The 56,001-nt window shown below is 44.2% G+C and carries 64 protein-coding genes (2 of these 64 running past the window's edge); 43 read left to right on the top strand and 21 right to left on the bottom strand.

Going from position 1 to position 56,001, the window contains the following annotated elements; translation table 11 throughout:
- Together R7E42_RS05985 and R7E42_RS05980 are read right to left on the bottom strand one after the other, a co-directional pair.
- On the bottom strand, positions 1-554 hold the beginning of the coding sequence (locus R7E42_RS05985; RefSeq protein ID WP_318072425.1) for a TonB-dependent siderophore receptor. The gene continues 1,582 nt to the left of window position 1, outside the view; the window shows 554 of its 2,136 coding nt (coding positions 1-554); the start codon lies at positions 552-554; its stop codon lies beyond the left edge, outside the window.
- 99 nt (positions 555-653) lie between these two features.
- Positions 654-1,619, bottom strand: a complete 966-nt coding sequence (locus R7E42_RS05980) for a helix-turn-helix domain-containing protein (RefSeq protein WP_137282067.1) — start codon at positions 1,617-1,619, stop codon at positions 654-656.
- A gap of 537 nt (positions 1,620-2,156) precedes the next feature.
- On the opposite strand from R7E42_RS05980, the gene zwf reads away from it, so the two are divergent.
- From zwf to R7E42_RS05960, 4 genes are all read left to right on the top strand, one after another.
- Positions 2,157-3,659 (top strand): glucose-6-phosphate dehydrogenase, encoded by a 1,503-nt coding sequence (gene zwf / locus R7E42_RS05975; protein WP_017634563.1) that lies wholly within the window; start codon positions 2,157-2,159, stop codon positions 3,657-3,659.
- Positions 3,656-4,372 carry a 6-phosphogluconolactonase gene (gene pgl, locus R7E42_RS05970; protein WP_017634562.1) on the top strand — a complete coding sequence of 239 codons (717 nt, stop codon included), beginning with the start codon at positions 3,656-3,658 and terminating at the stop codon, positions 4,370-4,372. Before zwf ends, pgl begins: the two co-directional genes overlap by 4 nt.
- Positions 4,373-4,410: 38 nt before the next feature.
- Complete coding sequence (gnd, locus tag R7E42_RS05965; protein WP_318070768.1) at positions 4,411-5,859, top strand: decarboxylating NADP(+)-dependent phosphogluconate dehydrogenase; 1,449 nt, start codon at positions 4,411-4,413, stop codon at positions 5,857-5,859.
- A 226-nt stretch (positions 5,860-6,085) separates the two neighbouring features.
- Complete coding sequence (locus tag R7E42_RS05960) at positions 6,086-6,613, top strand: hypothetical protein (protein WP_005377161.1); 528 nt, start codon at positions 6,086-6,088, stop codon at positions 6,611-6,613.
- 10 nt (positions 6,614-6,623) lie between these two features.
- Here the strand turns inward: R7E42_RS05960 and R7E42_RS05955 are convergent, their stop codons facing one another.
- Complete coding sequence (locus tag R7E42_RS05955) at positions 6,624-6,827, bottom strand: hypothetical protein (RefSeq protein ID WP_005377162.1); 204 nt, start codon at positions 6,825-6,827, stop codon at positions 6,624-6,626.
- A gap of 578 nt (positions 6,828-7,405) precedes the next feature.
- Here R7E42_RS05955 and R7E42_RS05950 point away from each other — a divergent pair.
- Complete coding sequence (locus tag R7E42_RS05950; protein ID WP_005377165.1) at positions 7,406-7,543, top strand: hypothetical protein; 138 nt, start codon at positions 7,406-7,408, stop codon at positions 7,541-7,543.
- A 61-nt stretch (positions 7,544-7,604) separates the two neighbouring features.
- On the opposite strand, the gene R7E42_RS05945 is transcribed toward R7E42_RS05950, so the two are convergent.
- Complete coding sequence (locus tag R7E42_RS05945) at positions 7,605-9,371, bottom strand: sigma-54-dependent Fis family transcriptional regulator (RefSeq protein ID WP_064368463.1); 1,767 nt, start codon at positions 9,369-9,371, stop codon at positions 7,605-7,607.
- 239 nt (positions 9,372-9,610) lie between these two features.
- Here R7E42_RS05945 and R7E42_RS05940 point away from each other — a divergent pair, with 239 nt between their 5' ends.
- Positions 9,611-11,131 carry an aldehyde dehydrogenase family protein gene (locus R7E42_RS05940; protein WP_262645272.1) on the top strand — a complete coding sequence of 507 codons (1,521 nt, stop codon included), beginning with the start codon at positions 9,611-9,613 and terminating at the stop codon, positions 11,129-11,131.
- A gap of 126 nt (positions 11,132-11,257) precedes the next feature.
- On the opposite strand, the gene exsE2 is transcribed toward R7E42_RS05940, so the two are convergent.
- Together exsE2 and exsC are read right to left on the bottom strand one after the other, a co-directional pair.
- Positions 11,258-11,563 (bottom strand): T3SS regulon translocated regulator ExsE2, encoded by a 306-nt coding sequence (gene exsE2, locus R7E42_RS05935; protein WP_017821350.1) that lies wholly within the window; start codon positions 11,561-11,563, stop codon positions 11,258-11,260.
- 8 nt (positions 11,564-11,571) lie between these two features.
- Positions 11,572-12,018 carry a type III secretion system regulatory chaperone ExsC gene (exsC, locus tag R7E42_RS05930; protein WP_005377174.1) on the bottom strand — a complete coding sequence of 149 codons (447 nt, stop codon included), beginning with the start codon at positions 12,016-12,018 and terminating at the stop codon, positions 11,572-11,574.
- Between the two features lie 388 nt (positions 12,019-12,406).
- Here exsC and R7E42_RS05925 point away from each other — a divergent pair, with 388 nt between their 5' ends.
- From R7E42_RS05925 to R7E42_RS05830, 20 genes are all read left to right on the top strand, one after another.
- The gene (locus R7E42_RS05925) at positions 12,407-12,820 is read left to right on the top strand and encodes a YscW family type III secretion system pilotin (RefSeq protein ID WP_258657492.1); all 414 of its coding nucleotides are present in this window, start codon (positions 12,407-12,409) and stop codon (positions 12,818-12,820) included.
- Positions 12,821-13,429: 609 nt separating this feature from the next.
- Complete coding sequence (locus tag R7E42_RS05920) at positions 13,430-14,290, top strand: AraC family transcriptional regulator (protein WP_005377191.1); 861 nt, start codon at positions 13,430-13,432, stop codon at positions 14,288-14,290.
- Between the two features lie 147 nt (positions 14,291-14,437).
- Positions 14,438-15,418 carry a T3SS regulon anti-activator ExsD domain-containing protein gene (locus tag R7E42_RS05915; RefSeq protein WP_005377193.1) on the top strand — a complete coding sequence of 327 codons (981 nt, stop codon included), beginning with the start codon at positions 14,438-14,440 and terminating at the stop codon, positions 15,416-15,418.
- A 12-nt stretch (positions 15,419-15,430) separates the two neighbouring features.
- Positions 15,431-15,859 carry a YscB family type III secretion system chaperone gene (locus tag R7E42_RS05910; RefSeq protein ID WP_005377195.1) on the top strand — a complete coding sequence of 143 codons (429 nt, stop codon included), beginning with the start codon at positions 15,431-15,433 and terminating at the stop codon, positions 15,857-15,859.
- On the top strand, positions 15,856-17,730 hold the full coding sequence (gene sctC / locus R7E42_RS05905; protein ID WP_065274579.1) for a type III secretion system outer membrane ring subunit SctC: 1,875 nt from the start codon (positions 15,856-15,858) through the stop codon (positions 17,728-17,730). Before R7E42_RS05910 ends, sctC begins: the two co-directional genes overlap by 4 nt.
- A 5-nt stretch (positions 17,731-17,735) precedes the next feature.
- Entirely contained in the window at positions 17,736-19,037 is a 1,302-nt protein-coding gene (gene sctD, locus R7E42_RS05900) for a type III secretion system inner membrane ring subunit SctD (protein ID WP_017821344.1), read from the top strand.
- Positions 19,024-19,227 carry an EscE/YscE/SsaE family type III secretion system needle protein co-chaperone gene (locus R7E42_RS05895; RefSeq protein WP_017821343.1) on the top strand — a complete coding sequence of 68 codons (204 nt, stop codon included), beginning with the start codon at positions 19,024-19,026 and terminating at the stop codon, positions 19,225-19,227. Before sctD ends, R7E42_RS05895 begins: the two co-directional genes overlap by 14 nt.
- A gap of 18 nt (positions 19,228-19,245) precedes the next feature.
- Entirely contained in the window at positions 19,246-19,494 is a 249-nt protein-coding gene (sctF, locus tag R7E42_RS05890; RefSeq protein ID WP_005377199.1) for a type III secretion system needle filament subunit SctF, read from the top strand.
- 3 nt (positions 19,495-19,497) lie between these two features.
- The gene (locus tag R7E42_RS05885; protein ID WP_005377200.1) at positions 19,498-19,857 is read left to right on the top strand and encodes a YscG family type III secretion system chaperone; all 360 of its coding nucleotides are present in this window, start codon (positions 19,498-19,500) and stop codon (positions 19,855-19,857) included.
- A complete protein-coding gene (locus R7E42_RS05880) occupies positions 19,854-20,489 on the top strand; it encodes a YopR family T3SS polymerization control protein (RefSeq protein ID WP_025768115.1) in 636 nt (211 codons plus the stop codon). Before R7E42_RS05885 ends, R7E42_RS05880 begins: the two co-directional genes overlap by 4 nt.
- 8 nt (positions 20,490-20,497) lie before the next feature.
- Complete coding sequence (vscI, locus tag R7E42_RS05875) at positions 20,498-20,842, top strand: SctI family type III secretion system inner rod subunit VscI (RefSeq protein ID WP_005377202.1); 345 nt, start codon at positions 20,498-20,500, stop codon at positions 20,840-20,842.
- Positions 20,842-21,588 (top strand): type III secretion system inner membrane ring lipoprotein SctJ, encoded by a 747-nt coding sequence (sctJ, locus tag R7E42_RS05870; RefSeq protein ID WP_086012989.1) that lies wholly within the window; start codon positions 20,842-20,844, stop codon positions 21,586-21,588. The genes vscI and sctJ overlap by 1 nt, the downstream gene beginning before the upstream one ends.
- Entirely contained in the window at positions 21,581-22,246 is a 666-nt protein-coding gene (gene vscK, locus R7E42_RS05865; RefSeq protein ID WP_262681787.1) for a SctK family type III secretion system sorting platform protein VscK, read from the top strand. Before sctJ ends, vscK begins: the two co-directional genes overlap by 8 nt.
- Positions 22,225-22,863, top strand: a complete 639-nt coding sequence (locus tag R7E42_RS05860; protein ID WP_005387146.1) for an HrpE/YscL family type III secretion apparatus protein — start codon at positions 22,225-22,227, stop codon at positions 22,861-22,863. The genes vscK and R7E42_RS05860 overlap by 22 nt, the downstream gene beginning before the upstream one ends.
- 185 nt (positions 22,864-23,048) lie before the next feature.
- Entirely contained in the window at positions 23,049-23,480 is a 432-nt protein-coding gene (locus R7E42_RS05855) for a type III secretion system chaperone (protein WP_005377206.1), read from the top strand.
- 3 nt (positions 23,481-23,483) lie between these two features.
- Complete coding sequence (locus R7E42_RS05850; RefSeq protein ID WP_318072424.1) at positions 23,484-24,647, top strand: VopS family T3SS effector adenosine monophosphate-protein transferase; 1,164 nt, start codon at positions 23,484-23,486, stop codon at positions 24,645-24,647.
- Positions 24,648-24,902: 255 nt separating this feature from the next.
- Positions 24,903-25,349 (top strand): type III secretion system chaperone, encoded by a 447-nt coding sequence (locus tag R7E42_RS05845; RefSeq protein WP_033906168.1) that lies wholly within the window; start codon positions 24,903-24,905, stop codon positions 25,347-25,349.
- 10 nt (positions 25,350-25,359) lie between these two features.
- Positions 25,360-26,337, top strand: a complete 978-nt coding sequence (gene vopR, locus R7E42_RS05840; RefSeq protein ID WP_054579503.1) for a type III secretion system effector VopR — start codon at positions 25,360-25,362, stop codon at positions 26,335-26,337.
- 230 nt (positions 26,338-26,567) lie between these two features.
- Positions 26,568-27,026 carry a CesT family type III secretion system chaperone gene (locus tag R7E42_RS05835; RefSeq protein WP_318072423.1) on the top strand — a complete coding sequence of 153 codons (459 nt, stop codon included), beginning with the start codon at positions 26,568-26,570 and terminating at the stop codon, positions 27,024-27,026.
- Between the two features lie 9 nt (positions 27,027-27,035).
- A complete protein-coding gene (locus R7E42_RS05830) occupies positions 27,036-28,514 on the top strand; it encodes a CesT family type III secretion system chaperone (RefSeq protein ID WP_258657500.1) in 1,479 nt (492 codons plus the stop codon).
- 89 nt (positions 28,515-28,603) lie between these two features.
- Here the strand turns inward: R7E42_RS05830 and R7E42_RS05825 are convergent, their stop codons facing one another.
- The 10 genes from R7E42_RS05825 to vscN all read right to left on the bottom strand — a co-directional run bounded on the left by R7E42_RS05825 (position 28,604) and on the right by vscN (position 37,166).
- The gene (locus tag R7E42_RS05825; RefSeq protein WP_372009096.1) at positions 28,604-29,506 is read right to left on the bottom strand and encodes a DMT family transporter; all 903 of its coding nucleotides are present in this window, start codon (positions 29,504-29,506) and stop codon (positions 28,604-28,606) included.
- Positions 29,507-29,612: 106 nt separating this feature from the next.
- Positions 29,613-30,323 (bottom strand): helix-turn-helix domain-containing protein, encoded by a 711-nt coding sequence (locus R7E42_RS05820; RefSeq protein WP_258657505.1) that lies wholly within the window; start codon positions 30,321-30,323, stop codon positions 29,613-29,615.
- A gap of 102 nt (positions 30,324-30,425) precedes the next feature.
- Entirely contained in the window at positions 30,426-31,475 is a 1,050-nt protein-coding gene (gene vscU, locus R7E42_RS05815) for a SctU family type III secretion system export apparatus subunit VscU (protein WP_005387129.1), read from the bottom strand.
- 15 nt (positions 31,476-31,490) lie between these two features.
- Positions 31,491-32,276: a type III secretion system export apparatus subunit SctT gene (sctT, locus tag R7E42_RS05810; protein ID WP_033906165.1), complete on the bottom strand. Its 786-nt coding sequence runs from the start codon at positions 32,274-32,276 to the stop codon at positions 31,491-31,493.
- On the bottom strand, positions 32,273-32,539 hold the full coding sequence (gene vscS, locus R7E42_RS05805; protein WP_005377227.1) for a SctS family type III secretion system export apparatus subunit VscS: 267 nt from the start codon (positions 32,537-32,539) through the stop codon (positions 32,273-32,275). The genes sctT and vscS overlap by 4 nt, the downstream gene beginning before the upstream one ends.
- A gap of 13 nt (positions 32,540-32,552) precedes the next feature.
- Positions 32,553-33,203 (bottom strand): SctR family type III secretion system export apparatus subunit VscR, encoded by a 651-nt coding sequence (gene vscR, locus R7E42_RS05800; RefSeq protein WP_005377232.1) that lies wholly within the window; start codon positions 33,201-33,203, stop codon positions 32,553-32,555.
- Positions 33,200-34,168 (bottom strand): SctQ family type III secretion system cytoplasmic ring protein VscQ, encoded by a 969-nt coding sequence (gene vscQ / locus R7E42_RS05795; protein WP_025768125.1) that lies wholly within the window; start codon positions 34,166-34,168, stop codon positions 33,200-33,202. Before vscQ ends, vscR begins: the two co-directional genes overlap by 4 nt.
- Positions 34,165-35,376 carry a type III secretion system needle length determinant gene (locus R7E42_RS05790; RefSeq protein WP_213911264.1) on the bottom strand — a complete coding sequence of 404 codons (1,212 nt, stop codon included), beginning with the start codon at positions 35,374-35,376 and terminating at the stop codon, positions 34,165-34,167. Before R7E42_RS05790 ends, vscQ begins: the two co-directional genes overlap by 4 nt.
- 9 nt (positions 35,377-35,385) lie before the next feature.
- The gene (locus R7E42_RS05785) at positions 35,386-35,847 is read right to left on the bottom strand and encodes a type III secretion protein (protein ID WP_025768127.1); all 462 of its coding nucleotides are present in this window, start codon (positions 35,845-35,847) and stop codon (positions 35,386-35,388) included.
- Positions 35,844-37,166, bottom strand: coding sequence for a SctN family type III secretion system ATPase VscN (gene vscN, locus R7E42_RS05780; protein ID WP_318072422.1), 1,323 nt, complete (start codon positions 37,164-37,166; stop codon positions 35,844-35,846). Before vscN ends, R7E42_RS05785 begins: the two co-directional genes overlap by 4 nt.
- A gap of 185 nt (positions 37,167-37,351) precedes the next feature.
- On the opposite strand from vscN, the gene sctW reads away from it, so the two are divergent.
- From sctW to R7E42_RS05710, 14 genes are all read left to right on the top strand, one after another.
- Positions 37,352-38,245 carry a type III secretion system gatekeeper subunit SctW gene (gene sctW / locus R7E42_RS05775; protein WP_017821331.1) on the top strand — a complete coding sequence of 298 codons (894 nt, stop codon included), beginning with the start codon at positions 37,352-37,354 and terminating at the stop codon, positions 38,243-38,245.
- Complete coding sequence (locus R7E42_RS05770; RefSeq protein WP_005377239.1) at positions 38,226-38,510, top strand: TyeA family type III secretion system gatekeeper subunit; 285 nt, start codon at positions 38,226-38,228, stop codon at positions 38,508-38,510. The genes sctW and R7E42_RS05770 overlap by 20 nt, the downstream gene beginning before the upstream one ends.
- The gene (gene sycN / locus R7E42_RS05765) at positions 38,497-38,871 is read left to right on the top strand and encodes a type III secretion chaperone SycN (protein ID WP_318072421.1); all 375 of its coding nucleotides are present in this window, start codon (positions 38,497-38,499) and stop codon (positions 38,869-38,871) included. Before R7E42_RS05770 ends, sycN begins: the two co-directional genes overlap by 14 nt.
- On the top strand, positions 38,868-39,245 hold the full coding sequence (vscX, locus tag R7E42_RS05760) for a type III secretion system protein VscX (protein ID WP_005377246.1): 378 nt from the start codon (positions 38,868-38,870) through the stop codon (positions 39,243-39,245). The genes sycN and vscX overlap by 4 nt, the downstream gene beginning before the upstream one ends.
- 5 nt (positions 39,246-39,250) lie before the next feature.
- On the top strand, positions 39,251-39,592 hold the full coding sequence (gene vscY, locus R7E42_RS05755) for a type III secretion system chaperone VscY (protein ID WP_005377248.1): 342 nt from the start codon (positions 39,251-39,253) through the stop codon (positions 39,590-39,592).
- Positions 39,576-41,702: a SctV family type III secretion system export apparatus subunit VcrD gene (vcrD, locus tag R7E42_RS05750; RefSeq protein WP_086013853.1), complete on the top strand. Its 2,127-nt coding sequence runs from the start codon at positions 39,576-39,578 to the stop codon at positions 41,700-41,702. The genes vscY and vcrD overlap by 17 nt, the downstream gene beginning before the upstream one ends.
- Entirely contained in the window at positions 41,702-42,115 is a 414-nt protein-coding gene (locus tag R7E42_RS05745; RefSeq protein ID WP_053304394.1) for an LcrR family type III secretion system chaperone, read from the top strand. Before vcrD ends, R7E42_RS05745 begins: the two co-directional genes overlap by 1 nt.
- A gap of 60 nt (positions 42,116-42,175) precedes the next feature.
- On the top strand, positions 42,176-42,460 hold the full coding sequence (locus R7E42_RS05740; RefSeq protein ID WP_005395092.1) for an LcrG family type III secretion system chaperone: 285 nt from the start codon (positions 42,176-42,178) through the stop codon (positions 42,458-42,460).
- Positions 42,461-42,470: 10 nt separating this feature from the next.
- Positions 42,471-44,294, top strand: coding sequence for a virulence-associated V antigen (locus R7E42_RS05735; RefSeq protein WP_309474145.1), 1,824 nt, complete (start codon positions 42,471-42,473; stop codon positions 44,292-44,294).
- A gap of 12 nt (positions 44,295-44,306) precedes the next feature.
- Entirely contained in the window at positions 44,307-44,792 is a 486-nt protein-coding gene (gene vcrH / locus R7E42_RS05730) for a SycD/LcrH family type III secretion system chaperone VcrH (protein ID WP_005377258.1), read from the top strand.
- Between the two features lie 7 nt (positions 44,793-44,799).
- Positions 44,800-45,999, top strand: coding sequence for a type III secretion system translocon subunit VopB (gene vopB, locus R7E42_RS05725; RefSeq protein ID WP_005377260.1), 1,200 nt, complete (start codon positions 44,800-44,802; stop codon positions 45,997-45,999).
- 10 nt (positions 46,000-46,009) lie between these two features.
- Positions 46,010-47,014, top strand: coding sequence for a type III secretion system translocon subunit VopD (vopD, locus tag R7E42_RS05720; RefSeq protein ID WP_005377262.1), 1,005 nt, complete (start codon positions 46,010-46,012; stop codon positions 47,012-47,014).
- Between the two features lie 353 nt (positions 47,015-47,367).
- Positions 47,368-47,733: a hypothetical protein gene (locus R7E42_RS05715; RefSeq protein ID WP_017821699.1), complete on the top strand. Its 366-nt coding sequence runs from the start codon at positions 47,368-47,370 to the stop codon at positions 47,731-47,733.
- 259 nt (positions 47,734-47,992) lie between these two features.
- Complete coding sequence (locus R7E42_RS05710; protein WP_017821698.1) at positions 47,993-48,964, top strand: TAXI family TRAP transporter solute-binding subunit; 972 nt, start codon at positions 47,993-47,995, stop codon at positions 48,962-48,964.
- Between the two features lie 292 nt (positions 48,965-49,256).
- Here R7E42_RS05710 and R7E42_RS05705 read toward each other — a convergent pair whose 3' ends face one another.
- From R7E42_RS05705 to R7E42_RS05685, 5 genes are all read right to left on the bottom strand, one after another.
- On the bottom strand, positions 49,257-50,027 hold the full coding sequence (locus R7E42_RS05705) for a sulfite exporter TauE/SafE family protein (protein ID WP_047102688.1): 771 nt from the start codon (positions 50,025-50,027) through the stop codon (positions 49,257-49,259).
- Positions 50,028-50,108: 81 nt separating this feature from the next.
- Positions 50,109-50,624, bottom strand: a complete 516-nt coding sequence (locus R7E42_RS05700; RefSeq protein ID WP_158156518.1) for an adenylate kinase — start codon at positions 50,622-50,624, stop codon at positions 50,109-50,111.
- Positions 50,625-50,903: 279 nt separating this feature from the next.
- Positions 50,904-52,430, bottom strand: coding sequence for a tripartite tricarboxylate transporter permease (locus R7E42_RS05695; protein WP_239938692.1), 1,527 nt, complete (start codon positions 52,428-52,430; stop codon positions 50,904-50,906).
- Between the two features lie 19 nt (positions 52,431-52,449).
- Positions 52,450-52,944 carry a tripartite tricarboxylate transporter TctB family protein gene (locus R7E42_RS05690; protein WP_005388179.1) on the bottom strand — a complete coding sequence of 165 codons (495 nt, stop codon included), beginning with the start codon at positions 52,942-52,944 and terminating at the stop codon, positions 52,450-52,452.
- Between the two features lie 238 nt (positions 52,945-53,182).
- Positions 53,183-54,154 (bottom strand): tripartite tricarboxylate transporter substrate binding protein, encoded by a 972-nt coding sequence (locus R7E42_RS05685; RefSeq protein WP_005388181.1) that lies wholly within the window; start codon positions 54,152-54,154, stop codon positions 53,183-53,185.
- A gap of 265 nt (positions 54,155-54,419) precedes the next feature.
- On the opposite strand from R7E42_RS05685, the gene R7E42_RS05680 reads away from it, so the two are divergent.
- From R7E42_RS05680 to prpB, 3 genes are all read left to right on the top strand, one after another.
- A complete protein-coding gene (locus R7E42_RS05680; RefSeq protein ID WP_017633774.1) occupies positions 54,420-54,818 on the top strand; it encodes a GFA family protein in 399 nt (132 codons plus the stop codon).
- A gap of 264 nt (positions 54,819-55,082) precedes the next feature.
- Positions 55,083-55,796, top strand: a complete 714-nt coding sequence (locus R7E42_RS05675) for a GntR family transcriptional regulator (protein WP_005377279.1) — start codon at positions 55,083-55,085, stop codon at positions 55,794-55,796.
- Between the two features lie 12 nt (positions 55,797-55,808).
- A protein-coding gene (gene prpB / locus R7E42_RS05670) for a methylisocitrate lyase (RefSeq protein WP_213912374.1) crosses the window boundary here: on the top strand, positions 55,809-56,001 show its 5' portion. It continues 704 nt past the right edge of the window; the window shows 193 of its 897 coding nt (coding positions 1-193); it begins with the start codon at positions 55,809-55,811; the stop codon falls past the right edge of the window.

The raw sequence follows: 56,001 nt of genomic DNA, 5'->3' as shown, positions 1-56,001 counted from the left end.
AGTTCTTTTAGGCTGTTAGTCCCAGTACTAATCGAGACAGAGTGCGAGGGTGTTGACTGAGGCGCCTTGGCGATAATGTTGACCATACCTCCTGGTGGAATATTGCCGTAAAGAACAGACGTTGGCCCTTTAAAAACCTCGATTTGCTCAAGAGCAACGGAATCGACCTGAGGTTGAAGGTTCCAACCGTTGTACAGCAAAGGAAGACCATCATAAAAGTTGGTGTAGTTAATAAAACCACGAATATTGAATAGGTCAAGTCGGGAAACGGCACCGCCACGCAATTCTGTATTTACGCCAGGCGCGTAACGCAATGCTTCGCTCACCGAGTTTACGCCGCGCAGGTCCATGTCATCTTTAGTGATTACCGTGATCGCTTGCGGTGTTTCCTCCGGTTCTAAAACGGTTTTAGTTGCGGTGTTTCGGTATGTTTCTCCTAGCACCGTAATCGTTTCGTGTTGGGATACGCTCTCAGTCGCATTGGCGTGGCCAGCGAGCAATGCGGATACGACGATAGCAACCGCTGAACGATGAAATCGAATCGGACTTTCCATATTTATAAATTCCACTACTTTTTCTATTTATTGATAATGATTGTTATTTGTATTCTATATTCAAAGAAATAGGAAAAGTTAACAATTTGGTGCAAAACACTAATCTTTGGAACTTATTCTTCTGTTCTTAGGTTTTAAAGATAGCGAGTCGTTTGGCTCGACAGGAATCCAATACTGCATTTGTGCTTGTTCGCTATCAACATCATAACCTTCTGGATAAAGCTCTAACTCATAACCATCGATAGCATGATAATTAGAGTAGGGTAGCCAATGTAAAATAAACCATTCCAGCGTTGAGGCGAGCTCTGATGCTTTGCCTATGTGTGTAATGACGGCGTAGGTTTGCTCAGGAACAGCCAAGAGGTCTAACCCCGAGTTGGAAGAGTTCGTTGATCTTGGTGCGTTTGCTGTTGGACTGCACTCATAACCTGCCCAATACTCAAGTTGTTGGTTGTTTGAATACGCTTGAGTCACATCAATCACGCCAAAGTAACTACTTTCCGAATTGTTAAGGTTTTCAGATGAATAAAGACGTGACCAAAGCGACGGTACTTTGGATTGGAAATCGGGCGCAGCGGAAAACAATCCGTGAATAGGTTCATGATAACCAGCAAGTTCAAAAGCCGGTTTTGTTTCTATTCGAACTTCAATAAAGCGCTGATGTTTTTTCTCTTCTTTTGGTGTCTTACGCAGCGTCAAAGGTTGTCTCAACCCGGAGAGCTGTTGCGTTTTTCGATATTCACGGGGGCTTTTTGAAAACATATTCCTGAACGCTCGGCTAAATGCGTGTTCAGATGTAAATCCCATTTCTATCGCTATATCTAACGAGCGGTCAGAAGTATGGATTAAGCGCTCAGCCGCAAGGCTAAGTTTAAGCTCTCTGATATAGTGAGCGACGGATACGCCAGTGTGTTGTTGAAATACGCGTTGCAGTTGCCAGCGAGACCAACAACTTGCTTTCGATATTTCATCTACGCTCAGAGTGCTGTCTAAGTTGGTGTGAATGTAGTCAAGCACCGATTGTATTCGGTTTATGGGATGTGGGTTAATGGCGCTTGATTTCATGGCGTTCTACTTTCACATTAATAGTGATTTCATTATCTTTAATTGAGTATCATTATCAATAGCATGATGAAATAAAAAGTAAGTAACACAGATCACGATAAAACTGTAATGGATTGCAAGTATGAGTAATTATTGCCCATATTAGAGTTTTTGCTTAAATTTTGGAGTGTTCAGATGAAACTTTTTTTATCAATAAAATACAATCGCTTATGACGTTTTGTGCAACTTATTTAAACGTTTGCACTGGCAAGTGTTGATGTAAATCAAATAGTCGTAGACAATATTGCCCCGTGTCGGACTCTCCTCCAGCGAGTACAGTGTGTACTTTTGAGACATAAGTGACTTAAATGACCTCAATACGTCGTGTTTCCAAGAATCGGAAATGCAACTTCTTGAGGTTCTTTGGGCCCATAGACTTTACCTATCAACGTAATAGGTAAGACCAATTTTCTATTTTGAGGTGCCATTGATAGGGTTGGCTCATTCTCTAGCCGTATCCGGGCACACAATAAGTACCTCGTTTTTAAGGGAAAGATGATGGTAATACCAGAAAACAGCAGCATCGTTATTTTTGGTGCTTCAGGTGACCTTACGTACCGTAAGCTCATTCCTGCTTTATACCACCTCTACGCGAACAAGCAGCTTCCAGAGAATTTTGCCATTCTGGGTGTAAGTCGCACTGAATACAGTGATGAGTCTTACCGCGCGAAGCTGAAAAAATCGCTTCAGGAAATGGAAAAGACTGAGCCAGAAACGCTTGATGCATTTATTAACCATCTGCACTACCAAGCAATTAATACTTCTGACACACAAGATTACGGTAAGCTATCTTCTCGCTTAGACCAACTTGCGGACGAATATCAATTCGAGCAACGCAATACGCTTTTTTACTTAGCAACCCCACCAAGTTTATACAGTGTGATCCCTGCAAGTCTTGCAGCACATGGTCTTAACAGTGAAGAAGATGGCTGGAAACGCCTGATCATTGAGAAACCATTCGGTTATGACCTTGAATCGGCGCGTATTCTGGACAAAGAAATTCACGAGCACTTCCAAGAGCATCAAATCTACCGAATTGACCATTACTTAGGTAAAGAAACGGTACAAAACCTACTTGTGCTTCGTTTCTCTAATGCGATGTTTGAGCCGCTTTGGAACCGTAACTTCATTGATTACGTTGAAATCACAGGCGCAGAATTCCTTGGCGTAGAGGAGCGTGGTGGTTACTACGACAACTCTGGCGCTGTGCGCGACATGTTCCAAAACCACTTGCTACAAGTATTAGCAATGGTAGGTATGGAACCACCAGCGCAAATCAATGCAGACTCGATGCGTGATGAAGTGGTAAAAGTGCTTCAATGCCTAAAGCCATTAGACGAAAACGCTCTGCGCAATGACCTAGTATTAGGCCAATACACGGCGTCTGAAGTCCGTGGGCAAAGCCTACGCGGCTACCGTGAAGAGCCGGGAGTTGCAGACGATTCTCGTACAGAGACTTACATCGGTTTGAAAGCGTACATCAACAACTGGCGTTGGAATGGCGTGCCATTTTACGTGCGTACTGGTAAGCGTCTTCCAACACGCGTTACTGAGGTGGTTATCCACTTTAAACAAACACCGCATCCTGTGTTTGGTCAAAACGCACCAGAAAACAAGCTGATCATTCGTATTCAACCAGACGAAGGCATTCAAATGAGCTTTGGCTTGAAAGAGCCAGGCGCAGGCTTTGAAGCGAAGGAAGTGAAAATGAACTTCCATTACGCTGACCTGCAAGAAACGCAAATGCTAACGGCATACGAGCGTCTTCTACTTGATGCTTTGAATGGTGATGCTACGCTATTTGCACGTAGTGATGCGGTGGAAGCGTGCTGGCAATACGTACAGCCAATCTTAGATTTTAAGCAAGATCCACAATCCCTCTTCGGGTACGCATGCGGCACTTGGGGACCTAAAGAGTCAGATGACTTGTTACAGCGTGATGGCCGCGCTTGGCGTTTCCCATGTAAAAACTTAACAGATACGGATTACTGTGAACTATGATCAACCATAAGATCTACCAAACAGCAGAACAGGTAGTTGAAAGCCTAGCTAACGATATGAAAGCGTTTAGCGAAATGGGCAGACCTGTTCACATCTCTCTTTCTGGCGGCAGCACTCCTAAAATGCTGTTTAAACTACTGGCTTCAGAGGCTTACGCAACCTCCATTCAATGGGAAAACCTCCACTTTTGGTGGGGTGACGAACGTTGTGTTGCCCCTGACGATGCAGAAAGCAACTACGGTGAAGCGAACACGTTGTTGTTTAGCCAAGTAAATATTCCTGCGGAAAACATTCACCGCATCCGTGGCGAAGATGAGCCTAAAGCAGAAGCCGAGCGCTTTGCAAAAGAGATGGCAGAGGTGATCCCGAGTGAAAACGGCACACCTGTGTTTGACTGGATCTTATTAGGCGTTGGTGCAGATGGTCATACAGCTTCTCTGTTCCCTGGCCAAACGAATTATGATGATGCGAACCTATCTCTTGTGGCGTCGCATCCTGAATCGGGCCAACTTCGTGTGTCGAAAACCGCACGCGTATTAGAAGCAGCGAAACGCATTAGTTACTTAGTGCTTGGTGCAGGAAAAGCGGACATTGTTGAAGAAATTAACAGTTCACCAGCACACGCACTGCCATACCCAGCGGCTAAGATTCAAGCGAAATCGGGCCTAACGGAATGGTATTTAGATTTAGACGCGGCAGCAAAAATTGCTTAAGACGCTGCTCGTCGATGAAATAAAATTGGAGAGAAACAATGAAAGGTGATATCGGTGTAATTGGCCTAGCAGTAATGGGTCAAAACCTTATCCTAAACATGAACGATAACGGCTTTAAAGTGGTTGCTCACAACCGTACTGCTGCTAAAGTAGACGAGTTCCTGGAGGGTCCAGCAAAAGGCACGAACATCATCGGTGCATACTCTCTAGAAGAACTAGTAGAGAAGCTAGAAACGCCGCGTAAAGTAATGTTGATGGTTCGCGCTGGTGACGTTGTAGACAAGTTCATCGAAGCGCTAGTACCTCTGCTAGACAAAGGCGACATCATTATTGACGGTGGTAACACTAACTACCCAGATACAAACCGTCGTGTTGCTGCACTACGTGAAAAAGGTATCCACTTCATCGGTACTGGTGTATCTGGTGGTGAAGAAGGTGCGCGCTTCGGTCCATCTATCATGCCTGGCGGTGCTGCTGAAGCATGGGAAGCGGTTAAGCCTATCTTCCAAGGTATCGCTGCGAAAACTGACGCTGGTGAGCCATGTTGTGACTGGGTTGGTAACGACGGTGCAGGTCACTTCGTTAAGATGGTACACAACGGCATCGAATACGGTGACATGCAGCTTATCACAGAAGCTTACCAGTTCATGAAAGACGGTCTTGGTATGTCTGCTGACGAGATGCAAGCAGTATTCGCTGATTGGAACAAGACTGAGCTAGACAGCTACCTTGTTGAAATCACTGCTGACATCCTTGGCTACAAAGATGAAGACGGTGAGCCTCTAGTTGAGAAGATCCTAGACACAGCAGGCCAAAAAGGTACTGGTAAATGGACTGGTATTAACGCACTAGACCTAGGTATTCCACTAACACTTATCTCTGAGTCTGTATTCTCTCGTTGTCTATCTGCACTGAAAGACCAACGTGTTGAAGCTGAATCTCTATTCGGTAAGACAATCACTCCAGTTGAAGGCGACAAGCAAGAGTGGGTTGATGCACTACGTCAAGCGCTACTAGCTTCTAAGATCATCTCTTACGCTCAAGGCTTCATGCTAATGCGCGAAGCATCGAACGAAAACGGTTGGGACCTAAACTACGGTAACGTAGCACTAATGTGGCGTGGTGGTTGTATCATCCGCTCTGCGTTCCTAGGCAACATCCGTGATGCGTACGAAGCGAATCCAGACATCGCATTCCTAGGTTCTGATGAGTACTTCAAAAACATCCTACAAGGCAGCCTAGCAGCATGGCGTAAAGTAGCAGCGAAGTCTCTAGAGTCTGGTATCCCAATGCCATGTACGATTTCTGCGCTATCTTTCCTAGACGGTTACACAACAGCTCGTCTACCAGCGAACCTGCTTCAAGCTCAACGTGACTACTTCGGTGCTCACACTTATGAGCGTATTGACCGTCCACGTGGTGAATTCTTCCACACTAACTGGACTGGTACAGGCGGCGACACAGCGTCTACAACTTACGACGTGTAATCGTTTTAAGTAAACCGACTAAATATAAAGATATAAAAGGATGCCCAAGTGGCATCCTTTTTTGTGTCTGTAAGATATTGGTAGATTTAAAAGTTACATTAAACGTTGATTCGTCACGCACTTCTCAGAAATGGGAGAGCATGCATTTGCTAGCAGTTTAATATTTCTCTTCGAAGAGTGAAGCTAAGCCGCTCTCTGCCGTCTCCTCAACTATAAGGTAATAGAAATGACACAACAGAAGCATCCATTTCACACAGCTTTCGTGTTGCTTATGTTCATATTACTGATTACTTACTCCATCTATCGCCTTTATCATCATTTCGTTTTCGAATCTCTACCGCTTCAGCTCAGTAGTGGTTTTCAAGTGGTCTACATTGATGCGTCATATGTTTTAAGTATCGCAAGCTTACTCTTGTGCCCTACATTATTGGTCTATATTTTATTTGATCGAATGACTCAGTTAGTCAAAGTGCCGATTAAAGTGATAACTATAACAATTGTCTTGTCCCTTATCGTTGCTATTCCAGGTCAAATTTTTGAATTTGGGCGATTGAAGTATATTGCAGAAAATAATGGTTACTCAGCGTGTCCACCTTTCACAATTGCATCAAGCGGAATGTTTGTAGAAGCTATGGTAAAAGAAGAAAAATACTGTATAGAACCAGAAATTAATCGTATTGGTATGTATGGTTATTTTCACGAACTCGAACGGATTGATAACTATATCAAGTCACACAGAAATGACATTCAATAGAAAAGAGCGCCTAGGCGCTCTTTTCAGTGGTCGTTTTCTTGTTTTGATAAAACCTGTCTTTTAGGTAGAGAATTGCACTGACCACAAGAGCCACTAAAGAAACAGTAAATAGGGCGTACATGCTGAGAATCCATGCGAATGTGGCCGTCAAGAATGCGATGAAGGAAAACATCCTGCTGAAAGACATCACATGGCCAAGTTTGTTACTTTTCATAAACGCCTCCCGAAGCTAAGTGGGGATAGACAATTGTGGTCATATGCCACACTTTTAATTGTCTGCTCTTTTGGGGCGTTTCACACAAAAAAGTGGCTAAAGATTTCTCAAAAAAGGTGAAATATTGAACTGGTAGACAAATCGTTAAACTGAGTTGCACAGATATGACTTCGGTTGTCTATCACTTCAAAGTTTTTAACTACACAGATTAAGGGCATGTAGCGTTATTATTATCGTATTCGAACTCTACGATACACAATTGCAAGTGAACCTACACTCGTAAGCTCATCCCTGTCGTCAGTTACAGTAAAAGCTTTTTTCTCTTTTTAACAATACCTTAGTAATTACGGGCAACTAAATCCGTTTTTCGATCGAAACTCAGATTGCACAAAAGGTGAAAAAGAGTGCTAGGTAAGCCTTTAAACTACGCCTATAATTATCGCCCACATGGAGGATGTTTATTATATGAACATCCTTTATTTTTTGAAACTAGCAACAAGGATCCAGTAAAACATGTTTTTCTGGTTTTGTTTACGTCGACCAAGAAGGTAATTAACACAGCAAATTGAGGTTCTAAGATGACTCTTAACAAGTACTTTGTTTTCATTCCAGCAGAATTGGAACAGGAAATGCACAAGGACAATCAAGTGATCTCTGAGAAGGAAACTCAACGTCAGGCATTAGTAAAACAGGCGCAACAACAAGGCGGCCTGTAAGCTAGGTTTCAAAGAGAAAGAGCACCGCAACGGTGCTCTTTTTGTATCTGAGGTCGTAGAATTAACTTAATATGCCAAGGCTTTTCAACTTTCTGTAAATGGTATTTCGGCTCACACCAAGCATACGAGACGTTTTGCTAATGTTCCCCTGATTGGCTTGATATGTTTTGAGCAACTTATCTTCGACGGTTGCACGCAGTTCTGAAGTTGGTTCAGCGGATGCTGCCCCTTCTTGAGCTTGGCTGAGTTTCTTACTTAGGTGGGCTGGGACGTGTGTGAGTTCCAATATTTCTTCACCTTGCGCCATTAAGGCGGATACTTTGATTAAACTATCGAGTTCACGCAAATTTCCTGGCCATGAGTAAGACAGCATCAGAGAAAGTAGGTGAGGGCAAAGCTGTTGTTCAGATTCGGCGTGACGCCGATGAATGTTCTCTATCAGTTGTCGTTTGTCATCACGTTCCTCAAAGCGAGGTAGCTCAATGATCAAGCCATTAAGGCGATAATACAAATCTTGGCGGAACAATCCTTCGCTGACCAAATGTTCCAGATCTTTATGCGTGGCTGCAATGATTTGCGTATCGACTTGAATACTTTGGTTTGAACCCACGGGAAGCACGGTTTTATCTTGCAATACATGGAGCAAGCGGCTTTGAGCTTCCAAGGGTAAATCCGCGATTTCATCCAGAAACAAAATCCCTTTGTGCGCTTGGCGAATTTTTCCCTGATAGCCTTTGCTGTTTGCGCCAGTAAAGGCACCGGCTACGTAGCCAAACAATTCAGATTCAACCAGATCTTTTGGTAGCGCTCCGCAGTTGACGGAAACCAACGGTCCCGTTTTTCTCTGGCTGTTTTTATGGAGCGCTTTCACAAACTCGTTTTTGCCAACACCAGTCTCTCCGAGAATCAACAAACTGATGTCTTTATCGATGACGCGATTGGCTTGCTGCCAACAGTGCTCAACAGCGGAGTCGCCATAATGAAGATCATTGGACGCCGCTACAGCACGAGACTTGACCTTGCTATCTTTATCGGTAAGCGGTTTTGTTTTGAAAACGAAAGGGTGCTCATTTCCCCGAGTGGATAGAATGTCGTCTAAGGATTGCCCAATGATACTTTTTTGCGCAAAAAGTTGAGAGGCTACTTGATTGTGAGCCAAAACTTGTCCGTCTTCATTTGCAATGATAATTCCTTGCCAACCACTATTCAGTAAACCTTTTTCGCACGCTAAATCCACACGAATATGCCCTTGTGGAATCAAGTTAAGTAGTTGATTCTCCACTTGCTGGACCATGTTTTGTACTAGTACTTGCGTTGAGAAGTCATGTCTCTTTTGCTCGCTCGTAATATCTAATACGCCAATGAGGTTACCAAGATGATCGAAAATAGGATTAGCCGAACAGCTAATAAAACGATGGTGTTGGATAAAGTGCTGATCACCAATAACAGAAACGGGCTTTGCTTCAACCAAGGCTGTACCAATCGCGTTGGTGCCTTTGACCTTTTCTTGCCAGCATGCACCAGAGCTTAGCGAGATTTCCGTTAACTTTTCACGAAATCTAGGCTGTCCCCAACTGCCGATGATGACACCATCTGAATCCGTCAAAATTAAGCGACTGTCGCTATGAGCAAATAGCTGATTAAACAAAGGGAGCGCAAATTGAGTGACTGTCTCTAGCAAAAAATTGAGTTGGTGACGCCTATCTTGGAGCGTCGCTGGCGTTACTCGAATATCTTCAGGGCGTCGACGCTGTTTTAAACCCGCTTGTTCACTTCTGACCCATGAAGTTGAAAGCCAATTGTTATCGCTAATATGTTGAAGTTCCATGACTGTACCATTTTGTCACAGTGAGGGTGTGCCATTTTGGAACACTTGAACATTGGTGTTCACACCATACATCCGCTCAAACATCGCTCACTTGGTTTGTTATCGCTTGGTAATCATAGTTTTACATTTAGTTAACAACAAGTGTGGCGTAGTTGGCGTGTGACTTGCGTAATGCTCTTTGTGAACAGTGCGATACGACACTGCAATAACACATTGAACGAGAAACAAAAGGAAGAGTTATGATCTATGCACAGCCAGGTAGTGAAAATGCCATTGTTAACTTTAAATCGCATTACGATAACTTTATCGGTGGGGAATGGGTAAAACCAACGGGTGGTGAGTACTTTGACAATATCTCACCAATCAACGGACAAGCGTATTGTAAAGTTGCTCGCTCTGGCGAGGAAGATATTAATTTAGCACTGGATGCCGCGCATAACATCAGAGCAAAATGGGCCAAAACCAGCGTGACAGAACGTTCGAACATCTTGCTGAAAATTGCTGACCGTATTGAGCAGCATCTAGAAGAGCTTGCAGTTGCAGAAACTTGGGAAAACGGCAAACCAGTTCGCGAAACCTTGGCGGCAGATTTACCTTTAGTAGTGGATCACTTCCGTTACTTCGCTGGCTGTATTCGCGCACAAGAAGGCAGTGCGGCAGAACTGGATGAGCACACCGCAAGCTACCACTTCCCAGAACCGATTGGTGTGGTTGGTCAAATTATTCCGTGGAACTTCCCAATGTTGATGGCGGCTTGGAAACTAGCACCGGCACTAGCGGCGGGTTGCTGTGTGGTATTGAAGCCAGCAGAGCAAACCCCAACATCCATTCTGGTTCTGATGGAAAAAATCGGTGACCTTCTTCCTCCTGGTGTCATCAACGTTGTAAACGGATATGGTTCTGAAGCGGGTCAAGCATTAGCAACCAGCAACCGCATTGCGAAACTCGCGTTTACCGGGTCTACGCAAGTTGGCAACCACATTCTGAAATGTGCAGCAGACAACCTGATCCCATCGACAGTTGAGTTAGGTGGTAAATCTCCAAACATCTACTTCTCAGATATCTTCGATTACGAAGATGAGTATCTTGATAAGTGTATCGAAGGTACGTTACTTGGTTTCTTCAACCAAGGTGAAGTTTGTACTTGTCCATCTCGCGTACTGGTTCATGAAGCGATTTATGACAAGTTTGTAGAGAAACTGACGGAACGTGCACAGCTGATTAAACAAGGTAATCCGCTCGATACCGATACTCAAGTTGGTGCTCAGGCTTCTCAAGAACAGTTTGATAAGATTTTAAGTTACCTGGAAGTCGGCCGTGAAGAAGGCGCAAAAGTGGTCTTTGGTGGTGGAGTGTCAGAACAGCCAGAGTCTATCAACCAGGGGTACTACATTCAGCCAACCATGTTGGAAGGCCACAACAAGATGCGAATCTTCCAAGAAGAAATCTTTGGCCCAGTGATTGCTATCACCAAATTCAAAGATGAGGCTGAAGCGTTGGAAATCGCAAACGACACTGAATATGGCTTAGGCGCAGGTGTTTGGACACGTGATGCGAACGTCGCATATCGTATGGGCCGTAATATTGAAGCTGGTCGAATCTGGATTAACTGTTACCACGCTTACCCTGCACACGCAGCGTTCGGTGGTTACAAAAAATCGGGTATCGGGCGCGAAACGCACAAGATGATGCTGGATCACTACCAGAACACGAAGAACTTGCTGATTAGCTACAGCATCGACCCGTTAGGCTTCTTCTAGTGAAACTAAGTAATTAATAAAGAAAAAGCAGTATGAATCAAAACCCCGAATCTTCGGGGTTTTTTATTAGCGTGAGCTTGTCGGCTGAAGGTTAACTTAGATGTTTAACCTGCCTATATTGTGATATCAGGAACGTTGAATTATCGCCACTTTTCGTTCCATAAGCTTTTCTACGGCGGCGTTTTGCTTGTCAATGTTGAGTTGCGGATCAAAGTCCAAAACGCGATTGCAAGATTCGAGACTGGCAAATTGATTTAAACATTCACCAAGCTCTCTTTTAGAGCTTGTTCGCATCAGACTGCTTTCTGATGAGGAGAGTAGGGTGACTTTACGGCCATGAAACGTTCCTTGCGGCACTGCATCACTTTGCTGCGCTTGTTGAACGTCATGAACCGATGAATTGGTGTATGTGGATTGGATGTCATTGGACATAAAGACACCTAAACTCTCAAGTCTAAAGTTTGTGGCATCGGTGGTGCCTCATCAATAGTTACATGAGAAGACAATAACGCTTCCCACGACTCGCTGTGCGTCAGCAATTCTGCTAAAGCTGTTTCAAAATATTCGTAATCCAGTCGCCTAATGTTAATGAGTCGGTTTAAACATAGGACGTGTCGGTGGTTATCTAAACTAAAAAATAACTGGTGCTCAGGCCAGTGATAATTAAAGGCCAAAAAAGAACGATAAAGATCGGAATTTACAATTTGAAGGCCAACAATCTCAGCTTCGAGCTGCAGAGTTGTCGATTCAGGATGAAAGATGATATGCACCCTTAGATTATCATCAAAGGCTAAGCTTACTTCATTTTCCGTTAGATGCAGTGCAGGCAAGCCTATTTGATGAGCAAACTTTAGCAAAATCTCATCGATAGTTTGGCGTGCTGACATAGGAATAGTCCCTTTTGAAATTTTATCAAGGAAAATATTAGATGTATCTCTTCATGTTTATCAATATTAGTCGGTTGTTATTATATTTTGGCTTTTAAATGTGTTGAGAGAAATAGAAAGGCAAAAGTAAATGTGTTCAGATGCATATCTCAATGGCAATGAGATATATGAATATCATTTTTCTCTAATAAACTTCAATTAAGGAAGGAATGAAAGTGAGCAGAAACTGCTTTTGAAATTACAGTCCATGTTAACTACGTGTTGTTGAAAAATGCGATTTATTGTCCGCTTGTAGTATAAATATAAGTTGATCTTTTATATTTTTACATAAAGAATTGTGTGAATTTCAAATGAGCTAGATTATATAAAATAAGTTTATGGGGTCATAATGAACAATTCTATATGGGCTGGTTTTATTGGGTTATTCATACTGAGTGGGTGCAGTCAGACTGTGTCCGTTAATGGGGTGGATGGCTTTGATACACAGAGTCAGGCATCAGTCTATGGTTGGGTTTCTGTCGACGGCTACTTTCCACCTTCGATTACTTCTCTTGAAGTGGAAATATGTAAAATTATTGATAATCAATGTTTTAAATCGGCATCTCAGAGATACCAAGGCGTTCAGTTGCCTGTGCAGTATTCGTTTTTAATTGCACCAATTCAAGCTGGTGAAGGAAAAATGAAGATTATTGGAAAGCTTTATTCAAACGGTGAGCTCGTTGCGGAAAAAGAAAAGAACTATTTATTTTTAGAGGGAAATAAACAAGAAAACTTGATTCTTGTTCCAAAAATAAACAGATAAAATTTTAAGTACTACATTTTTATTAGAATTTTCTAATTTATAAAAATAAAGACTATATCTTTCCTTTTGTGAAAGATTTGTTGTCTTTTATAAACATTAATTACATGACTTTGAAGTCATCGGGTCAGTTGTTTTTTAGACTCATACTTGTTGCAAAAACAGTATTTTTTATGATTATATCTCGCTCCTTGAACACGTTGGCTTGGCGTTTTAGGCTATAAAACATACATTTTTATGATTTTGGAAATTTAATTTTGTTCTCGAAACGATGCCGAAATCTATTTAATTGTATTCTAATGTATAACAAAACAACCAAACTTAAATAACCAAATGATATTTAAGTTTTGGCTAATGATAAACGCTATCTGATAAAAATAATAAAGACGGACAGCAGAAATTTACTAAGTCAAACTTTTACCTTTAGGTAAAGGTAATGCTTGGGTTATTCGCTAATTATTCGGGGGGTATGGTAAGTGATAGAACTTCTATGCTCTTTTCTTTGCTTCTTTAATTCATACAGCAGTACTTAGAAATAACAACAATCAAAGTAGTGCTTTGAAAGTTTCTCAACATTTGCACTGAGAAACTCAAAATAATGAAGGGTAGAAAATGGATGTGTCAGGCCAACTAAACTCAGAAAGGGTCGACTCGAGTTCACGAAAAATTCGTAGTTTTTCCTGCTATGAAAAATCTGACGAAGTATTTCACTCAGACCAGTCTCACATTGTTGTCGTTCACAATGGTCAGCTTCGAGTTCAAACAGGTGATTGCACAATCGATGTTGCTGCAGAAAATGGGGTATTTCTATCCCAAGGGGATTACTTGTTAGAGTACTCTCCGCTAGATGGGGCATACAAAGCGTCGATCATTGCCTACGACAATGAACTCGTTAGTCAGTTGCTGCAAAAACACAGTGATCTCTTGATGATGCTGCCTAAGGTAGACAAAGTTTGTTCTGGTTTGTTTACTTTTGGTTTGAACATACTCGTTGAACAAGTGCTTTCTAGCATGCAGACGCTTGAGCAACAAGCGTACCCTGATGCCATTATGTGCCTAAAATACGAAGAACTACTCATTCTCTTGCTACACAGCAAAGGAGGAGAATCACTGTATGCGTTGCTGTCACAACAAACAAACCGTACGTCGGAACGGTTACGTCGATTTATGGAACAGCATTACTTAAAAGAATGGAAGTTGACAGACTACGCGCAGGAGTTTGGTGCCAGCTTAACCACTTTTAAAGAGCTTTTTAATGAGCACTATGGCATTTCTCCAAGAGCTTGGATCAGTGAGCGTCGACTACTGCATGCTCATAAACTGCTGTTGACGAGCAAGATGAGCATCGTAGATGTGGCGATGGAGGCAGGGTTTTCCAGTCAGTCTTACTTTACGCAGAGTTACCGTCGTCGTTTTGGAACGACCCCAAGCCGCGTACGTTCGGGAGACGATCAAGTGGCTATCGCGAAATGAAATGACTTGGGACTAAAATTTTCTGACTAATTTTGAAAGTCACTCACCAGTGTAAATTCTATTATGTATCGTGTAACAACGAACGATTAAAATTATTACATCTCTTTCTTTCTGGATTGTTCGAAAGGGGTGCGGAGACGAACATAAATGAAAAAGCAGCATTGGCGACGCCGTTCGCTTTTTCCAGACAGCATAGTGACACAGCGGAAAGTGACTGTTTTACAAAGAGGAGCTCGTTATGAAAGCGCCTCGAAACCTACGCAGGATCTCAATGTTGTGCACGTCAATCACCGACAATTGTTGAGTGAAGGCGTCATAAATTATGAGCAGTTATCTTTACTTCAACGCTTGTTGGATAGAAATGTCGTCGATAGCCTATGCGCTAGCCAGTTAGTTAAAACGTATCAAAAACTTGGTGCTTCGATAGACCGGTTTGCCATGCGTTTATTTTTGGAAATTGGATCGCAGCTCAGTGATAGCAGCACAATCACAACGTTCGAACAAAGGCTGGACTACATCAACTCTCGTCTGGGCTTTCGCTTTAATTTGGCTGTCCCAAAAACGTTGATGCTTTGTTTCCATTTATCACTCAACGAGTGGATTAACCGACAAGTCGATCAAAGTGCTCTTCATGCTTCGATTAAAGTTGAACAACTTATCAATCAACTCGATATTCAGAAGGAATATTGGTCGAAGCTATCAGGGGAAGACACCAGTGCCGTCTTTGTTCAACAGCAACTCGATCTTATTAAGAGCCAGCAGCATCAACTTAAAAAGCAACTTGGGACGTTAAGCGAACAACAGTTGCAAGTGATTGAATGTCATCGTTTGTTAATTGAGAAGTGGCAACCGTCTTTAGACGAGCTGAAAGGGTTCGCGGAGTACACCTCTACAACCGAACAATTTATTTCTGAGTGGAAAAATTGGTGTTCGGAAGTGCGACTTGAAGCCCCTGAGCTGAACGAAGTTTGGGATGCATGCGATGTGGTTTACAACGACCAAAATGCGGTTGCGAAAGTATGGCAATGGTTCAAGAACATGCAAACTGTTGGTGATATCGATCACTACTATTTTGATACTCAAAGTGGTCAGTGCGGCCAGGCTTGCAATCACCTCAGCCAGATCTAAATAGGGCGTTAAATGTTAGATAAGATGATGAAATCTTTAGCGGAAGCGCTAAAGGTAGGGGATTTTATTGCCTCAGAAAATGGTTCTTACAACATCGAGGTTGACCAGTTATCACTGACCATCAAGCAACATGCGTCATGGATTTTATGGGAAGCGACGTTACCCTTCCAGTTTAAAGAGCATCTAGATTATCAACAAGAACAAGCGTTACAACGTTGCATGCAGCTCTCATTAAAAACCATTCGTGAGGATGGCGGCGTACTGACAACCAATGATGATCAGCAATTGATTTTGCAAAGTAAAGTACGGGTTGAGGACTGTTCGGTGGAACGGTTCTCTGCTTTGCTTTCTAAGCACGTCAATCTATGTGAGCGTTACATTGCATTATTGGAACAAGAACGCGTGAACCACACAATCAACCATACAGTGTGGTTACCATGATGCTAAAAATCTTTCCCAACATTAGGCGTGCTGCAACAAAGGCATTGTTATGCGCAGTGAGTGTTGTTCCTTTGGGATACGCGCAAGCAACAGACTTACACTGGCCCGAACAACCGTTCCGCTACTATGCAGATAATGACTCATTAAAAGAGTTGTTGAATAACTTCGGTGCAAATTATCGTGTCTCGGTTTCTGTTAGTGACAAAGTCAACGATCGAGTGAATGGGCGTTTTACCCCTGAAGATCCGGCGGAATTCCTCGATTACTTATCGCAAGTGTACAACTTGATGTGGTATTTCGATGGTGCCGTCTTACATGTCTATAAGGCGACAGAAACTCGCTCACGTTTACTTCAATTGGAATTACTTACGGCTAGAGAGCTACGCAGTACGTTAATTTCCACCGGCGTTTGGGATTCTCGTTATGGTTGGAGAGCTGCTGAGAGCAAAGGGTTAGTCTATCTTGCGGGTCCTCCACGTTATGTCGACTTAGTGGTACAAACGGCGGAGGCATTGGAAACGCGCTTGCTGCAGAAATCGAATTCAACCGACGAATTATTCGTTGAGATAATTCCTTTGAAGTACGCTTCTGCAACGGATAGAGAAATTGCATATCGAGATCAGACAATTACGGTCCCTGGCATCGCATCGGTGTTAAAACGGGTCGTGTCTGGTGTTCAAACTCAAGTGACGAGTGCGTCTAGCAAAGAAGTTACCAGTTCAGATAAGCCTGTAAAAAGTAATAAAACCGCCTCAGTTCATGGTGGCGCAACAGTTGAAGCAGAGCCGGGCCTTAATGCGATTATCGTTCGTGATACTCAAGCACGATTACCGCTCTATCGTAAACTGGTCGCGCAATTAGACCAGCCGCAATCAAGAATTGAAGTCGCGCTATCGATTGTCGATATCAGTGCCAACGATTTAAGTCAGTTAGGCGTGGATTGGCGAGCAGGAGTGTCTGTCGGAAACAACCGCATTGTCGATATCAAAACAACAGGTGATGTGAATTCGGGGGATGTGACGCTCGGCAGTGGACAGAACTTTAAGTCCTTGCTTGATTCAACCAACCTAAATTACTTGCTGGCTCAAATTCGTTTATTGGAATCCAAAGGCAGTGCTCAAGTGGTTTCAAGACCAACATTGTTAACTCAGGAAAATGTCGAAGCGGTACTGAACAACAGCAGCACGTTTTACGTCAAGCTGGTTGGTAAAGAAACCGCAGCGCTGGAAGAGGTCACGTATGGCACGTTACTGAGAATTGTCCCACGTATCGTTGGTGATAGATTTGCTGCACGACCTGAAATTAACCTGAGCCTTCATCTCGAAGACGGTGCAAAGATCGCTGATGGTGGCGTCGATGATCTTCCTTCCGTTCGTAAAACTGAAATCAGCACCTTAGCGACGGTTAAACAAGGGCAAAGCTTACTTATCGGTGGTGTGTACCGAGATGAAGTGAGCCATCAGTTACGTAAAGTGCCATTGCTAGGAGACATCCCATATTTAGGCGCGCTGTTTAGAAGTAATACCAATACTAAGCGCCGCACAGTACGAATGTTTATTTTAGAACCTCGAATTGTTGTGGATGGTATTGGCGATAGTGTGTTGATTGGCAACGAATATGACTTGCGACCAAGTATCGGCAAGCTTAACAACATCTCCAACAATAGCGCTGAATTTAAATCGGTAGTGGAAGTATATAGCTGCACATCGAGGGTTCAAGCCGAGCGCTATCAACAAGACTTATTGTCACAGCAAAAGTCGTCTCAATTAACGCAGTGCCGATTACCAACAGGGCAAAAGGGTTGGCGGGTGAAAGTATTGGAATGTGATGACTCACAAAGTGAGTGTGTGCGCCCTTCAGAGGAGTCTTAACCGCGATGCAGCAATGGAAAATTCGTATTTTATCAGGCGTGCATACCGGAGTAGAAGTCACCTTACCTGAAGGTGCTCTCGTGCTTGGCAGTGACGACTTTATTGCTGATCTTGTACTGTCTGATGCTGGGGTCGAAGCGAACCATTTCACCCTCGTTTGCCAGCAAGACTCGGTCATTTTACGAGGCTGCGAAGAGGCAAATATTAACAGTGAAGACATCGCTGTTGCAGGTGATGGTATCGAGTTGTCACGCCATGCTGTTGTCTCGGTCGGCGTTGTGAAGTTCGCTCTGGGATACGCGGAAGATGCGTTAATTGTGAGTAACGTCAGCGACGAATCTAGCCAACAGAATACACCTGTGGTTGCTGTGCAACGCTCTAGCTGGAAAAAAACAACGCTCATCGCTTTGCTTTGTAGTTTTGTCCCGAGTGTCATTTTTGCCGGTATGTGGTACAGCCAAGCTAACGGAAACAACAATGAAATTGTTACAGAAGCAGAACCCATTGTTTTGGTACGTAACATCTTAGGCGAGCTCAAACTTAGCGACGTTCGCGTGGAATGGAATGCCGCCGCACGCCAAGCAGTCTTAGAGGGCTATGTTGAAGACCGAACACAGAAACTCGATCTGCTTGGTCGAATTGATGTATTGGGCATCAATTACAAAAGTGACTTAAGAACGATGGAAGAAATCCGTCGCGGGGTTCGATTTATTTTGCGCAACCTCGGCTATCACCAAGTGAAAGTCGAAAATGGCGATGAGACCGGCACACTGCTGCTGACGGGCTATATCGATGATGCCAGCCGCTGGAACCAAGTTGAACAAATTTTGGAGCGAGACGTGCCTGGTCTTGTTGCGTGGAAGGTTGAACTGCAGCGAGCGGGTGCCTACATGGATACGCTAAAAGCGTTATTGACGGATGCGGAGCTACTGAAAAAAGTCCAGTTGGTCACCAGCGGTGATCGCATCGAAGTTCGTGGTGAGCTTGATGATATCGAAACGACTCGATTTTACGGTGTGACCCGAGACTTCCGGGAACAATATGGTGAGAAACCGTACTTAGTTTTGAAATCCATACCTAAGGTGAGTAAAGGCACCAACATCGATTTCCCGTTTCGTAGCGTTAACTTTGGCCAGGTTCCATATGTGATTCTGACCGATAACGTTCGCTATATGGTCGGTGCAAGAACGCCTCAGGGCTACCGAATATCCAGTGTTACACCTGCTGGTATTGAGTTGGTTAAAGGCGGGCGGGTGATAACAATAGAACTCGGATATGAAGGCGAGACGAACAATGACAAATCTTGAACAAATTTTAAATAACGACACAAACGGTGCGGAAGTGCACAAGATTAAGAGCAAGCTCTTAGAAGCACAAGCGGTGGTGAAACGTCAGTTGGATTTAGGGTGCTCACCACAGCAGTACCAATTGCTACTCAAACAGTATGAAGCTTACACAGCCGCCTATGCGGTCGTTGAATCATACGAAGCTAACTAAAAAATACGAGGAAGTCTTATGTCATTTTACGATGCTAGTAACAGTGTAAACCTTGATGATGTTAAAGCTAAGTTAGAACAACAAGCGAAAGATGCTAACACAGAAGTGACGGCAGCCATCAAGAACCTAGAAACCAATGCCGATGATCCATCAAAGCTTGCCGAGCTTCAGCACGCGATCAACAAATGGTCTGTTGTTTACAATATCAATGCGACCACCACTCGTGCGATTAAAGATGTGATGCAGTCGATTCTCCAGAAGGTGTAAAGCATGGAACGAGAAACGCGCCAACTGCTGGCTGAAATCGCGCTGATGGCAACAGGTATGCATCGTCATCAAGAAGCCAACACGATTGCAGATGGCCTTGAAGCAAGCTCTGGTTCTGAAGAGACCGTTGCGATGATTCGTGCAATGAGCCTCATGAATAAAGGCTTGTATGAAGAGGCTCATCAATTACTCGAACCACTTTGTAACGCCTATCCAGATCTGATCAGCTTAGCGGCTCTTGCTTCTGCCAAAGCCGGTTTACTGAGCAAAGCGGAAAGCTGGGTAGAACTTGCGTCACAAGGAAGCGAAGAAAGCCAAGCATTTGCTGCGAGCTTTTCTCAGGACATTAGGAATCTTGGATGATCATTGATTCAAGCAACCTAAGTCTTCAACACCAATCTTTGCGTCAGTCGGAGTCGCGCCATTATGAGCGGAGCGATGAAGACAAGATGAAAGCACTCATGGAGCGAAGTGACAAGCAAGAGCAAGTTTCACATGTTTCTCCAAAAGAGACGCTAGAGAAAACAGAAGCCAAACTGGCGGAGATTAAAGCGTGGTACGAATCATTAAAAGACGCAGAGGTTGTCAGTAAACAAAGTGTCTTATCATCGTTAAATGAAGCGTTCTCCGACCCTCAAGTTAAACGAGAGGCAATGTGGTACGCCTTTCATGAGGCGAAGAGTGCAAAAGGCAACGAGCAGCCACAATCTGATTTGTTAAAGGTGTTGAAGCAGGAGTTACTAGGGAATTTTTCGGGACAGCTTATTGCCGAACCACCTGCTGATAAAACAGCACTAAAAGCAATGCTAGCGCAGCATTTTCCACTGGGTGCCCAGAAAGAACAAGCCTTATGGCATTGCTGGGCAGAGTTGAAGTCGTTACCTGATATGGCATCAACACTGGACATGGTTCGTGATGAACTTAGCTTCATGATCCAAAAAAATGCGATGGTGAAAAACATCATGACTCACAGTCACAAGTTAGATTTATCTTAGGAGTACATATGATAAACACGCAGTACACCGAGGTGATGCAAACCAACATTGATAAGTTACAGGATGCGCAAGTCGAAGACGGTTTAAGCGAACGTTTTGAGCAAGCTATGTCGGTTCCCGAGGCAAATAATGGCCTGGAGGGCGGTTTGCTAGAAAACATCAGCGAGTTGAAAAACACTATCGATAACGCGAAAAGTAACCTGCAAGACAACATGAAGATGGTGGGTGATGATCCGGCGCAATTGCTGCAAATGCAGTGGGCATTGACACGCATTACTTTTCAAGAAGAGCTGATCGCGAAGACCGTGGGTAAAACCACACAAAACGTAGAAACGTTATTGAAGGCACAATAGTGATGATGAATAAAATGAGAGCAGTTTTCATCATGCTCACGTTGTTTCTGGTAGGTTGTCAGACCGAGCTATACACCAACGTTACTCAGAAAGAGGGTAATGAGATGTTGTCGATCTTACTATCCGAAGGTGTCGTTGCAACAAAAGAACCTGACAAAGACAACACCGTCAAGTTAATGGTAGACAGTTCTCAAATCGCCTTCGCGGTAGATGCGCTAAAGCGAAAAGGTTATCCAAGAGAGCAGTTTTCTACACTGAAAGAGGTGTTTCCTAAAGACGATTTGATCTCGTCACCATTAGCAGAACGAGCACGTTTGGTGTATGCGAAATCTCAAGAACTCTCGTCAACCTTATCTCAGATTGATGGCGTGCTGGTGGCACGTGTTCATGTTGTTTTGGAAGATCAAGATCTGCGTCCAGGAGAGCGCCCAACTCCAGCTTCTGCCTCCGTATTTATTAAACACGCAGCAGATATTGCGCTTGATTCATATGTTCCGCAGATCAAATTATTAGTGAACAATAGTATTGAGGGGCTGAACTACGATCGAATCAGCGTAGTGATGGTACCCTCATCAGAGGTTCGAGTTGCTACTCAAAACAATCAATTTAAAAGCATTTTGTCGGTTCAGGTCACCAAAGAGACGGCGAATAATCTTATCGCCATTTTGGTGTTCTTGGTAGCGGCACTCATCGGCTCGAATATCGCTACTTTTACATGGTGTCGTAGGAACACGAAGCGTGGTTAAACCAGAAACACCACTCGCGCAGGTACAACACCAGTTTAACTATGCGCCTTGCCAGTACATCCATAGAAGTTGGATAGAGCAAAAGCAGCCTTGGTTACTAAATATCGAAGGCTGGAGAGATAACCCCATGTTTAACCAATGGTGCATAAATGAGTGGGCGTTATCTCCCGTTCCTGAGACGGCTTTTAACAAACCTTGCCATAGCTTGGCGTTGCTCCCAGCGGATGCGTTGAACCAACTCGTATTGATGGTGGGCGGAGCTTTGCATTGCGTTGCGATGCGAAGCGTTGTCTTAAAACATCCTAAACAGGTTCTGAACAACGTATTTGGTTTGGAAGGCGCTCGGTTCTTAATTCAAAACGGGCCGATGCTGTTATCCAGCTGGCCGCAAGGCTGGCAGCGTTCGTTACCAGAACTATTGGATGAAAGGTCTGTTGAAGCAAGCATGAGGGCGCTGGGATATTTTTGGATGAGGTTTATTTTGATTAACTCACCAGAAGATGTTGTTCTTCGTTGGCAATTCAAATTAGAAAAGCAACTTAGCGAAAACGCGGAAACAGCTAACTGGTTGGAAGCGGATCAACGAGATCTGGCGTATCGACTCACAAAAAAAATCGCAAAACAGGTTATTCCTCAATGGTTTCATTTGTTGAAATAAAAACAGACAATTTGCAGCTGGCACCTGGCTTAAAGGTGCTGAAAGCGAAAGATTATGCCAGTTATCTGGATTCGCAACACTTAGTTGAAGCCGCGAACTCCAAAGCTGAAAGCATCATTGCTAATGCCCAACAAGCCTACGAAACCGAAAAACAACGTGGTTATCAAGATGGCCTTGCACAAGCCAAGATTGAAAATGCGCAAACGATGGTTGAAACCTTAGCACGTTGTAATGACTACTATCAGCAAGTCGAAGAAAAAATGACAGGTGTGGTGTTAGAAGCAGTACGTAAGATCATCGATACCTTCGATGATGTCGATACCACGGTGAGTGTAGTTCGAGAAGCGTTGCAACTGGTGAGTAACCAAAAGCAGGTCATTTTACATGTCCACCCAGAGCAGGTTGTTGAGGTGAGAGAAAAGGTGGCTGGTGTATTAAGTGATTTCCCTGAAGTCGGTTATGTTGACGTGGTAGCAGATGCGCGCTTGAAAAATGGAGGCTGCATTTTGGAAACAGAAGTTGGGATCATCGACGCCAGTATTGATGGACAGCTGCATGCATTAAAGCAAGCCATGGTGAAGCAGCTCAGCGAGCGTAAAATTACGATTCATGAATGAACCTCAAAAACTCAGCACTTGCTGAGTTTTTTCATTTTAATGCCTTTAAACAAAAAAAATCCGACCATTTCTAAAATATTCACTGCCATAAATCCTTAAGAATACACCTAAGAAAGCTGCTTAGTTGATAAGTGTTGCAACCAAGCAGCGCCTCTAAAACAACAAAAATAGGATTATTTAGTCGAATGGCTAATGGATTTATAACTTCTTTACTGACAGATTTTGCCAGCCGCTGCCAATTGGAGCCGTTGGTTTTTGATGAGGATGATTGTTGCCATCTACTCGTTGAGCAAAACACAGCAATCACAATTCGTGCACAAGAAGATCGTGTGACGCTTATCGGGCTGATTTCAGGTAATAAACCGAGTGCTGATATTTTGCATCAACATATGAAAGATGCCTTAACGCAAGGCTCTCCAGCGGTATGCTGGGAGGAAGAGACCGGATATATCGGTTTCATACACCTGCCTCAGCAACTGCTAACTGCATCTTTTTTCGATGAGTCATTTGCGAATTTCATCGAGTGGTTAAAAAGTGCGAATACACAAGAAGTAACCAATAAAACAACCGAAGTACCGGAAACGAATACCACTCATTTTTCCACATTAAGGGTTTAAAACATGATCAGTTTTGGAAGTGTTAGCGCGTTGCAGGCCGCCATGCCGCAAGCTCGTAACGAGATACTTAACGAAGGTAAGCTGAGTATTGGTGGCAAAGAATACCAAATCAACGCAGCGACCCAAGAATTTACTCGCGCCAATCCTACGAATGGTGCAGTAGCGCGATTTTTTGAAGCGACAGGAAAACTGTTTCGCGAAGGTAGCCCACAATCGGTAGCGAAAGCCCTTACAAAAGCCGTATTTGATAATGAGCAAGGACAAGCTCAGCGTTTACAAGCTGCTTCTTCTGTTGAGCATGGACAAATGTTCTTCAAAGATGGAAGCATAAAAACCGCATCAGATGTATTAAATGCATTCGCAAAATTGGATAGCAAAACGGTCCAATCGCACTCTGCTGAGCTAAACCAGTTAGCGGAGCGAGCAATGACAGAATCAATGCTAGAAACCGATTCTGGTAAAAACCTCACATCACTGATTGGCGAAAGTGCAGCGAAGTCGCTTGCTGGACGTGTAGTAAAAGACTATGGCGGTGGTGTGTCTGCAGCGCAAAAAAATCCAGCAGGTAGCATCACTCAAATGCAAGCGGTGTTTGATATGGAGGTGATGCATCTTAAATCGGCGCAACGCCATATCGAAGGTCTAGCAAGCACCGATCTAAGCCAAGGTGTATACGCTGAAGGACTGGCAGAGGACGCGTTTAACAAAAGTGGCGTCACCGATAATGTCGAACGAGCTGCGGCGTGGATCATTAATGCTTCTAACTCTAAAGGAAACGATGCCGAAAACATTACGTCTTTACTTAAAGAATACGCGTCTAATGGTAAAGATTTATTGAATATGGAAAACCTAAAAGAGCTACACGCTCGATTGGTGCCTAATGTTGAGCGTGATTACCGAGGGCCAAATATTTCGGGTGGCACTTTGCCGTCAAGTATTGGCGGTGAGGGCATGTTAAAGCAGCACATTGAAGGCTTTTTGAAAGAGAACCCTGTAGAAGATAAAGACTTAGGTAAACATTTGTTCGCCGGAGTTATCGGGTACCATGGCTTTACCGATGGAAATGGTCGCATGGGGCGCATGCTATACGCGATAGCAGAACTTCGTAACGACTCGTTCAATCCTTTAGCTATGGATGCAGAAAATAGCCTTCACGGTATTAAGTGATTTTCTACTTCTATTTAATTTTTGGAGCGGCGATTGCCGCTCTTTTATTTTCCAGCTTAACCTTAATTTTTCTTCTCAATAAAACGGCTAATAGCAATAAAAATGAGACGTTGAAATAAAGTGTCGGTTTCTATCTCGCCATAAAATCTCTTTTATCCTTATTCGCTTATTTAAATGAGCCGTTATACCCAAGTGGCTTCGCTGAAATAAATATATCGATGTCACTTAGTTATAATAAATTAGACAGGACACAACATGGATACAGGAAAGATTAATATGCTTCTCTCTGAGCTGGGAGAAGTGCTGAACCTTGAGCGCGTGACAGCGTATGACGATCAAATGTGGTCACTGCATTTTGCTGAAAACAACAGTGTCGATGTTCTGCTCGTAGAGGAAAAAGGCGAGTTATTGATTTCCAAAAACCTGCTTATAGAACAAGATGATATTACGCTAGATAAACTTCAAGTTTTACTTGAATACAACTTCTTGTATCGAGAAACAGGTGGTGTGCAGTTTTGTGTGAATCCAACACGCAAAGACGTTGTTCTTCAAGTTGCTATCGCGGCTGGAAGTGAACTCACCAACATTGCTAACTTAATCATTCAGTTGAATGAATTAGTTGATACTTGGGGACAGTTATTTCAAAACAACACGGTTGTAGATTTTAGCCAAACAGACGTACACGCATTTATTCAAGTTTAAGGCATCACACATGGTCAATATTAATACATCGCACATGCACTCGTTGAGTCAGTTAACGTCACATTTGGCGACACAAAATCAGGCTGACGACAAAGAGGTTCGAGCACACAACGGCAAAGATATTTTTGTTAAAGAGGGTGCACCAAAAAATAAAAGTATCAGCGCGCGTATTAGCCACCAGAATAAAGCGAAAGATATTGTAGTGAACCTGCTTACTAAGCAGGGTATTCCTAAAGATGTTGCGAAGCTCATGCTGAAAAATGTGTTGAACGGTGAAAACAAGTTAACGCTTGGGAGCCTGAAAAATCTTGAGAGATTGTCGTCTGGCCCTAGCTCAAATTGGCCCACTGCACAAACGGCAGCCTCTTCTTCCAAAACCAATAAAGCCTCATCGAGTGTCGCGCTTATCAACGAACATAAAGCCAACCTTCAAAAGCTTGGTGATTTTGCCTGTACGGACTTAAATACGTTCGGTGTTAAGGGGTCACAGTTTTATGAAACAAAAGGAAAGCCACGACTAAAAGAGCTTCACGCGGATCAAGCGCGAATCATGCAAGATCACAGAGCGACGATGTCCGCAAACGGAGTTCAAGCTGCAGCACAAAGAGGAACCGCACCGCAATTAAGCACTCTACAGAACATTGCTAAGGCAGTACAAACCGCGAAAGCCGGCTGCTGTACTACATTTGCCTTTGCTGCCGCCGCTGAGATGATTCAAGGCATGTCAGGAACACCTGAAAGTGAACCCAAAGTAGAAGTGGTTGCGTTTAAAAAGGGTCATTCAGGTACACACCTTTATGTACTGGTTGGTCGACAAGAGGGGAGCGACATAAAAGATCCATCAACGTGGAGTAAGGATGTGAAAATTGTTGACCCGTGGGCGACATCTGCATTCGGTGCACCAATGTTTGGAGATGCACAACGACCACCTGTTTCGAATATGTTCCCGCCAACAGAAGTCATTTTTGATAGCCATAAACTGGGTTAGTCACTCTGCAAAAGAAGTGAGCAAATACACCATGCTAAGCATCTAACCTTTATTGAAAGAGCAGCCCTGAGCTGCTCTTTTTTATTACTCTGGAAACTCGTTTTTAGAGCGAGATTTCTGCGGAAAACCTCACAATGAAGGCGAAAAAGTGACAAAAATAAAGCCATTACCGACATCGTTCAATCTGCAATCGTTGTTCAATAGAGTTATTGAAACAAAAGGAAAAAGTTATGAACACGATTCAACAACTGCTCTTGGAGTTTTGCCAACTCAATGAGTTGCCCGAACTGAATTTTGAAGAAAATGAACGTTGTCAGCTACTGGTCGATGATCGCTACATGTTGTATTTCATCGCGACAGATACGGATGATTTGATGTTGTCTGTAACGTTCGGAGGGTTAGAAAAATCCGGTGAACAACGACTAAAAGGTTTAGAGCTTCTTGCTCATGCTAACTATCAAGGAATTGGTAGTGGCAACCTCGCACTTGCTTTAGCTCCAAATGGTCGACAGCTTGTCTTAGCAGGACGTAAACCCGTTGAGCATCTAAATACGACGAACCTTACCGCTTGGTTTCACGAAGTTATTGAACAGGCCGAGCTGTGGCAAGCGCGTTTCGCAATGTTGGAACAAGCGATTCCAACCACCTCTAATCATGAACAAGCTCATGTTCAATCACTTCGTGTGTAGGAGAGAGAAATGGTTAATACAACACAAAAAATCAGCCAAAGCCCAGTACCTGATCTAGAGCAGTTTCGTGCAGTTGCTGCGCAAAAAGATGACCGAGTGATCAGTAAAAGAGGTGAAGTAAAAGAACCTTCCACATTCCACAAAGGTCACAAGTTTGCTTCTATTCACGAAGGCGTATTGAGAAGCAAATACACTAAGTTTTTCCAAGAAAACATCAAAACTCACCTTGATTTAAAGCAGGCGCTACTTAAGCAAGAAAAACCTGAGGTTGCGCTGTTGGCTTACTCCCTAGTGAGTCCTTCAGGCTATCGCGGTGAGCCACTTACTGAGCGTAAAATCTTAGAAGTTGTCAGCCTATTGGATGAAATAAAAGTGAGCAGCGATACGTACCAGCAGCTTAAAAATACGTTTGATGCGATCAGCAAAGATCCGCGTATGCAGGTGAGCTTAGAAGCCCAGTATCCGGGAAAAATGGATGGCTTTGCTGCTGAACTGCTGCAGATGGGCAAAGAAAAGCTAAAAGGTTCTGGTGTTAACGCCGTTATTAACTTGGCATTACCTGGCGTTGGCTTATTGATTTCTACAGGTCGAGAGTTGCACAAAGCGGCCGTAAATGGTGATGCTGAGGCTTACCATCATCAGTTAGAACAAATTTCACAGCTGCCAGGGCGAGATCAACGTCTTTCTATGCCGATGCAGCAAACCTTGGCTCAAGGTCATGCGATACTGTCGGCTGAAGGTGGCATTGGAGCTACATTAGGTATGGCGACGGGGAGCCTGGGCACGTTCGGTGTTAGCTCTGTAGCAACGGTGGGCGTCACACCGATAGCAAAAGAGGCAATCGGTTCTGCGGCAACGACTGCTATCATGAGCGGCGGTGGTTTTGTGGCGAACCAAGCTGGGGCATACGGGTTAAATACGGAAGTAAAAGAGCAACTTATGCAAGGTGAAATGTCTGGTGTTTTACCTAGACTTGAAGTTTCCAATGCAAAAGGAGACTTTACCTTCAGTATGCAAGATCCGGCTTCTGTCCGTGCATTAATGGCGTACCTTGGTCCTAAGGAGAATACTGCAATGACTTCTCCTCAAGCGCCTAAAGAGGCACAAGAGATGGAAGCCGCTCGATTAACACTGAAAAAGATGTTGGGTTCAGAACCAAGTGAGCACTTGGTCCCTGACGTAGACTCTATCTTGAAGCTAAGCCCAGAGGATGCACCAAGTAAAACCGAGTCTATTGCTAACGGGGCATTTAAAAAACTGTTAGGAGAAGATTGGGATTGGCTCATGCCAGCTGTTCGAGCGATTGATAAAGGGGAAGCAAGTAAAATAAACGAAAAGCTCACCTACAAGCTCCCCCTAGATGCAGCAAACGGACGAGTTTATCTTGATAAATGCCCAAACCTGAGTGACGTCCAGTTAGGTGCGCTAGAAAAATTAGGCTCACCAAGTCAATTGCGATTGATGTACTTGGCAGAAGGCTGGGTGTAATTTCAAATGGTAAAGTAGGGAGTAGGTGCTGCTCCTTACTTTATCTACCGTCAGCGTTACTTTTTGGGGCTGGCTCATCGCCATTGAATTTAACTTTTCGACTGAAGAAACAAACACACAAGTGTCAACGTTATACCAACCCAACCAATGAAAGAAATTTCTTCCCCAACAATCGCAACTGCTAGTGCTGCTGCGATAACAGGTTCAAATAGCGTGAGTATGCTAGCTCCACTGGCTGTAACAAATCGTAACCCAAACCCAAAAGCGACGTAACCTAACCCCATTGGAATCAAGGCCATGTAGAGCATGACCGTCGTATTAGTTGACGATGCAAATAGATTATCACCCGTGATGAAAAGTGTTGGTAGAAGCAAAACTCCACCAATACCAAAAACACTTCCCATGGCCGTTTGCGATTCAATGCCGTGGTCAATCATAGCCTTTACTCCCCATGAGTAAATGGCGTACGTCAAACCTGCCAATAGGCCAAGTAATACACCCCAATGCTTCATATCATGATCAAATAAGCTATTTGCGGATGACTCAGAAGCCAACAACAAGGTAATACCAATGACCCCGATTGCGAAACTCATCACCCAGCGCTTGGTTATGGTCTTATTTCGGCTAAAGAGACACTCTAACAAAGCAGAAAAGAAAGGTGCAGTGGAGATAGAAATAACCGTACCAATAGCCACACCGGCGAATCGCATTGATGAATAAAAAGCCAGTGGGTAGGTGGCTAAGGCGATAATACTAACCAGTAACGTTTTCTTCTTATGTACGACTTTTCGAAAATCTCTCTTCAGTGACTTCGCAGACAGACATGCTTGCATAAACCCACCAATACCCATAGAAAATGCGCCAATGGCGAGAGCACTGACATCCGGTGCCAAGCTGGCAGCGGTGCCCGTCGTTCCCCACAGGGTTGAAGCAAAAAGTATGGATAAAGTTCCTAATTGATAGTCGGTGAAATGTTTTTTTAACACTGTAATTTCTACCTAGTGAATGGCTGTTTTAGGGTAGAAAGAATAAAAGAAAGCGATAGAGATTTTTGTGCTGAAAAGACGGAATACTTGTTCCAGAGGACTATTTTAGTGACTACCGGGAAAACTCTCTAGGAGACATGCCAAAATGCATTGAAAACCGTCGACTAAACGCGGAAAGGTCACTATAGCCAACTCGTTCAGCTATCAACTGGACTGGAAGGTCTGTATGAGTCAGTAGTGCTTTGGCTTTTTCCATACGTTGTAGTGTAATGTACTTATGGACGCTCATTTTTAGCTGCTCTTTAAAAAGCTTTTTAAACTGCGTCGGACTCAAGCAAGCGGCATTAGCTAACGAGGCAATGGTGAGTGGCTGATAAAGCTGCTCGGCGATCAAAACCTGTACATCTCGAATACGCGAATCCACGGAGCGAGACCGCTTTTGCTGCTCCAGCAACAGATAGAAGGTTGCAACCATTGAGTTTTCAATTTCATCATTAACCTGATACTCAAGTTGCTTTTCGACAAACTGGATAAAGCTCAGTAGAGGCGGGCTAATCGAAAACACAGCCACACTATTATCCATCAAATGAGTGGGCAAAGTGGTCATATCCGCAACAATAAAGCGTGATGACTCTTCGGCATTAAAACCGTGAGCACAACTTTTGGGGATGACTATGCAGTCGCCAACCGCCACCTTTCCGACATAGCTATCCATATCAATATGTATGTTGCCCTGGAGAGGAAGCACCAGTTGATGATAATCACTATGAGTATGTCGGCTCATACGTTTCGTGTAGGAGCGAATGCTTAAGCTAGATTTCATAAAAACAACATACAGTTAAAGGATACCGCATTATAGCGTTGAAAGTATCGAGGTTGAAAGCTGGGTAGTTGTAAGCCCAGATCTTGAATGGGATGTGGTTTGTTAGTCCGCCTCGGACTCTAACGAAGCCAACCAACGAAGCACTTCCGCAGTTGCCTCAATAAGATCGCTTGGGATGTACTGGTCGACGTTACCGTCGGCGTATAGTGCACGAGCAAGAGGGACTTTTTGCATCACAGGCACGCCTTCCTCTTTAGCGATTGCGACCATACGTTTGGCTACCGCATCGGTTTCCATCAAAGTGATGACGGGCAGGGGCGTTTCGCCTTTCTTGTAATAAAGGCCAACCGCGATATGTGTTGGGTTTGTAACTAATACATTAGAACGTTTAACGTTTTCGCGTTGATTGGAGGCTTGTAGCTCTTGATGCAACTGACGACGTTTGCTTTTTATTTCTGGACTGCCTTCCATCTCTTTGTATTCGCGTTTCACTTCGTCCTTGCTCATTTTGAGCTTTTTCGTGTGATCAAATTTCTGGTACGCAAAATCTGCGGCAGCGATGACGATGAAGCCTACCGAAGAGATAATCATTAATTGTTTAATCATGACGCCAGTAATGGTCGGGACACATTCTAGCCCACAAGTTGGAATTTGCATTAAAGCGTTGATGTTACCGCGTAATGTCACCCAGATAATGCAGGAAAGAAGAGAGACTTTAAGGATCGACTTGATAAACTCAATCACACTCTTAAGGGAAAAAATGCGTTTGGCCCCTTCGACGGGATTGATCTTTTTGATGTCGGGTTTAACGGATTCACCACTAAATAGGAATCCGAACTGCCCCATATTGGAAAAGATGGCGACGAGTGCAGCAACCAGAATAATCGGAGCGAGTAGATAGGCAATTTCTTTTGCGATGGCGATAGCGACATCGACTAGCGCATCTTGGAAACCCTGATAAGCAAGCTTACTTGGTAGGAGAATAAGCGCTGAGATGTGCGACATGTAATAATCGGCGAACGCAAACAGTACAATTATGAGCGCCAAAATTAATGCAGACGATACGATTTCTTGGCTTTTGGCAACCTGACCTTTCTGTCGAGCATCGCGTAACTTTTTTGCGGTGGGTTGCTCTGTTTTTTCTGCACTCATAAAGAATCCTAAGCGTTATTGCCAAATGGTATTGAGTTGTTCTGCGAATCGGGTAATGCCGTAAAACTGTACTTCAAAGTGATCCATCATTATTCCGAGATACACGATCAGTAAAACACTCGCGATGGCACTTTTTATTGGCATGGCAAGGAAAAAAACATTCAATTGCGGTGCAAAACGACTGATAAGCGCCAGACCAAACTCAGCAAGAAACATTGCCAACACTAGTGGAGCGGACATCAACACACCAAGCCACATAAGCTGTTCAAATTGCGCGTAGAAGAAACTCACCCATGCGTCGTTAACGGTTGGGAAAAAGTCCACGATCGGCCAAGATGTATAGCTTTTGAATAACGCATAGATAAAAGTGACAAAGCCCCCGCCAGAGAAGAACAGGGTAATCAACGTTTGGGTCAGTAATACCGCTGTTGGTGTGGATTGTGAGCCTAGCGTTGGGTTAAACATACTTGCCATGGCAGCCCCACGTTGGTTGTCGACCAGAAAACCGGCCGCTTCTATCGCCCAAAAGGGGATAGCAGCAACAAACCCTATCAATAGCCCAATTAATACCTCCTTACCCAAAATCATTATCAGCCAAATGCCGTCGGTTTCTGCGGGCAAGCTTTGCTGATTAATCATCGGAAATATAAACAGTGCGAGTGAGCAAAGCACACCATTTCTCACCATGGTGCCGCCTAACATTTGCTTGCTCAAAATAGGCAAAAAGATGAAGCATGCCATTAACCTAGGTAACGTCAGGCTGTACAAAAATAAAGCCTGGTGTAAGTCGTGATAACTCATCGTATTTGAGGAATTTTATCCATAGCAAGCGAGGCGAAGGCGTGGAGCTCTGCCCCTAGCCATTGCGTTGTGACGAACAGCGTAATAATGACCGCGATAAGCTTGACCACAAAGCCTAACGTTTGTTCTTGGACCTGAGTTAACGCCTGAATAAGCGACACCAATGTACCAACCAATGCTGCGACTAAAATCGGCGGTAATGACAAGTACAACACTAGGGTTAATGCTTGAGTCGTGAAATGAATGATTTCAGCAGAATGCATACTTTCTCCGTGATTAACCGTAACTCAACACTAAGCCGTGGGTGAGCTTTGTCCAGCCGTCAAGCAAGACAAAAAGCAACAATTTGAAGGGGAGGGAAATCGTCATTGGCGATACCATCATCATCCCCATCGCGAGTAGGATATTCGACACAATTAGGTCAATAGCGATGAACGGTAAGTACAACAGAAAGCCAATTTCAAAAGCGCGAGTAAGCTCGCTGACGGTAAATGCGGGCAGTAAGAGCAATAAGCTGTCCGACTCTAAACGGTCTACGTACTTCTGTGGCCACAATGTGCGTGCAGCATCAGTGAAGAATATGGCTTCGGTTTCCCGAATATGCTTTTTCAAAAATTCTCGATAAGGCTGTAAACCGCTTTCAATGAGGCCTTCTACACTTGCAGAATCTTCAAGGGAGATATCATGCTGCTTTACGTAGTCGTAGGTTTCAAACCCGACGGGAGCCATGATGAAAATTGACAGAATGATAGCCAATCCGTAAAGCGCCATATTCGGCGGAATTTGCTGTACACCGAGAGCGTTACGCAGCAGTGAGAATACAACGGCGAGTTTCACAAACGACGTCGCCATCATGGCGATAAATGGGATCAGTGCCAGCAGTGCTAAGCTGACAATGAGATTGAGCTCGTCGGGTAACTGGATCATGCTGGCTCCTGCGTGCCACCGAACAGCTCCAGTACGCGCACACCTAAATGTTCGTTAACATTAACCAGTTCACACTCACCAATGATTTTGCCGTTGGCACGCAATGTTACCGGCTTAGATACAGGCTGGTTTAGCTCGAATACGTACCCTGGCTGAAGCTGGTTAAGCTGCTCTAGCGTGATGGTTTGATGGCCGATATCAAACGTGAGTTCCACAGGCAGTTGCTGGTGGTCGGTTAACATTTCTGAAGTGTTTACGTCATTCATATTGGTTTCTTTTTCAATAATGTGAAGAGTTTGGTCATCTAGCTGGCAGCGCCAGAGATTCTGGTTAGATACTTGAAAAATGGCTTGTTGCTTGGCGATGTAACCATCGTCAAAAAAGATGACATCTCCCAGCTCGAGCGAATTAAATTCGCTTAACGTCAAATGGGTCCTTCCAAGACTTAACCACACAGGTAAAGCGAGGTGTCGAGCTTGTAGAGCAGCGCTGTTTGGTAGCGCATCCAACAACACGTCTGATCCTTCGCTAACCCACAAACAAAGAGAGCCGTTAGGCTTATTGAGGGTTAACATTAAAGTATGCTCTTGGGCCTGGCTCGCCTCTAACGGCTGTAGTTGACTAAGAATGGGTAACTGACCAAATAGCGCTTTGATTGCCTCACTATGCGGTTCTATCTGTGAGCTCAAAAGTGCTAACTGGAGGGAGTTAGGCAGGGACTCAAACGCAGTAGCATTTAAGGTCGATTTCAGCCAATGTTGGAGCTGCGCACGAGAAAAGTCTACTTGTAGGGTTTGCCCTCCAATCAACGTGGTTAAACGGAACCCTTCAAATGAAGGGATTTGAGCAACAGTAATCGATACGCTCTGACCATCAGTCCCTTGGAAGTGGCACTGTTTTGCACAAAGTTGATTGCTGAGCGCGATACTTTCTGCATCCACTTTGGGTATTATTAACGGCGTCATAGGTCATTCTCCGCTTGCCATTCTTCATACACGCTGCGTTGTTGGCGTGAGTGTTGTTGTTCATGTTGTTGTTGATCGAGCTGTTGAGTTTGTTCGCTGATCGCTAAGCGAAGTGGCTGCTCACCGCCGAATCGGTTTAGCCGTTCAGCAAGATCTTGTCTAGCTTGCTGGCTAATAATGGAAAGGGCATGCTCTTGTCGAATCGTCACGCTATACCCTTGAGCGTCCAACTTTATGTGGATTTCACCACCTTTTAATTGCCCTTCACTTAGAAACAGCCGAACCTCTTTGTTGTCCGATGCGGTTGGTAGAGCAACATAGATTTTGTCCACCAATTGCTGGAGTAATTGGTTTACGTCTCGCGTTGGGCTTGGTTGAGCCTGCGAAGCAACACTTTTTAGGATGACATCGCCTTGTGTTACCGCACTTGCAAAGGGTTGAGAAGGCACTTTTTCTTCATCCGTTTTAACGGCGACTAGTGCGCTTTTCGTCACGATTTTTTCAAGAGGCTTGGTTTCAGGCAGGCCACCAGTTTGGTCTGGTCGTTTGCCTGTATTCTGTAGCGGCGGAGTTGCACGCTTATTGTGCGTTTTTTCAGTTTGCTTTTTCGTTAAGCCAACAATGTTAATCCCATCTTGAGCGAGCTCTGTCTCTGTCGCACTTTGGGGAAGCAAGCCAGATTCAAGCGTAGAGAGACAATCCGGCGAGGTATGTTTATCCATCGGCGTCGGTTTATCATCTTTCAAATGAGCTTGAGCTTGAAAGTGAGGATCAACACGCTCGGTAGAAGGGGAGCTTAGAACTGTGTCGCCATCGCTTTTTCCATCATGTTTAAGCAATTTATTGTTTTCGCTAATTATTTCTTCGCTATTTTCTGCGTCGTCTTGCGATTTCTCTACGTCTCTCTTAGTGACGACGTCACTTTTGCCTTTTAAAGTGGAGATGTTTTTGTCAGCGTTGGCTTCTTGATTCGATAGGGTAGGTTTCTTATCTAGACCTTGAGATGTCTTGTGCCTTACCGGTATGTCTTCTTCGCCACTATGATTTTTTTGGGGATTCGCAACGATAGACTCCTTTCCCTTGCTAGGCTTCTTCGTCATTGCATGCTCGAATTGTGATTGAAGCTCGGCCTCCTTCTCGAGAGGCACTTGTTCTGGCGTTGATTTGTGCAGCGTATTCGATGCTTCAGTTGTTGGGGTAATGCGCATAGTGAACCTTTAGATAATGTCGACAGTGCGAAACTCTTCCTGTTCGAGTTCTTCTTTGTATTGCCTTTCTCGCGATTTTTCCGCGACTTCTTGTTGCTGCAACTGAACGAATTTTTCTTTGGTTTTATGGGCTTGTCGCGCCTCTTTTTGCTTTTCTTTAAGTGCCGAGCGTTCGATTTCAAGCGCTTTTTTTGACTCGGCCACACGTTGTTTAAGTTCGGCTTCTCTCTCTCTTAACAACGCGATTTCTTGTCTTAATGTTTCTAGCTCTTTGAGAACGAGTGTTTGTTGTTTTGCTTTAGCAAAACGTCGCTCTTCTTCTTCCTGGCGCCAAACGTGATAGTCCGCGACAGAACGTTCGGCCTTTTGAACCTGTGCTGCGGCGTTTGACACTCGGTATTCTTGACGCTTGACGGCTTTATCCGCACGTTCAGCGCGAATTTTTTTGATTTCTAATAAGCGTTCTATCATTGTTTCGCCATCCCTTTAAGTTGAGCGATAGCGCCATCAAGATCGCTTGGTTCATGAGTGCCTTGGCGTAAAAAGGCGCGTATATTATCACTTTGTGCAATGGCCAAATCCGCTCGACTATCTGCGCCATGTTGGTATTCGCCAATTTTGATTAGCAGTTCAACTTCTTCATACTTAGCTAACATTTCGCGAATATGAGCAGCAGACGCCTGATGATCGGGTTCAACGATTTGATTCATCACTCGGCTTGCTGAGCGAAGTACATCAATGGCGGGGTAATGGTTCATTGCCGCAAGTTTGCGCGAGAGAATGATGTGCCCGTCTAGAATTGAGCGAGTTTCATCCGCGACAGGCTCCGTCATGTCGTCACCTTCCACCAACACGGTGTACAGTGCTGTAATTGATCCTTTGTCTGATTGTCCAGCTCGTTCCATCAGCTTTGGCAAAGCGGCAAAAACAGAAGGCGGATAGCCACGTCGTGTTGGTGGCTCGCCTGCGGCTAGTCCAATCTCCCTCTGTGCGCGGGCGAAACGCGTTACAGAATCCATCAGAAGTAGCACGCGTTTACCTTGGTCACGAAAATATTCTGCGATAGAAGTGGCAACAAAAGCGGCTTTGGCGCGCTCCATTGCTGGGCGATCAGAGGTAGCGACCACTAAAACCGATTTGGCCATTCCTTCTTCGCCTAGGTCATGCTCAATAAACTCGCGCACTTCGCGTCCACGTTCACCAATCAAAGCGAGAACGGTCACGTCAACTTCTGCGGAGCGAATCAGTTTTGCCAGTAGGGTACTTTTACCCCCACCAGCCGCTGCAAAAATACCCATGCGCTGACCTTCACCACAGGTCAGTAGCCCATCAATGGATCGAACGCCAAGAGAGATTGGCTTTTCAATTAGTTTACGTTGCATTGGTGGTGGCGCATCGCGATAAACAGGATACCAAGCACTTGGTTCCTGACTCTGCGTACCATCGAAAGGACGTCCAAGCCCGTCAAGCGTTGTACCTAACAGGTGGTCGCCAACACCCACTTCGTGCATTTTGCCCATTGGGCTTACTTCTGTATTTGAGGAAATCCCAAACATATTTCCTAACGGGGTGAGCAGAGCGTGATGCTGCTGGAAGCCAACCACTTCCGCTAACAAAGACAGAGTTTGATCGGGATTACGCAACTCACACAGTTCACCTACACGAACGCCAGGGACGACAGCTTTGATAATGGTGCCGGTGACTTGTGTAACGCGCCCGCGAATTTGGATCAAACGCGTGTGTTTAATCGCAGATTGTTGGATATCAGTGATGTATGAGAAATCGTTCAAGGTAAAAATATGCGCAATGATTGATGCTGAGAGAATAGAAAGTATAAGAATCAATTTATAGTGAATATCAGTCGGGAGTTTTTAGAAAACTGAAAGCGCACTAAAAAAACACGTCTGATTTTGACAGCTTCAAAAAAGCGCACTTCCTATAATTCGCCTGTATTGTGCGGAAGGAGTGCAAGTGAATGAGTATTATCAACAATCATATCGCAACAAATCCAAAGTTTGATGCGTCTATCCAAAACGGGTTGGAATCGTCTCGCCCCGACGTTTCACAAAAAGGCAATTATCGCGGTGAAACCGTCCGTGTTCACAATGCCACACAATCACTTTTTGATGCGATGGAAGAACTCACTTCACTCGGTTCCGAAAAAGCAGAGAAAGATCTGACCAAGCGCAAAGTGAAAGACAGTGGTGTTCGAGTTAATGAAGCACATGAACTCGTTTCGGACTATTTAAGAAAAGTCCCTGATCTTGAAAAGAATCAAAAGATCAAAGATTTGGCTACAAAAATGGCGGGAGGAAATATCTCGACCATCGCGCAATTGCAAGCCTATTTGAATGGGTTTTCCGAGGAGAAAAGCCATCAATACCTCGCGCTAAAAGCCGTGAAAAAGTTTTTGAGTGCGAGTCCAGAAAGTAAACACCTACTAGCGCTGATTGACCAAGCACTTCTAAGAATCGAGCAAAACCCTGATACATGGTCTCAAATTGATACGGAAATTCGCGTCTCAAATTTTGCTGATGAATACAGCCAAGAGCAAGAGTTTAGCTCTTTGCATCAGCTGCGCGGCTTCTACCGCGATACCGTTCATAGTTATCAAGGGCTCGGCGCTGCTTATCAAGATGTGGTGGCGCGCTTTGGTGAGCAGGAGGTATCGACCGCTGTTGACTTTATGCTGCAAGGCATGAGTGCAGATCTTAGTGTTCAAGGTAGCAGTATCGATTCGGTTAAGTTGCAGTGGTTGATGTCCGATATGCAAAAACTCAAAACTCTAAATACGTTGCAAGATCGTGTGAGTCAGCTGTTCCAAATGTTTAAACCGGAAAGGACGAATTATGGCTTATCAAGTTTCTAATTTGATGGCTGATGTGATTGCGTTGGTAGAGCAGCGATGGGTAAGCAGTGATGAGATATGGAAAGTCGCCAACGCAATGGAATTGACGGCGGTAGAACAAAAAATCGATTTTTTTCGAGAGTTCCATAAGTTAGTTCGCGCAATCCCAATTGACGTATTCGCCGATGAAGAACAACGACAGAATTTAATCCAAGCGGTACAAAAGGCGCTAGACGAAGCCATTGATATAGAAGAAGAGGAAGCGTGGGAAGATGAGTTGGATTGATGCATCCGTCGATGAATTTTGCCGAGGAATGGGGCTCGATGCCGTCGATTTCTCATCAGCTGGACGGGTGCAGCTGGATTTTGAGCAAAGTGGTACGCTGCATATTAAGCGACAGGGTGAGCAGTTATTCTTGATGTTGTCTCGAGCGTTATCTTGGCATCAAACCAGTGACATTATTCAAAGTGCACTGTGTTTGTGTCATGCCGATCAAGGCTGGCCTTTCGAAATTAAAACCGGCTTGTTAGATGAACAAACTCTGGTTTTTTCAGCAAGGCTAAAAGGAGAAGAAGTAACACTTCCGACCTTAGAGCAAGCGTTTACGCTTTTGGCTCGTCTACATAACGATGTGGCAGGCTCATGACTCGAGTCAGCACTTTAAACGTAGGCATCGAAGCCTTTACGCATGTTACTCATAGTGAAGTTAAGGCCGATTTCCCAGAGCGATTTCAATTGCTTCCTGATGGTCAGGCGGTCGCTACACATTTAGAGAAGCTCTATGACCTCCGGCCTTCAGACCAATATCTCATCGCGTTAACTAAGCCCAAGCTGCTGCACTCAGAGTTGTTGCGTCCAGAAAAATACCGTCAACAATTTGATGAAACGTTAGCTCAGCTGCAAGTTCTTGCACAGGATTCAGGCTCCGCTTCTTTTATCAAAGCATCTGAAACGCTACAAAGTACACAACTTGATCAGCGTTACCTCACTATGGCGCTCAATCTCCTTATCCAGGTCTAACCAACATGTTGAGATCCAAAGACATTGAACTCTTACTTGTTCACGCTGCGCTACAAGTTCAATACCAAAAGCCAGAGCATGCCATTTCTATTCTCGATGCGGTTCTAGAAATAGAACCGCAGCACAAAGAGGCGATGCAAACACTTGCTGTGGCGTGTTTACAAAGTGGTCGATATACCCGGGCGATTGAGGTGTGTGAGCACCTATTAAAATCCGACCTTCATCCTGACTCGGCAGGACTCTGGTTTTGTTTAAGCCAAGCGCGTTGGAAACAAAATGACGTCGATGGGGCACGCCAAGCGCACCGACGCTATCTGCAATCTTTAAATAGTGAATCACATGAATAAGTTGATCGATATTCTAAACAAAGTAGGGCAACGCAAAGACATCATGCTTGCGGTGATGTTACTCGCGATCGTCTTTATGATGATATTGCCACTTCCTACCGCACTGGTGGATGTGCTGATTGGCACCAACATGAGCATTGCGGTGGTGCTGCTTATGTTAGCGATTTACATCACCACGCCACTTGAGTTCTCTGCATTTCCTGCGGTGCTATTGATCACGACATTGTTTCGTCTGTCTTTATCTATCACGACAACCCGCTTGATCTTGCTACAAGGCGATGCTGGTCAAATCGTTTATACATTCGGTAACTTCGTTGTGGGCGGTAACTTAGTGGTCGGTATTGTTGTGTTCCTGATCATTACCATTGTTCAGTTTATGGTGATCACCAAAGGCTCAGAAAGGGTAGCAGAAGTTAGTGCGCGCTTCTCACTCGATGCGATGCCTGGTAAGCAGATGAGTATTGACGGTGACATGCGTGCTGGAGTAATTGACGTACACGAAGCTAGGCACCGACGATCACTGATTGAAAAAGAAAGCCAAATGTATGGCTCGATGGATGGCGCGATGAAGTTCGTTAAAGGCGACTCCATTGCGGGTCTGGTCATCATTGTGGTCAACATCTTAGGTGGCGTCACGATCGGGGTAACGCAAAAAGGCATGAGTGCTTCTGAAGCACTTGAGTTATTTGCGATTTTGACCGTTGGCGATGGTTTGGTGTCGCAGATCCCGGCACTCTTTATCGCGATTACCGCCGGTATTATCGTGACGCGTGTTTCTCATGAAGACTCTTCTGATCTTGGGTCGGACATTGGTGGGCAGGTGATTGCTCAGCCACGTGCGCTTCTTATTGGTGGTGTGCTTTTGGTGCTGTTCGCGCTCATCCCTGGGTTTCCAAAAATCACTTTTCTGGTCTTGGCCGCCGTGGTTGGTGGTGGTGGTTTCTTCCTTTTCTATCAACAGAAAAAACAAGCGGAATCAGATAGCACCGACTTATCAAGCTTTGTTTCGCAAGGGGCCGGTTCGCCAGCAGCGAAGCCAAACAAACCCACTCCATCTAGAAACAGTAAAGGCAAATTAGGTGAGCAAGAAGAGTTTGCCATGACGGTCCCACTCTTGATCGATCTTGACGCGAGCCTTCAGGAAAGCTTGGAAGCGGTCGCATTAAATGAAGAGCTAGCAAGGGTTAGACGCGCACTATATCTCGACCTAGGCGTGCCTTTCCCAGGCATCCACCTGCGCTTTAACGAGGGGATGCAAAATGGCGAGTACTTAATTCAGTTACAAGAAGTCCCGGTTGCACGAGGACGAATTGTTAAAGATCAACTCTTGGTGACAGAAGGGAATGAACAGATCGATTTATTAGGCGTGCCTTATGAGCAAGATGAAGATTTTCTACCTGGTATTTCTAGCATTTGGGTGGCACAGAGTTATGAGCAAAAACTCGTAGCCAGTCATGTCGGTTTTCTCACACCCGACAGGATTTTAACGTACCACTTGTCTCATGTTCTCAAGGAGTACGCACAAGACTTTATTGGTATTCAGGAGACGCGTTATCTGTTGGAGCAGATGGAAGGCAGTTATTCGGAGCTAGTCAAAGAGGCCCAGCGTATTGTTCCGTTGCAAAAAATGACGGAAATCTTGCAACGCTTGGTTTCTGAAGACATTTCTATCCGAAACCTTCGCGTGATCTTGGAAGCGATGGTTGAGTGGGGCCAAAAAGAGAAAGATGTTGTACAGCTGACGGAGTACATTCGTTCCAGCTTAAAACGTTACATTTGCTACAAATACGCAAGCGGACAAAACATGTTGCCCGCTTACTTATTGGATCAAAATCTCGAAGACACAATACGCAGCGGTATTCGTCAAACCTCAGCAGGGAGTTACTTGGCGTTAGATCCGTCAGTAACGCAACAATTTGTCAGTGATGTGAAACAGACCATTGGTGACTTAAGCCGCATGCCGAATAAACCTGTGCTAGTTGTGTCTATGGATGTACGCCGATATGTGCGAAAGCTTATTGAATCGGAATACTACGATCTGCCCGTTTTGTCATTTCAAGAACTAACCCAGCAAATCAATATTCAGCCACTTGGAAGGGTGGGGATGTAATGAAAACAAAACTAATACTCTCGCTGGCGCAAGCGGGGATCGAAGTGACGCCATACTTTTGGCAACAAAGTGAAATTCAACTTGGTTATCGAATTGAAGTTGAGGGCTTAGAGCTCGTTTTTCGGGTGGAGGACGGTGAAATCATCATCGTTCTTCTGAAACGCGTTCGTCCAAAATTGGGGTTGAGTAACCCCTTTGCCGGCTTATTTCTTTTGGCTGAACATGCCATTCAACTTTATCCCTCCGATTGGGTCATTCGCGGCAACGTCGATGTGTTACGTGGTAGCAACATGAGCAGCCAGCGATTGGCACAGTTCTATCTAAAAGCATGCGGTGCAAGCCATGATGAGCTAGACGACTGGTACTGTTTACGCCTAGCAGATTATAGACCTTTGAAAAAGTTGAAAAAGTAAAAACTCACGACTGTTACTGACAGCACCGATGAGATGACCCGCTTTAAGATAGGAATCAAGATGAAGCAACCGTTTACCGATGCGATTGAGAACGCTGAGCTTGCCATTAGAAAAGCTGAAGACAGAACCGATATTTTTAACGAGCTATTGGAAGGCTTAGGTGTTGGTCCTGTTGCGGGGGATGTTTTACTTGGCGGTATAAAAGCGCCAGTAGATACCATGAAACGTGCAGAGCAAGAGCTAATAGACGAAGTCCAGCGCCGCCGGCAACAACAAAATCAGCTACAAGGTACGTCAGGTAAACGCAGAAAGCGTCCCACAGTGATGCGCGGCATGATGATTTAGAGGTTTGGAAATGACGAATATGAAAATGACTGGCTCTACGACAGGAGCAACAGACACAGCTGCGAGTAGTGCACCATTACCCACTTTCCAACAAAACTTGATAGAGGCATTTACCCCTGTACTGGGTGAAGCAGAGACTCAGCAACTTGCCTCTCTAATCTCTTCATTGCCAACTATCTCGGGACAAACGGAATCACAAAGTATCGCGCTTTATGTTGATACACTTGAAAACCTAAAAGCGAAAAATAACGCGTTTGCTGGTATATCATTGACCGACACCGTATCTGTTTGGATAAAGTCGCTACAAAGTGCTAACTCAGATGGCGAATTAACCGCAGCCGAGTTTAATGCTCAAACAAACCAAACGCTATCAAATCAGTTTCAGGCTTGGTTTAGTAAGTTACTGACGGAAAACGTAGATAGCTCGTTGTCTACTGAGTTTGTTAGTCAATTTAATTTGGGCACTCAGAGTAACCAAGCGGAGCAGATCGCCAACCTCTCTGAGACAGAACTGGCTAATGCCACCAAAGAAATTTCTCTTTTTGTTGCAGAGCTTGCTAATCAAATGGGCTCCCGTGAAGTGAGAGATGCTTCTATTTCTTTTCTTCGCAATGCCTTTAGTAGCTTAGGTTCCGTTAATCTCGCGCAACTGAAGAGCTCGGACTTTCTGTTGACTAAAGAGAGTTTCGCCCTTCAAGTCTCAGCTCAATTAAAAAGTAGTTTTCAAGGCATTGGTATTACTTTAAGCACCGATGACGCAAGTGCGCTAGCTAGCAGAATTACCTGGACTCCTGGTATTTCTAAACAGCAGCTTAAAGAAGCGTTAGATGAAATGGCCGCTCAAGTGAAAGGCCAATATAGCGCAGCTTATGGTGAGGCGAGTGGAACGAACAATCTAAAAGCAGCACTTAATACTGTCATTGGTGGAACTGAGCCTTTGACCCTTTCTAGTCTGTTCGCCAACTTCGCGGTGAGTTTAACAAATATAGAAATCGACGACTTTTACCAGGACAGCGCGATAGCCGATGTCCAAAAGACACAAATAACGGCAGCTCAAGTTAATTTGATCAAAGAAAACACCGAACGAGATATCCGATTACAGTTTGAAAAAATAGTAAAAGGTGAATCTACCGGGGCTTCATTTACTGAGCGATACGAGGCATTGCGCAAGAACTTAGGAGCATTGAAAGAGCGTCTACTCAATATCACCGATAAAGAGAAAGCGGATCGCGAGGTGAGAGCAGAGCACTCTCTAACGGCTCGTGATTTGTTGGCGGTTGTTGAGTCCAGCATTGGAGACCGTTTTGATGAGCAAGTGCTGCTTGCACTAAATGAGCGTCGTGTTAACCGTTTAGAGAAACGTAATGACCAGAAAGAGGCATTAGAGGATCTCACAATACAGCTTAAAGTTTTTGGTGTTGTGCAATCAAAAATTCACTCTACGCAAAGTGTTGATGGGGTTTATAAGCCGGGATATCCAGAAAGTAACTTCAAAGCGAGTGACTTTAACTACAGCAATCAAACGGATTTTGAAGCTTCACCTGAGTACAAGTATTTGACGGATAATAAGATAACAAACCATCGAGACTTCCTTCAAACACAAGGTATTACTATCGGTGATGGTGCGTCGTACCAAGACGAAGAGAAGTCGAAAAAACTGTCTAATTTTTCTAGTTCTGTCAGTGCTAAATCCAAGTTGCTTAACGATGAAGTGCAAATCAAAACCACTGAGCTGAACGACACCAGTTCTCAATACAACTCGACCGTTGAAGCGATGAACAAGTTTGTTCAGAAGTACCACAGTATTTTACAAGAAATCCTACGAGCCATTTAAGGATAACCAACCATGACTAAAACAAACGCGACCGATCCATCCCAAATGCAAGCAGAAGAGCTGCTGTCTTTTCTGGAAGAGGGAGGCACGCTAAAAATGTTGCACGATGTGTCTCAGGACACCATCGAACACATTTATGCCGTAGGTTACAACTTTTTCCAATCGGGAAAGATTGAGCAAGCAGCGAAAGTATTTCAATTACTCAGCATGCTTGATCATTATCAGGCGCGATTTTTCATTGGCCTTGGCGCGGCTCGTCAGGAGTTGGGTGAGTATCTGCAGGCAATAGACGCCTACAGCTACGCAGCGCTAGTGGACGTAAATGATCCACGCCCACCTTTTCACTCTGCTGAATGTCACCTGAAACTGGAACAACTGACAGAAGCAGAGAGTGGGTTTTACAGCGCGAAGGAGATGTCTGCCGGAAAATCACAATATGCAGATTTGCATGAGCGTGCAGGCATCATGTTAGAAGCGGTGAGAAATAAAAAGGAGTAATTAGACTATGAGTTCTATTGCACTTGACCGCATCCAGACACAGGTTTATAGCCCTGAATCTGGCCAAGCCACGTTAGATAACGTGCAGAAAACGGCGTCTACAGCGACGCCTTCTGTGACGGTAGAAAACGTGAAGAGTAAAGATGCAGATGTACTGAACACCGGAAAAGTAAAAGTTCAGTTAGATGCACCTAACGCAGCTGTTAGTGACAAAGTGAATGATTTGACGCTAAAAGCCATGGCACAGCTGCAAAAGATCGTCGATACCATTGCAAAATCTCTCCATGCAGTTGCAGACCAAACAGGTTCGATTGCCGTCAAAATCATCGCAGGATCTGCTGATGATTTTGAAGTAGAGCTTGCTGCTATCACGGATAAACTGAAAAGTGCTCAAAACGAGCTGAAAATTCAGGAAGTGAAGGTCGCAAAAGCTAAGCACGAAAAAGAGATGGTGGAAAACCAAGACAAAATCAAAGAATCGGAAGCCGCTGCAAAAGAAGCCCAAAAATCAGGCTTAGCAGCGAAGATCTTTGGTTGGATCAGTGCGGTGGTTTCTATTGTTGTTGGTGCCGTAATGGTGGCAACGGGTGTTGGTGCAGCAGCCGGTGCACTTATGATCGCTGGTGGCGTCATGGGAGCAGTGAGCATGGCGTTGCAAGAGCCAGCCGTTCAAGATGCGCTAAAAGAAGCGGGCGTAAATGTCGATGTGCTAAACAAAGTCGTAATGGCATTAGAAATCGCCGTCGCGGTTATTGGAGCTGTTGTGACGTTTGGTGGTGCAGCAGCTGGCGGTATCGCGAAACTTGCAGCAAAAGGTGCTGGTAAGGTAGCTCAAAAGGTCACGGAAATCGCTACGAAAGCCGCTGCAAACATGGCGAAAGTGGCGGATATGGGCACAAAAGCTGCGACAACAACAGCGAAAGCGATTCGTTATGGCGCAGAAACCGTCGATCTTGCCGTCAATGTGGGTAAAGGCGCAACGGACAGTGTCCATGCTGCTAACAATGCTCACGTGACAGAGATTCAGGCTGATATCACAGACCTTCGAGCCAAAATGACGTTAAGCCAGGCTGTCATTGATAAGCTCAAAGAAGAGATTGGTAAGTTGATGGAAGACTTCCAAGAGCTGATGAGCCTCATCATGCAAATGATTCAAGCGAAAAGTGAAACTATGCAAACGGTGTTAAGCCGTCCTGCAACGGTATAAGGAGTTTATTATGCTAGATAAAGTAGGCGGAACGGGTCGTGGTGAACTATACGGTTTAGGCGACACCATTAAAACCAACAAAGCAGAAAAAGCGCCGGAAACAAAGCTTGAAGCGGGCGCTGTTAAAAGCCAAAGTGAGTCAGGTGTTTCTGGTGCAGCACGCTACCAGTTAGAGACACCTAAAGCTCCTACAGTGAGTAACCAAGCTCAAGTTGTTGCAAACCTAATGAGCGCTCTTGCACCGACGGTGAGCTCATTAATGAGCACAACGATGAAAGCGCTTAACGGTGAGGAGGTGATCAAGTCACCATCAGATGCGGTATCACAATCGTTGACGCTATTAACATTGTTGTATCAAGTATCAAAGCTGAGCCGTGAGCAACAAGTGCTACAACGTGAAATTGCTGTTGAAGCAAACGTCGCGAGTTTAGAAAGCCAAGCGGCAGAACTAAACAACTCGGCAAGCGCGATGATCGCGATGGCAGTCGTTTCGGGTGTACTAGCGGGTGCTACCGCAATTATTGGTGCCCTTGGTTCTTTCAAAGCAGGGAAAGAAATCAAGAATGAAATGGCGAGCAATAATGTACTTAAAACGCAAAAAGCTGGCTTCGATCAAGCAGAAGAGTTATTAAATAACAATAGCTTGTCTAAAACGCAGCAAGATCAGGTTAAGCGTGCGCACTCACTAGCGAAAGACAATATCGCAGACACGACAGCGCAGCTGACAAGTGGTGGCCGTAAGTTCGATAAGTTGATGAGCTCAAACCAAGCGAAGAACGCGATTCTTCAAGCTTTGGGCCAGATGGCAAACTCAGCATCGAATGTAGAGCAAACCAAAGCGCAAGCGCGCAGCAAAGATGATGAAGTACAAGCGACTCGCGCACAAGCAGCCAAACAGAAAGCCGATGAAAACATTGGTTTCCAAGAAGGCTTATTGAAAGAACTACGTGACTTGTTCCGATCTATCTCAGATAGCCAGAACCAAGCGTGGCGAGCATCAGTCCCAACGGTGTAACCATCCGTTTCACTAACTACAAAGCGTTGTTTATACAACGCTTTTTTTATTTCAGCTATCTAAACTAGATACGGATATTTACTGGGTGATTTGTTTGTAAAGCAATATAACGTAGTGAGTTACATTGCATAAAAGTTACTGTTTTTGTTGAACTCAGCTCAAAGCTAACAACTTCATAGTAGCCTTGTTGCGTAAAATTAAGTTAAAGTGCCATTATTATTCACAAAAAGTGTGTTTAAGAATTTTTTGTAGTGAAGGGTGTAATTAGATACTCAATAACAAAATATGGTAGTTCGACTGGTGAGTATTTGGGAACAGAATTATATAAAACTCAACTTAATAAGTAGTCGAAGATGGAAGATATCAGTTTAGCATCAGATTTAGTGATTTATCTGACTACGGTTGGAATTTTAGGTATATTTGCTTGGTTTTTGTTTGTTATTTATTTGAAATCCAAGTGGTTGAAGTATCTTGAAGATGCTCTTGATAATGGAGTTCGATACTACACTCTGAATATATTCTTATCAGGTCACGGAGTACTACAATATGGAACTGTTTTTCTGAGCACTTTTCATGCGAAACGATATAAAATGTTAGAGAAGAGGGATAAGGTTCCAATTCATATTCAACGATTGTTTGTTCTCTCATTCGTATTATTTATTTCAAGTACATCATGTCTTCTGGCTGGAGTTATAACTCATCATATTTATATAGAATAAAGGTTATTTAACAAGATTATAGTAATTTGACCTGAGTATTTCTATTTAATAGATAATTTAGAATGGACATATCAGTCTAAAGATTTAATTTTCTAGACTATACGGTTTACGCTTATATAGAGCCATTATATAACGGCAGAATATGCCAATAAAATGGTGATTACTAAGCTAACCGCCAAGGATGAGAACTCAAACGTTATCAAATTGTTAACGATTGCTATACTTAAACGGTCATCAACACAAGTAAAAGGGATGTTCAATGTTTAAGTTTAAGCAAATCGCACTTGCGGCTTCTTTGGCGGCACTCACAACAGGCTTTTCTGCGTCTGCGGAGGAAACGTTTGTCACGATTGGTACCGGTGGCGTAACAGGGGTTTATTATCCGACTGGTGGCGCTATTTGTCGCTTGGTTAACAAATCGCGAGAAGATCACGGTATCCGTTGTTCGGTAGAAAGTACTGGGGGATCGATTTATAACATCAACACTATTCGTGCTGGTGAATTGGACCTCGGTATCGCGCAATCAGACTGGCAGTATCATGCTTACAAAGGAACCAGTAAGTTTGAAGAAAGCGGGCCTTTTAAAGAGCTACGCGCCGTATTCTCCGTTCATCCAGAACCGTTTACTGTCGTTGCACGTAAAGACGCGAACATCAAAACTTTTGATGATTTGAAAGGTAAGCGCGTTAACATTGGTAATCCTGGTTCTGGTCAGCGAGGTACTATGGAAGTACTAATGAACCAGTATGGTTGGAGTAACGACGACTTTAAGCTTGTCTCTGAGTTAAAAGCAGCAGAGCAATCAAAAGCACTTTGTGATAACAAAATTGATGCGATGATTTATACCGTTGGTCACCCAAGTGGAGCGATTAAAGAAGCCACTACGTCGTGTGATAGTAATATCGTAACGGTAGCTGGACCTAATGTAGAAAAACTGGTTGCAAACAACAGCTTCTATCGTGTCGCAAATGTCCCAGGTGGTATGTATCGTGGCACAGATAGTGATGTTCAAACCTTTGGTGTGGGCGCGACGTTTGTTTCTTCTACTGCGGTACCAGAAGATGTGGTTTATAACGTGGTTAAAGCGGTATTTGAAAACTTCGATGATTTCCGCCGTCTCCACCCAGCGTTTGCAAACTTGAAGAAAGAGGAAATGGTAAAAGACGGTTTATCTGCGCCTCTTCACCCAGGTGCGCTCAAATACTACAAAGAAGTAGGGCTGATTAAGTAAGCGTTACTTTCTCTTATTATTGATGTAAAACGCCATCTTTCTCGATCAATGCCACTCGTTTAACCGCGAGTGGCATATTTCTATTTCTCGTCATCCTGTACAGCGACGAAGGAGCGTGATACAGGATCTTCTATCCGAGCACTTTGTGATCAAAATGGTTTCATTAGCCGCTCAGTGTAGTGCTATTAGATTCCTAACCTCGCTGGAGTGACACAAAAATCGTTAAGCTATCTGCATTAATCTTTCGCGCTGGTGTTTTTGTAGGATTGTTATCCACTTGTACAAGTTTTGCTTAAACATAAACATCAATGAAAAAGTAGATAGTGATGAGAATAGAAGAAAGAGCAACAAACCCTTTAACATGATTGGGATTCAGTTGACGAGAGACACGAGCTGCAAGATACCCACCTACCAACGTACCGACCAAAACAACACTACCTGTGTGCCAATCAATGGAGCCATTGGCAACAAAAATCACGATAGCAATGAGTGAAACACACGTAGATACGAGCAATTTCAAACCGTTCATTAAATTAATGTCTTGGTGACCAGCTACTACCAGATAGCTCAGAACAATAACCCCTAAACCTGCGTTGAAAAAACCACCGTAAGCAGAGACACCAACAAGTAGTAAACCCAACGCGATTGCTCCGAGTATGCCAGCATGTTTGTGCTCTTTCGCGACAGTTTTGATTAGCATTGTTAAACGAGAACCGGTGAGAAAAAGCACGGTGGCAAATAAGAGTAACCAAGGGATGGCTTCCATAAATAGCGATTCTGGCGTGTTGAGCAACAGATATGCTCCGACAGCGCCGCCGACTAAACTGAATGAGACTGTGAACAGCAGTTCATGCTTGTTCTTCATGATCTCTTCTCTGAACCCGACGGCTCCACTAATGTAACCCGCACATGAAGCATATGTGTTTGTTGCGTTAGCCATAATAGGAGGAACACCAACTGCCAATAGAGCCGGAAAAGTAATAAAGCTTCCGCCTCCCGCTATGGAGTTAATGATCCCACCAATTACGCCAGCAATGAATAAAAGTGAGAGTTCTAAAAGCATAAACAATCCTTGTTATGTTCTTTTTCATTGTTAGAGCTTCAGATGATCTAACCTACATGCTCTAATGTTCTGATATGAGGTTTACTTTACCCGCTCTAAAACAAAATTGTTCAGTTCTGTAACGTTTTTGATGACATGAACGGCTTTACTTTGAGAGTACCCTTCGAGGCTATACATAAAGTCATCATTCCAGAATGCGGGGCATTGCTGAAGAACTTTGTAGCTTTGTAACGTTCCTTTCAGTACCGAACTACCATCAGGCCAACCTTCAGGTTTTATGAATAGTCCTTTAAGGAGACGTTTCGTGACAAACCAATAGCTTACGGAGTATGGTAGATCAATATAAATGAGAGTATCGGCTGCATCTAAACGAGCGTTGAAAGAGCTGATCGGTCCAAGGCCATCTATAATCCAACGATCTGAGCTTAGTATATTGCTATGGGCTTCATCAAAAACGTTACGCTCGACGGGATCACCGTTTGGTTTATAGACTATTGAATCTAATTGATGAAGAGGAAGACCGGTAGCAGACGCGATTGCTTTACTTACCGTCGATTTTCCACTGCCGGGTTTACCAAAAACTGCTATTTTTTGCATTGTGACCGCCTCCAAGAGAGCTTTTCCCATACGGTAGAGACAGAAAACCCACCGCTATGGGTGGGTTCGATAAATACTGAGCGCATCAAAAAATCCCACCATTCCTATGGAATGATGATAATTCGTTGGTTAAGTTGCGCTAAGTTTGTATTCATACAATCACCTTCATATAACGACAGTGATTTGTCAATACCATCTGCACAATAAGCGAACGATTTGGAGGGCGGAAGATAAAGCCATCACGATGGATGGCTTTATCTAGGTTGAAAGAGACAGCGATTACTGCTCAACGCTGACTGGCTGTGCTTTAAACTTTTGAATCAGCTTTACGATTAGTGGACTTGCCAATACCAATACAGCTAAAACAGTAAAGGTAAGGGTAATAGGACGCTCCCATAGGAAACTCAGTTCTCCATCTGAAATCATTAATGCGCGGCGTAAGTTCTCTTCCATTAATCCTCCAAGGATGAAGCCCAGCAATAAAGGTGCGAGCGGGAAGTTAGCGAGCCGAAGTGCAATGGCAGCCATAGCCACAATCAGCATCACGAACACATCCATAGTGTTAAAAGAGACCAAATAAACCCCGGTGATTGAGAAGAATAAAATCATCGGTAGAAGCACCGTTCTTGGAACCGCCAAAAGCTTTGAAATGTACGGAATCAATGGTAAGTTCAGGATCACAAGTACGATGTTGCCGAAGTACATGGAAATGATCACTGACCAGAACACATCTGGGTGTTCAACAAATAGGCGAGGGCCAGGTTGAATACCATAAGCGATCAGCGCACCGAGCATTATTGCTGTTGTACCAGAGCCCGGAATACCAAGCGTTAATAGCGGTACAAATGAACCACTAGATGCTGCATTGTTCGCAGACTCTGGCGCAACCAAACCACGGATACTGCCTTTACCGAACTCATCCTTTTTCTCTTTAGGTGCGAGGTTGCGCTCCATACCATAGCTTAAAAAAGCAGCAATGGTTGCCCCTGCGCCAGGAAGAACGCCAGTGAAGAAACCTAATATTGAAGAGCGAATTGAAACAGGCGCAGCATCTTTGATTTCTTCCTTGGTCACTTTCATTGAGCCAATGTTGCTCAGCTTTTCTTGTTCTTCATCGCTGGTGTCTTTTGATGGTTTAAGGATGCCCATCAGTGTCTCACCCAGTGCGAATGTCGCCATTGCAAGCAACAAGAAGCTAAAGCCATCCATTAAATCCGTTAAACCGAAGGTAAAGCGTTCAACGCCTACGCCTTTATCGATTCCAACTGTAGATAGCATCAAACCAAGAATGGTCATCATCCACGCTTTGATTACCTGACCTTTCCCCGCAAAAGCCGCGACTGCTGATAACCCAAGTAGCATCAACGCAAAATAGTCCGACGATTGGAAGCTAAGGGAGACGCTAGCCAATGCTGGTGCGGCAACAAGCAACATAATGGCAGATAGCGTACCGCCAGTGAAAGACGAATAAGCTGCCAAAGCTAATGCTTTACCTGCCTGGCCTTTTTGAGCCATTGGGTAGCCGTCGAATGCTGTGACCACGGTTGAAGAACAACCCGGCGCGTTAATTAAAATCGACGATGTAGAACCACCAAATACCGCACCGTAATAAACACCCGCCATTAAAATAAGGCCAGAGGAGGGCTCTAGGCCATAAGTAATTGGGATCATCAAAGCAATGGCTGAGATCGGCCCAAGTCCAGGTAACATGCCGATAAATGTACCGACGAAGCAACCAACGATCACCATCATAATGTTCATTGGCATTACTGCGGTGGATAAACCTTGTAGAATTCCATCTAACATAATTCAGTCCTTTCTTTGACTACCAGATGGTGAAAATCAAACCCGGTTCGAGATAGATGTCCAAACCTTGAGTGAGTAATAAGTAGAACGCGATCACGAATGGAAACGACGCGCCAAACAGAACGGGTTTACGTCTTTCCCCGAGCAGATAAAAGCCAGCCAATAAAAAGAAGCCAGTAGCTATCACAAAACCTAAGTAAGTCAGGCCCACGCCGTAGAGCGCCATTAAAATTAAAAAGGCAATCAGTAACTTCCAATTGAAGGTCAGCACTGCGCCACTTTGTTTATCTGGTTGTCCTGTCACCAGCAATAGCAAAGAAAGGCCGACACCAACGTAAGTCAGGATGGTTGGCAGAGTACGTGCGGTGAATGGTTCATACTCATCACCTGGAAACAATGGAATTTGTGAGGTTTGATAACCGTAGCAAAGACAGAAAAGTAGAAAGATCATTGCGCCGACGCGGTCACGACAGAGCAAATACTCTTTGGTGAAAAAGTTGGTTGAACGAGGCATATTCAACTCCTAACAAAAGTAAAAAAGACCGCATATGGACGTCAATGAATAAACTAAACCATTAACAATTAAGCATTTCGCTGCTAGTCGAGCCGCTTTGGGTATATAAACAAAGGAGTGTGCATGTCGATTGTCGACAATGTCCATATGCGGTGAAACTTAGAGTGCAAATACAATGGGGAAATACCAACCTACGTTATTCATTGAGGTTGGTATCTGAGGGACCCCAATTCGATTGTTACTTCAGGAAGCCTAACTCGCGCATTAAGTCACCCATCTGTTGCTCTTGATCTTCAAGAAACGCGAAGAATGCTTTATCCGCTTTATAGTTGTCGATCCAACCATTGCGGTCTCGAACGACTTGCCATTCGTCGGTGTTATACATTTTAGTAAATGCGGCATTCCATTCATCTAGCTTTTCTTGGCTTGTGCCTGGTGCTGCAAAGAATCCACGCCAGTTAGCAAAGACAGTTTCATTACCATATTCGGTGAGAGTTGGAATGTTAGGCGCAGCTTCTAAACGTTTTGGTGCTGTAATCGCTAACACTTTCACTTGCCCAGACTTAGACATTTCGAGTACTTCACCTAGCCCTGTAGAGAGCAGTTGTGTTTCGCCTGAAAGTAGGGCTGCCATGGCTTTTCCACCTGCATCATAGGCAATGTAACGAACTTTTCGCGCATCAAAACCTTCACCTTTGAAAGCTGCTGCTATAACCAAATGATCCATAGAACCACGAGCAGAGCCACCAGCAACCTTCACCTTACGTGGGTTTTCTTTAAAAGCTTTAACGACATCTTCCCAAGAGCTATAAGGAGAATCGGCTGATGTAACAATGGCGCCATAATCGGCAACCGTTGCGGCAACAGGAGTCAAGTCGCGGAAAGATTGTGGGAAGATCCCACTGAGCGAGCGAACGACGATCGGTGTTGAGTTCACCATGAGTGTATCTTCTTGACGATCAGCCGTTTCAATCAAATGTGCGATTGCTTTGCCACCGCCACCACCAGATAGGTTTTGAAATGATACGGTTTCGACGATGTCTGATTTTATTAATACATCACCAGTACCTCGGGCGGTCATGTCCCAACCGCCACCGGCACCTCCAGGGATAAGAAAGTGCATTTTTTCAATATCTGCAGCAAGAGCGTTGAATGAAAATGAAGCTGCGATGATTGAAGCTGCGAGCGTTGGTTTGAGTACCTTTAACATGTTCACGTTCCTTATGTTAGCGACTCTATTTAGTTGAGCCTTATTGTTTTTGCTCAGTTGTCATGCCTTGTAAGCGTTAAAGCTGAACTTGGTGTAAAGGTTAATTAAGTGTTAAATATCTGTCTGTAAAAGAGATATAAAGAGAATATTGAGCATTTCGGTTATTTTGTTCATAAAGTTCACGGCGAGAAGTTGGTGTTAGGTCACGCGGCTTTACGCTTTGGTAGGCCATAATAAAATGACGGAAATGAACGAGGAAAAGAGAATGAAAGGGACGTGTTTGTGCGGGGCAATTGAAGTCATCGCTGAGGTTAAAAATGAGGTTAGCCTGTGCCATTGCTCGATGTGTCGAAAATGGTCGAGTGGCGCACTTCATGCGGTGCATTGTGGGCCTAACGTGACGTTTAAAGGTGGCGAACCTAAACGTTATCAGTCGTCAGACTGGGGAGTGAGGGGGTTTTGCGGTGAGTGTGGCACAAACCTTTTCTACCATTTGTTGCCGACAGGTGAGTACATTCTTTCCGCTGGTTTGTTCGATAACCCAGATTTCAAACTCACTTTAGAGATTTTTACCGATGAAAAGCCAGCTTATTATGACCTCAATTCCGCTTCACAAAAGATGACTTCGCAACAAGTCTTTGATCAATTTGTACCTAAAGAATAGTTTTTTATCCGATTATTGTTCGACAGCTGAGCTTTTAGTTTTTAGATCATAAGCTTAAAGGTTTATAAGTTGTCGACAATATGAGTTCCCCATTCTTTATTCCTGCTAAAAACGGCACTTAATAGGCATTTTAGGCCCATTTAAATTACGACCTTAGTCTAAATTGTCGACAATTTACTTGATTGTCGACACTTTGATCGACTACTTTATATTCAGGTTAAAAAATTGTAGACATTTCGATGTCGGTAACAAGAGTATCTGAATATGAACTCTGAGTTGAAAGCTCGTTATAAAGTGCTGGGTTCTGAGAAAGAACACACCAAATCCGAAACGCTGACCGAAACACTCATTGAAGTCATTGTTAATGGCGACGTGAAGCCTGGCCATAAGATATCAGAGCCTGAGCTAGCAAAGAAATATCAAGTCAGTCGTGGGCCTTTGCGTGAAGCATTGATGCGCTTAGAGGGGCTAGGGCTCATCGAGCGAATTCCTCATGTTGGGGCTAGAGTGACCACTTTTTCTCCGGAAAAGCTGATAGAACTTTATGCCGTTCGAGAAGCATTGGAAGGCATGGCGGCAAGGTTAGCTGCGCGACACATTACGCAAGAAGAGCTCTTAAGCTTGGAAATGCTATTGTCGACACATTCCAAGCATATAGACCAAATGGAAGGCGCGTCTTACTTCCATCAACATGGTGACTTTGATTTTCACTATCGCATCATCCAAGCGAGCAGAAACAGTAAGTTAATATCTCTGCTGTGTGATGAACTCTATCACTTATTACGGATGTATCGTTACCAGTCGCCACGTGCACAATCTCGCCCGAATGAGGCACTCACCGAACACAAATTCATTTTGGAAGCCATTCGCAATCGCGATGAAGAGCTTGCAGAAATGTTGATGAGAAGACACATATCAGGAAGTCGAAAGCTCATCCAATCTCAAATTATACATACAGAAAGTTTAGACAAAGACTAGAAGGAATTCGTCATGAGCTTAACACCGGGAGCGAAATTCAGACTCGCCATTGAACAACATAATCCACTACAAATTGTCGGCACTATAAACCCGTATTGCGCCATGATGGCAAAAAACTTGGGTCACCAAGCGATTTACTTGTCTGGTGGCGGTATCGCAAATGCGTCATACGGATTGCCGGATCTCGGTATCACAACATTAAACG

The organism is Vibrio sp. Vb1337 (assembly GCF_033338715.1).
Lineage (GTDB): Bacteria > Pseudomonadota > Gammaproteobacteria > Enterobacterales > Vibrionaceae > Vibrio > Vibrio alginolyticus.
This window is presented reverse-complemented; position numbering and strand designations above follow the sequence as displayed.

Bases quoted from the DNA above. Each gene is read 5' to 3' on its own strand.
- R7E42_RS05980 (WP_137282067.1), bottom strand. From the start codon at position 1,619: ATGAAATCAAGCGCCATTAACCCACATCCCATAAACCGAATACAATCG.
- zwf (WP_017634563.1), top strand. From the start codon at position 2,157: ATGGTAATACCAGAAAACAGCAGCATCGTTATTTTTGGTGCTTCAGGT.
- pgl (WP_017634562.1), top strand. From the start codon at position 3,656: ATGATCAACCATAAGATCTACCAAACAGCAGAACAGGTAGTTGAAAGC.
- gnd (WP_318070768.1), top strand. From the start codon at position 4,411: ATGAAAGGTGATATCGGTGTAATTGGCCTAGCAGTAATGGGTCAAAAC.
- R7E42_RS05960 (WP_005377161.1), top strand. From the start codon at position 6,086: ATGACACAACAGAAGCATCCATTTCACACAGCTTTCGTGTTGCTTATG.
- R7E42_RS05955 (WP_005377162.1), bottom strand. From the start codon at position 6,827: ATGAAAAGTAACAAACTTGGCCATGTGATGTCTTTCAGCAGGATGTTT.
- R7E42_RS05950 (WP_005377165.1), top strand. From the start codon at position 7,406: ATGACTCTTAACAAGTACTTTGTTTTCATTCCAGCAGAATTGGAACAG.
- R7E42_RS05945 (WP_064368463.1), bottom strand. From the start codon at position 9,371: ATGGAACTTCAACATATTAGCGATAACAATTGGCTTTCAACTTCATGG.
- R7E42_RS05940 (WP_262645272.1), top strand. From the start codon at position 9,611: ATGATCTATGCACAGCCAGGTAGTGAAAATGCCATTGTTAACTTTAAA.
- exsE2 (WP_017821350.1), bottom strand. From the start codon at position 11,563: ATGTCCAATGACATCCAATCCACATACACCAATTCATCGGTTCATGAC.
- exsC (WP_005377174.1), bottom strand. From the start codon at position 12,018: ATGTCAGCACGCCAAACTATCGATGAGATTTTGCTAAAGTTTGCTCAT.
- R7E42_RS05925 (WP_258657492.1), top strand. From the start codon at position 12,407: ATGAACAATTCTATATGGGCTGGTTTTATTGGGTTATTCATACTGAGT.
- R7E42_RS05920 (WP_005377191.1), top strand. From the start codon at position 13,430: ATGGATGTGTCAGGCCAACTAAACTCAGAAAGGGTCGACTCGAGTTCA.
- R7E42_RS05915 (WP_005377193.1), top strand. From the start codon at position 14,438: ATGAAAAAGCAGCATTGGCGACGCCGTTCGCTTTTTCCAGACAGCATA.
- R7E42_RS05910 (WP_005377195.1), top strand. From the start codon at position 15,431: ATGTTAGATAAGATGATGAAATCTTTAGCGGAAGCGCTAAAGGTAGGG.
- sctC (WP_065274579.1), top strand. From the start codon at position 15,856: ATGATGCTAAAAATCTTTCCCAACATTAGGCGTGCTGCAACAAAGGCA.
- sctD (WP_017821344.1), top strand. From the start codon at position 17,736: ATGCAGCAATGGAAAATTCGTATTTTATCAGGCGTGCATACCGGAGTA.
- R7E42_RS05895 (WP_017821343.1), top strand. From the start codon at position 19,024: ATGACAAATCTTGAACAAATTTTAAATAACGACACAAACGGTGCGGAA.
- sctF (WP_005377199.1), top strand. From the start codon at position 19,246: ATGTCATTTTACGATGCTAGTAACAGTGTAAACCTTGATGATGTTAAA.
- R7E42_RS05885 (WP_005377200.1), top strand. From the start codon at position 19,498: ATGGAACGAGAAACGCGCCAACTGCTGGCTGAAATCGCGCTGATGGCA.
- R7E42_RS05880 (WP_025768115.1), top strand. From the start codon at position 19,854: ATGATCATTGATTCAAGCAACCTAAGTCTTCAACACCAATCTTTGCGT.
- vscI (WP_005377202.1), top strand. From the start codon at position 20,498: ATGATAAACACGCAGTACACCGAGGTGATGCAAACCAACATTGATAAG.
- R7E42_RS05860 (WP_005387146.1), top strand. From the start codon at position 22,225: ATGGTTTCATTTGTTGAAATAAAAACAGACAATTTGCAGCTGGCACCT.
- R7E42_RS05855 (WP_005377206.1), top strand. From the start codon at position 23,049: ATGGCTAATGGATTTATAACTTCTTTACTGACAGATTTTGCCAGCCGC.
- R7E42_RS05850 (WP_318072424.1), top strand. From the start codon at position 23,484: ATGATCAGTTTTGGAAGTGTTAGCGCGTTGCAGGCCGCCATGCCGCAA.
- R7E42_RS05845 (WP_033906168.1), top strand. From the start codon at position 24,903: ATGGATACAGGAAAGATTAATATGCTTCTCTCTGAGCTGGGAGAAGTG.
- vopR (WP_054579503.1), top strand. From the start codon at position 25,360: ATGGTCAATATTAATACATCGCACATGCACTCGTTGAGTCAGTTAACG.
- R7E42_RS05835 (WP_318072423.1), top strand. From the start codon at position 26,568: ATGAACACGATTCAACAACTGCTCTTGGAGTTTTGCCAACTCAATGAG.
- R7E42_RS05830 (WP_258657500.1), top strand. From the start codon at position 27,036: ATGGTTAATACAACACAAAAAATCAGCCAAAGCCCAGTACCTGATCTA.
- R7E42_RS05820 (WP_258657505.1), bottom strand. From the start codon at position 30,323: ATGAAATCTAGCTTAAGCATTCGCTCCTACACGAAACGTATGAGCCGA.
- vscU (WP_005387129.1), bottom strand. From the start codon at position 31,475: ATGAGTGCAGAAAAAACAGAGCAACCCACCGCAAAAAAGTTACGCGAT.
- sctT (WP_033906165.1), bottom strand. From the start codon at position 32,276: ATGAGTTATCACGACTTACACCAGGCTTTATTTTTGTACAGCCTGACG.
- vscS (WP_005377227.1), bottom strand. From the start codon at position 32,539: ATGCATTCTGCTGAAATCATTCATTTCACGACTCAAGCATTAACCCTA.
- vscR (WP_005377232.1), bottom strand. From the start codon at position 33,203: ATGATCCAGTTACCCGACGAGCTCAATCTCATTGTCAGCTTAGCACTG.
- vscQ (WP_025768125.1), bottom strand. From the start codon at position 34,168: ATGACGCCGTTAATAATACCCAAAGTGGATGCAGAAAGTATCGCGCTC.
- R7E42_RS05790 (WP_213911264.1), bottom strand. From the start codon at position 35,376: ATGCGCATTACCCCAACAACTGAAGCATCGAATACGCTGCACAAATCA.
- R7E42_RS05785 (WP_025768127.1), bottom strand. From the start codon at position 35,847: ATGATAGAACGCTTATTAGAAATCAAAAAAATTCGCGCTGAACGTGCG.
- sctW (WP_017821331.1), top strand. From the start codon at position 37,352: ATGAGTATTATCAACAATCATATCGCAACAAATCCAAAGTTTGATGCG.
- R7E42_RS05770 (WP_005377239.1), top strand. From the start codon at position 38,226: ATGGCTTATCAAGTTTCTAATTTGATGGCTGATGTGATTGCGTTGGTA.
- sycN (WP_318072421.1), top strand. From the start codon at position 38,497: ATGAGTTGGATTGATGCATCCGTCGATGAATTTTGCCGAGGAATGGGG.
- vscX (WP_005377246.1), top strand. From the start codon at position 38,868: ATGACTCGAGTCAGCACTTTAAACGTAGGCATCGAAGCCTTTACGCAT.
- vscY (WP_005377248.1), top strand. From the start codon at position 39,251: ATGTTGAGATCCAAAGACATTGAACTCTTACTTGTTCACGCTGCGCTA.
- R7E42_RS05745 (WP_053304394.1), top strand. From the start codon at position 41,702: ATGAAAACAAAACTAATACTCTCGCTGGCGCAAGCGGGGATCGAAGTG.
- R7E42_RS05740 (WP_005395092.1), top strand. From the start codon at position 42,176: ATGAAGCAACCGTTTACCGATGCGATTGAGAACGCTGAGCTTGCCATT.
- R7E42_RS05735 (WP_309474145.1), top strand. From the start codon at position 42,471: ATGACGAATATGAAAATGACTGGCTCTACGACAGGAGCAACAGACACA.
- vcrH (WP_005377258.1), top strand. From the start codon at position 44,307: ATGACTAAAACAAACGCGACCGATCCATCCCAAATGCAAGCAGAAGAG.
- vopB (WP_005377260.1), top strand. From the start codon at position 44,800: ATGAGTTCTATTGCACTTGACCGCATCCAGACACAGGTTTATAGCCCT.
- vopD (WP_005377262.1), top strand. From the start codon at position 46,010: ATGCTAGATAAAGTAGGCGGAACGGGTCGTGGTGAACTATACGGTTTA.
- R7E42_RS05715 (WP_017821699.1), top strand. From the start codon at position 47,368: ATGGAAGATATCAGTTTAGCATCAGATTTAGTGATTTATCTGACTACG.
- R7E42_RS05710 (WP_017821698.1), top strand. From the start codon at position 47,993: ATGTTTAAGTTTAAGCAAATCGCACTTGCGGCTTCTTTGGCGGCACTC.
- R7E42_RS05705 (WP_047102688.1), bottom strand. From the start codon at position 50,027: ATGCTTTTAGAACTCTCACTTTTATTCATTGCTGGCGTAATTGGTGGG.
- R7E42_RS05700 (WP_158156518.1), bottom strand. From the start codon at position 50,624: ATGCAAAAAATAGCAGTTTTTGGTAAACCCGGCAGTGGAAAATCGACG.
- R7E42_RS05695 (WP_239938692.1), bottom strand. From the start codon at position 52,430: ATGTTAGATGGAATTCTACAAGGTTTATCCACCGCAGTAATGCCAATG.
- R7E42_RS05690 (WP_005388179.1), bottom strand. From the start codon at position 52,944: ATGCCTCGTTCAACCAACTTTTTCACCAAAGAGTATTTGCTCTGTCGT.
- R7E42_RS05685 (WP_005388181.1), bottom strand. From the start codon at position 54,154: ATGTTAAAGGTACTCAAACCAACGCTCGCAGCTTCAATCATCGCAGCT.
- R7E42_RS05680 (WP_017633774.1), top strand. From the start codon at position 54,420: ATGAAAGGGACGTGTTTGTGCGGGGCAATTGAAGTCATCGCTGAGGTT.
- R7E42_RS05675 (WP_005377279.1), top strand. From the start codon at position 55,083: ATGAACTCTGAGTTGAAAGCTCGTTATAAAGTGCTGGGTTCTGAGAAA.